Consider the following 56,593-nt stretch of genomic DNA (forward strand, 5'->3'; position numbering starts at 1 on the left):
CCGTATTCGCCTCCGAAACCGTCGCCTTCGACATCGTCGGCGCCGAGTTCATCCGCTCGATAGAGCCGGGTGAACTCGTCCAGGTTGATCACAAGGGTACGATCTCCAGCCACCGCCCGTTCGGCGATCCCGCCCCGCGTCCCTGCATCTTCGAACACGTCTACTTCTCGCGCCCCGATTCGGTCATGGACGGCCTTTCGGTCTATCAGGTGCGCAAGCAGATCGGCGTCGAGCTGGCCAAGGAAGCCTTCGCGGACGCCGACGTGGTGATCCCCGTTCCCGACAGCGGCGTTCCCGCCGCCATCGGCTATGCGCAGGAATCCGGCATTCCGTTCGAACTGGGCATCATCCGATCGCACTACGTGGGCCGCACTTTCATCCAGCCGGGTGATGCCGCCCGCCACGCCGACGTGAAGCGCAAGCACAACGCCAACCGCGCCGTCGTGGAAGGCAAGCGGATCGTCCTGATCGACGATTCGATCGTGCGCGGCACGACCTCGAAGAAGATCGTCGAGATGATGCGCGATGCCGGCGCCGCCGAAGTGCACATGCGCATCGCCAGCCCGCCAACCGAGCATTCCTGCTTCTACGGCGTCGACACGCCCGAGCGTTCGAAGCTGCTGGCCGCCACGATGGACACGGCCGCCATGGCCGATTTCATCAAGGCCGACAGCCTCGCCTTCGTGTCGATCGACGGTCTGTACCGCGCGGTCGGTCAGGAAAAGCGCGCCAGCAAGTGCCCGCAGTTCTGCGACGCCTGCTTCACCGGCGAATACCCGACCAAGCTGACCGACTTCACCGACCGTTTCCCGGCGGAGCTCAACGCAGCGTGAGCGAAAAGGCATTCGAGGGACAAGTCGCGCTGGTAACCGGCGCCAGCCGGGGCATCGGCGCGGCTACGGCCGCCGCTCTGGCGGCGCAGGGCGCGCATGTCGTGCTCACCGGGCGCGACACCAGGGCGCTCGAAGCGGTCGAGGACGCGATCTTCCAGGCGGGCGGTTCGGCCACGATCGCGCCTGTCGACCTTGTCGAGCCGGACGGCATCGCCCGCCTTGCCACGGCGCTGTCGCAGCGCTGGGGCAAGCTCGACATAATGGTCATCAACGCGGCGATCCTGCCCGAGCTGACCAGCGTCGCCGACATCGATCAGCGCGCCTTCAACAAGGCGCTGACCACAAATGTCCTCGCCACCCAGGCGCTGTTCGCCAACTTCGATCCGCTGCTGAAGAAAAGCGGCGATGCGCGCGTCATCGGCATGACCACCACGGTCGCGCAGGCACCGCGTGCCTATTGGGGCGCTTACGGCGCGACCAAGGCCGCCTTCGAGGTTCTGCTGGACTGCTACGCGCAGGAAACCGCCAAGGTTTCGAAGATCCGCGTTGCCATCGTCAACCCCGGCGCCACCCGCACCGCCATGCGCGCACGGGCTTACCCGGGTGAGGCACCCGCCTCGGTAAAGCCCCCTGAAGTGGTAGCTGACCGGCTGGTTTCCCTGCTGACTGAGGACTTTGCGACGGGCCACCGGGAAACCGTTAACCAGACTGCGTAAGTCGATAGTAATCCCAAGCTGGGACACATGGTGACGAATCGGTGCCGAAAATACGCACCGTGCCTAAAAAGCGCGAGGTCGCCATGGTCCACACCCAGCAGGAACGATACGAGGCAGCTGCCCAGGAAGATCGCAGCGCGCCGCGCCTGCGCATCTCCATCCCCGCATCGCTCAGACCTTCTGGCTCCAAGGGTTTCCAGACGGCGGTGCGCGATCTTTCGCTATCGGGATTTTCGGCAACCGCGATGACCCGCGTCGCGCCCCGCACCATCTGCTGGCTGACGCTGCCCGGCATGGATACCGTCACCGCCAGAGTCGTTTGGTGGGATAACGGTCTGATTGGCTGCGCGTTTGACCACCTGCTCAACCCAATGGAGCTGGAGGCCATCCTCTCCCGCTGGAACGGTGACAACCGCAAGAACCGGAGCTTCTGAACTACCGGCCACAAGGCGTTTCCCGGTCCCTCTTGCACTCGGCGGCGATCAGCTACCGCGCGCTTCCTTCATCGCATCGGCCAGTTCGCCCTCAAGGTCCGACAGGATTTCCGCTCGTACCTGCGGATCGAGGTCGCGGTTCGAGGCGATGGAAGCCCGCGCACTGCGAATCGCGTTCACCGCAGCCTGCTTCGCAGCCTTGGGTTCGCCCGTGCAGATCACCACACTCGCTGATGTGCCATTCGCCTCGCCGCGCGCTTGCCGGCGGGTGCTATCCGCCGGGCAATCCTCGTCCAGGATCATCTGACGGATGACCTTCCCAGCGCCGGAGCCGTCGCTGCGCACGATGCTGATGGTGCGTCGCTTGCCATCGCTGGATACCCTTTCCTCCACCTGCGGCGCGCGGGCCATCGCATCGGCGGCGCGGCGATCGGCGTCCTCCGCCCGGCGGTCAGCGTCAGCGGCTCGGCGAGCATGGTCCTGCGACATGGCATTCCTGAGCGACATCGGCTCGGGCGGTGCTGGCGGAACCGGGGGTGCAGGAGGCACCGCACCTGCTTCGTCCGGCCAGTCGGGCTGTGCCGGTGCATCCGGTATTTCGGCAGCCCCGGGCGCTTGCGGAGCTTCGGAAACCCGCGCATCGGTCGAAGACTGCACCGCAGGCGCTGCCGGTGCTGCCGGTGCTGCCGGTGCTGCCGGTGCTGCCGGTGCTGCCGGAACTTCAGGCACATCCGCCTTTTCCATCGCGGCGTAGCTGACCGTTGCGGTCGCAGGCACGGCGACGATGGCAAGCGCGAAAAGACTGCGAGCCAGTACGCGCCGCGCGGGGGTCACATCCTTGCGGGCCAGCGCTTTCAGCCGGTGGATGATCGGCTTCTCACCCGAAAGCGACCCGGCCATCGGCGCGGCGAGTCCGAGCCGGGCCCCGCCTGCCAGAGAGGCGATCAGGCGGCCGTACCGCGCGCGTTCCTCGCGGCTGCGGCCCAACATGACCCGCGCATCGCAGGCTGCCTCCTGATCGGAGCGCACGGCGCGCCAGCCGGCCCAACCCAGCGGATTGAACCAGTGGAGCGCGAATAGTGGCTGCATCGCAATCAGCGCCAGCAGATCGCCGCCCGCGTGATGCTCCATCTCATGGGCGATCGCGAAGTCGGACGTCTCGGACTCCTCATCCGCGAGGAAGTGCATCGGCAAGGCCACCACCTTGTCGAACACGCCGAACGCCAGCGGCGCAGTGATCGCCGGGCTTTCGACAATGCGCACCGCGCCGGAGCGGGCGACAAGGCGCGAACCCTCCAGCAGGTCACGGCGCATCCAGCGATACGTGACCGTGCGCCAGACGAGGAATGCCGCTGCGCCGCCCAGCCAGACCGCCAGAGCCACCGTCATCCACGGCACCTGCGCCAGCAGGCCCGGCTCGGCGGCGGCCGCGAGCTGCGCCGCCGGTATCGCGGTGGCCGGCGCCATCGCGTCAATTCCGGCCGCTTGAATGGGGATCGCGGCATGCAGACCCGCCGCCCCGGCGGTCAGCGGCTCCACCGCGAACTCGATCCGGGGCAGCAGCCCTCGCGGCAGAGCCAGCGGCGGCAGCACCAACCGGATCATCGGCAGCACCCAAAGCGCATACGCCGCGCCGGGTCCGAACCAGCGCGCCACCGGGCGGCGGGCGGCCAGCACCAGCGCCATAAGCGCGCCAGTGGCAATGAGCGTATCGGTCAGCCATTCGATCATGACTTCAGCTCCCTCAACAGGGCTTCGATCTCGGTGATGTCATCTTCGGTGAGTGCTTCGCTTTGCGCAAGATGCGCAAAAAGCGGTGCCGCGCGGCCGCCAAACAAGCGGTCCACCAACCGGCGGCTTTCGGTGCCGACATAGTCGGAACGCGCGATGCGGGGGGTATAGAGGAAGCGCTTGCCGTCCGGCTCGGTGCCGACCGCCTGCTTCACCACGAGCCGCGAGAGCAGCGTCTTGACCGTGGCGAGGCTCCAGCCGCGCGGACCGCAGACTTCCTCGCACACTTCTTGGGCCGTGAGCGGGCTGCGCTGCCACAGCGCCTCCATCACCGCATGTTCGGCTTCGGAAATCCTCTCGGGCTGTTCGCCAGCCCCTTCGCCAGACTTTTCCGACATCCCGGCCTCCATCGTTTACATACGTAATCGACTACGTCTGTAAACATGAACGCCGGGTGAATGCCGAAGGTCAGGCTTTCTTGAGCGCAAGGCTCAGCTGGATCAGGAAAACAGCGCGCACTGTAAGGCTTATCGCGACGACCATGGCCAGGAAAGCCAGCCCCGTAACCGGGCCGGAGAACAGCAGGACAAGGCCGAGGACGAGGTCGAGTACCCCCATGAACAGCCGCCAGCCGCGATCATGGAGGGCCTTGAGGGCAACGACTATCTGGAATGCGCCCGCGATCACCAGCCACACGCCGATGGCCCATACCAGCGACAATGCGCCTGCCACCGGGTCGACGATCGCAAAGATGCCGGCCAGCAGCGCCAGCGCGCCGAGAAGGATTTCGGTCCAGCGCGCGCGAGTGGAAAGCGTGGTCCACCCCGCAGCGATGGCGGCCACGCCGTAGACCACCAGCACGACGCCGAGCAGCAGCCCGGTGGCCACGCCTGCAACCAGCGGATTGACCAGCACGATAAGCGCCACAAGCAGCAGCAGCACGCCGTAGCCCATGATCCAGCCCCACGGATTGCCGGGAGCCCGGTTCATCGAGCGGACAAGTGGGTCGCTCTCCACATGAGGGTCGAGCAGCGGGTCGAGCTTGGTGCGTTCCATCGGCGAATTTCCTTTGCGGCGGATTACCCCCACAAATGCATGGAACTCCCCCCAGTTCCTGCCATTCCTTAAGGCCGCGCAGGAATGGAAAAAGGGCGGCGCACCCTTGCCGGTGCGCCGCCCTCCTCTCGTTGTTCAGGTGCCGAAGCGGCGTATCAGTACACGCGGGCCTTGGGCTTGATGTACTCGACGTCGTCAGTAAGCGTGAATTCGTGGACCGGGCGATAGTCGATCTTCACTTCGCCGCCCTTGCCGCCCCAGCCGTTGAACCAGGCTGCGGTGTGCTTCATCCAGTTGGCATCGTCGCGGTTCGGGAAATCCTCGTGCGCGTGGGCGCCGCGGCTCTCCTGGCGGTTCTGCGCGCCGTGGAGCGTGACGGTGGCCTGCGAGATCAGGTTGTCCAGTTCCATCGTCTCGACGAGGTCGGAGTTCCAGATCAGGCCGGTGTCGGTGACATGCACGTCCTGGAACTTCTCGTAGGTCTTGGCGAGCTTCTGCTTGCCTTCGACCATCAGTTCGTCGGTACGGAACACCGCCGCGTGAAGCGACATGGTGCGCTGCATCTCGGTGCGGATTTCCGCCGTGGGCGTGCCGCCCTTGGCATTGCGGAAGTGGTCCAGACGCGTGAGCGCCAGGTCCGCCGAATCCTTGGGCAGTTCGGCCTGGGCCGCGCCGGGCTTGACGATGTCACGCAGGCGGTGGCCGGTCGCGCGGCCGAACACCACGAGATCGATCAGCGAGTTCGAGCCAAGGCGGTTGGCGCCATGGACCGAAACGCAGGCCGCTTCGCCCACTGCGAACAGGCCGGGGACGACCGTCTCGGGGTTGCCGTCGGCGCCGATGGTCATGACTTCGCCGTGGTAGTTCGTCGGAATGCCGCCCATGTTGTAGTGGACGGTCGGAACCACGGGAAGCGGCTGGCGGGTCAGGTCGACACCGGCAAAGATCTTGCCGCTCTCGGTGATGCCCGGCAGACGTTCGCCCAGCACCTTGGGATCGATGTGATCGAGGTGCAGGTAGATGTGGTCCTTGTGCGGGCCGACGCCGCGGCCTTCGCGGATTTCCAGCGCCATCGAACGCGAAACGACGTCGCGGCTGGCGAGGTCCTTGGCGGAGGGCGCATAGCGCTCCATGAAGCGCTCACCCTCGGAGTTCGTCAGGTAGCCGCCCTCGCCGCGCGCGCCCTCGGTGATGAGAACGCCGGCGCCGTAGATGCCGGTCGGGTGGAACTGGACGAATTCCATGTCCTGCAGCGGTAGACCGGCGCGCAGCACCATGCCGCCGCCGTCACCCGTGCAGGTGTGGGCCGAAGTCGCGGTGAAGTACGAACGGCCGTAGCCGCCCGTCGCCAGCACCACGGCCTGCGCGCGGAAGCGGTGGAGCGTGCCATCGTCCATGCACAGCGCGATCACGCCGCGGCAGACCGGAACGCCGTCCGGGCCGGGTTCCATGATGAGGTCGATCGCGAAATATTCGATGTAGAAGTCGGCCGCGTACTTCAGCGACTGCTGGTACAGCGCGTGCAGCATGGCGTGGCCGGTACGGTCGGCGGCGGCGCAGGTGCGCTGCACCGGCGGGCCTTCGCCCATGTTCTGCATGTGGCCGCCGAAGGGGCGCTGATAGATCGTGCCGTCGGCGTTGCGGCTGAAGGGCACGCCTGCGTGCTCCAGCTCGTACACAGCCTGCGGGGCTTCGCGCACCATGTACTCGATGGCGTCCTGGTCGCCCAGCCAGTCCGAACCCTTGACGGTGTCGAACATGTGCCAGGTCCAGTGGTCCGGCGAGTTGTTCTGCAGCGAGGCGGCAATGCCGCCCTGCGCCGCAACGGTGTGCGAGCGGGTAGGGAAGACCTTGGTGATGCACGCGGTCTTCAGGCCGGCTTCGGCCGAACCCATGGTGGCGCGCAGGCCCGAACCGCCGGCGCCTACGACAACGGTGTCGTAGAGGTGGTCGATGATTTTATACGCGGCGGACATCAGGCGTGGGCTCCCAGCGCGAGGCGAACGATGCAGAATACGCCAAAGGCGATCCCTGCGCAGGCGGCGAGGTTCAGCGCCGCGATGCAGGCGAACTTGTTGCCGTGCTCGTGGACATAGTCCTCGACCAGAACCTGGAGGCCCAGACGGGCGTGCCAGAAGGTGGTGATGACCAGCAGGATCATCGCCAGGGCCGGGACCGGACGCGCGATCCATTCGACCATGGTGGCGTAATTGTAATCCGGCAGCAGCACCAGCGATACCGCCAGGAACAGCACGGTCAGCAGGTTGCCGATCGAGGTGAAGCGCTGCAGCAGCCAGTGATGGACGACGCCGCCCCGGGCCGCGCCGAGGCCGCGTACGCGGCCGATGGAAGTTCCGTTACCCATGTTTCCCTTACCTCAGCGAAGCAGCAGGAGCGCCCAGAAGGCGGCGGTGAGTACGACGCCCAGGATCGGGCAGATGATCGACCACATACGGTTGGTGCGCAGCTCGAAGCCGGCGCCAACGTCCAGTGCGAAGTGGCGAAGGCCGCTCATCATATGGCTGAAGAACGCCCAGGAGATGCCCACCAGCACGATCATGCCGATCCATGTCGACATCGCCCACTGGAAGGTCGCGTAGGACGCTGGCCCTCCGGCGAGTGCGCCCAACCACCACAGCAGCACGCCGAGGCCGGCAAATGCCATGCCGTCGCCGGTGACGCGGTGGAGGATCGACACGAACATGTGCGGGCCCCACTTCCAGATCTGGAGGTGCGGCGAAAGCGGACGGTTTTTGGTCCCGGCGTTTGCCATGGCTCTCACGAATCCCTTGCCTGCGGCAGCGCAACAAGCTGCCCTCGACCATGCCCCTTAGACAAAATGCGCCATGGTGCAAGTTCCCAAGACCATCAATGTCGTCGCGTACTGGCCTATCGCATAGGTGCAGCTTAAAGCAGCGCGCATGAGTCGCACCTTCAAAGCCGCCGCGCTGGTCACCCTGCTCGCCCCGATCTGCACCGCAGCGGAGGCTTCGACGCCGCCGCCTCTACCCGCGAACAGTGCGGCAGCGCTTGCTTCCGCCTGCAAGGGCAAGGAAGAATGGGCCGATCCGGCACCGCCCGCGCGCATTTTCGCCAATACCTGGTACGTGGGCACCTGCGGTATCTCGGCGATCCTGGTCACCGGTGAAAAAGGCCACATCCTGGTCGACGGCGGCCTCGCCAAGGCCGCGCCGCTGGTGCTGGCGAATATCCGCAAGGCCGGGTTCGATCCCAAGGCAGTGCGCTGGATCGTCGCCAGCCATGAACATTTCGACCACGCCGGCGCCCTTGCCGCACTGCAGCGCGCTACCGGCGCGAAAATCGCCGCGTTGCCGGTGCAGAAGGTCGCGCTTGAGACCGGCAAGCCCAGCGCGCAGGACCCGCAGGCTGCCGGACTCGACTCCATCGCGCCGGTGAAAGTCGACCGCGTGCTGACGGACGGCGCGACCGTGACGGTCGGCTCGCTCGTCCTCACGGCCCATGCGACGCCGGTCCACGCACCGGGCTCCACAAGCTGGACCTGGCGCTCCTGCGCCGGTGCCGGCGATTGCCGCCGCATTGTCTATGCCGACAGCGCCTCGACGATCTCGTCCGACGGTTACCGTTTCACCGACCACCCCGACCGAATCGCGGCGATCCGCAAGAGCCTGCCGAAAATGGCCGTCCTGCCCTGCGACATCCTGCTCACCCCGCACCCTTCGCAAAGCGCGATGATGGAGCGTTTCGCCGGCACGAAGCCGCTCGCCGATTCAAGCGCCTGCCGCAACTACGTGGCCGCAGCCGAAGACCGGTTCGCAGCGCGACTTCTCAAAGAAGCGAAAGAAGCACGATGAGCTGGAAAGTCACCGCCTTTGCCCCTCGTCTCGTCGTCGAGGGCGCCCTCGTCGCGCATGAGGATGCGTGGGACTGGGACCATGAGATCGTCCTCTCCGGCCGCGAGATCGCAGAGGACCAGCCCGAGGAATGGCAGCTGGAAGCCTGGCTCGACCACAAGCCGACCCGCGCCGACAAGGCCGCGATCGCCGCGCTCTTCGCGCAGGACGCGCCCAACCTGATAGTCGAAGAACTGCCCGATACCGACTGGCTGGTCGCCAGCCAGGAAGGCCTCGAACCGATCCGCGCGGGCCGCTTCCACGTCCACACCCCGGAGCATCCGGCCACCGACGAACCGGGCGTGTTCGACTTTGAAATCCCCGCCAGTCAGGCATTCGGGACCGGCCAGCACGCGACGACCGCCGGGTGCCTGGCCATGCTCACGCATATGAAGGCGCAGGGCCTGGTTATCCGCAACTGCGCCGACATCGGCACCGGCACCGGCCTGCTGGCCTTCGCGGCGCTCTCGCTATGGCCGCGCACGCTGGCGACGGCGAGCGACATCGATGCGGTCTGCGTCGGCGTGGTGGATGACAATGCAGCGGCGAACGGCATGACCATGGGCGCAGGCCGGGGCCAGCTGGTGATGACCGTGGCGGACGGCATGGAGCATCCCGTGCTCGATGCGCGCGGCCCTTACGATCTCATTCTCGCCAATATCCTCGCCGGGCCGCTGGTGTCGTTGGCGCCGGACTTTGGCAAGGCGCTGATTCCAGGCGGACACCTGCTGCTGGCCGGCCTGCTGGAGACCCAGGAAGCGGCCGTGCGCGCCGCCTGCCGCCGCGCCGGGCTGCGCCTCGCCGCGCGCATGGTCAACGGCGACTGGTCGATCCTGTGGATGCGCAAACGGCAGGGCTGATAGGCCCGCCGTTCTCCTGCTCCCTCAGTTGAGGTAGAGTTCCACGCCCTGCACGATGCTGCAGCGCTGGCGCATGGCGCTTTGCGCATCGCGCGAGATTGGCCGGTCGAACGCGAAACCGACGCGGTCGCTCACCACCCAGCGCACGGTTCCGCGAATCGGAGGATACCCGTCGAGGGCGAAGCTGAAGCGCTGCCCTTCGGCGATATCGTCCTGCGCGACTTCGAACTGGCACCCCTCCGAGGAGATGTGCCGCGCCACCGCGGATGCATAGGCTGAATGCTTGCGACGTGTAGACACTCGCACCTCGTTAGATTTGGCCGCGTCCGAATTGGCTAATTCTCTCATACGCAAAAGTAATTAACGCAGGTGAAGTATGTGTAAACGCCGCATCAACCTTTGATCGGAATTTTTGCATAGTCATCCCCGTAATTTACGGGATTTAACGTAAACGCGCGTTAACTATTATCGGTGTTCACAAATTAACGGTTTGGGGCAAAAATCCGAGAACGACAGGGGGTTGGCAACAATCATTCAAGAGGCCAACCATGATTGATACTGAAACCACCCCGCCAAAGGTGGTAACCGGCCCGCTTGGCGAGCCATTAAGCAAAGATACGCTGCCGCCAGCCAATACGTCTCGTTGGGTGGTGCGGCGCAAGGCCGAAGTGGTCTCGGCAGTCAACGGCGGACTGCTGACGATCGCCGAGGCATGCGAGCGCTATGGCCTCACACTTGAGGAACTGGCCTCGTGGCAACGCTCCGTGGAACGCGAAGGCATGGCAGACCTGCGCGCGACACGGGTGCAACACTACCGCCAGGCGCATGAGCGCAAGGGCCGTTACAGCTGATTCCCCATAAGGAATCGGCGCCCATGAGACGGGCATCGGCCGACGTTTGAACGGACCCGTGCATGAGCCGCAAGCCCCAGGGCTTGCGGCTCGATTGCGTCACCTTCCCCGTATCCTGCGCGCTATCCGGCTGCCTTGACGATCTCGGCCCAGGCCGCCTCGTCGATCACCGCTATGCCCAGTTCGGCCGCCTTCTTCAGCTTCGATCCCGCGCCCGGCCCGGCGACGATCAGGTCGGTCTTGGCCGAGACGGTCCCCGCCGCCTTCGCGCCCAGCCGCTCGGCCTGCGCCTTGGCCTCGTCGCGGCTCATCGTCTCCAGCTTGCCGGTGAACACCACGGTCTTGCCGGAGACCTCGCTGGCCTGGGTTTCCACCACATAATCGGGCGGCGAGACTTCGCTGAGCAGATCGTCCCAGACAGCGCGGTTGTGGTCTTCATGAAAGAAGTCCCCCAGCGCCTTGACCACCACCGGGCCGACCCCGTCGATCGAGATCAGTTCGGAATAAGCCTCGCTGGCGGCCACCACCGCCTCCTCACCCTCTTTGACGTGGGCCTGTTCGGCCAGCGCGCGCAGGGCCGGGAGCGTGGTAAAACGCTTCATCAGGTCGCGCGCGGTGACTACGCCGACGTGCCGGATGCCAAGCCCGAACAGCAGCCGCGCGGCATCGGGGCGCCGCTTGGTTTCCACAGCTGCCAACAGGTTGTCCACAGACTTGTCCTTCCACCCGTCCAGCGCCAGAATATCCTCGCGGCGTTTGCGCAGGCGGAAGATGTCGGCGGGGCTTTCCAACCAGCCTTTGGCGAAGAACTCGTCGATGGTCTTGTCGCCCAGCCCTTCCATGTCGAGCGCGGTGCGGCTGACGAAGTGCTTCAGGCGCTCGGTGCGCTGGGCCGGGCAGATCAGGCCCCCGGTGCAGCGCACGTCGACCTCGCCTTCTCCGGCGACGGCTTCGGAGTGGCACTGCGGGCAATGATCCGGGAACGCGAAGGCGGGGCGATCCTCGTCGCGGCTGAGGTTGTCCACCACTTGCGGGATCACGTCCCCCGCGCGCTGCAGCACCACCCGGTCGCCCGGCCTTACGCCAAGACGCGCGATTTCATCGCGGTTGTGCAGCGTGACGTTGGTGACGGTGACGCCGCCGACCAGCACCGGCTTCAGGCGCCCCACCGGGGTCAGCTTGCCGGTGCGCCCCACCTGGATGTCGATCGATTCGAGCACCGTTTCCGCGCGCTCGGCGGGGAACTTGTGGGCCAGCGCCCAGCGCGGCGCCTTGGCGACGAAGCCCAGACGCTGCTGCAGGTCGAGCCGGTCCACCTTGTAGACCACCCCGTCGATCTCGAAAGGCAGAGCCGCGCGGCCGTCGCGAATGGCGCGGTAGGCGGCCAGCATTTCCTCGACCGACCCGCACCGCCGAAACTGCGGCGAAACCGGCAGTCCCCACGATTCGATGCGGCGCACGACTTCGTGCTGGCTGGCCCCCGGCACATGGCTGGCCGCGCCCCAGCCGTGAGCCCAGAACCGCAAGGGGCGCTTCGCCGTGACCGAGGCGTCCTTCTGGCGCAGCGATCCGGCGGCGGCATTGCGCGGATTGGCGAACTGGCGGACCTTGGACCCGGCATCGCCATCGTCGAACGCCTCGCCCTTGGCCTCGGCAGCGGCGCGCGCCTCGTCCATCAACTGGGTGTTGAGCGCCAGGAACGCGCCCTTCTCCATGTAGACTTCGCCGCGCACCTCAAACACGTCCGGGATATCGTCGCCCTTCAGTTCCTGCACGATGTCCGGGATATGCGCGACATTGGCGGTGACGTCCTCGCCCACCTGCCCGTCGCCGCGCGTGGCCGCGCGCACCAGCTTGCCCTTTTCATAGCGCAGCGAGCACGAAAGGCCGTCGATCTTGTCCTCCGCCGTGAAGGCCACCGGCTCATCGGCGGAAAGCGACAGGAACCGCCGCACGCGGGCGACGAATTCGGCCACTTCCTCGTCGGTGAAGGCATTGTCGAGGCTCATCATGCGAACCTCGTGCGGCACCTTGCCCAGCGGCGAGGCGGCGATTTCATGGCCGACCTTGTTGGTCGGACTGTCGGGCCGCATGAGGTGAGGATAGGCCGCTTCCAGCGCGGCGTTGCGCCGCACCAGCGCATCGTAATCGGCGTCGGAGATGTCCGGCGCGTCCTCGGCATGGTAGAGGCGGTTCGCACGGTTGATCTGACGCGCCAGGCGCATCAGTTCATTGGCGGCTTCGGCTTCACTGGGAAGGCCGGTCGGAATCTGGCTGTCCATCATGCCGCTTATTAAGCCAGCACGGCGCGAATTGGGACTGATTCGTCCCCGCTTTTCGCCCCGCTTTTTGGCCCGCCTGTCAGAAGGTAACGCGCGGCGGCGGCGGATGTTTGTCGAACGCTTCGGCGGCATAAGGCCCATCGCGCGAAACCCAGTGCAGGAACAGGTGTGCGGACCAGGCGTTCGGATTGCCCGTCGTCCGCCCGTGGTGATGGTGTACGCCCTGATAAAGCACCGCATCGCCCGCATTCATGTCGACCGCCTGTGCGCGCTCATCCTCGCGAAAAGCGGCGTCGGCGCGCTGGTACGGCTTTTCGGTGCGGGCGGGCGAGACTTCCAGCGCCCAGGGCCGGTCGTGCGAATAAGCCAGCGTCAGCGACAGCGAATGCTCGCAGGCGAAACGGTCGCCGTGGACGCGGCAGATGTCGCCTTCGCGGTACAGGCGAAAGTACGAGTAGGACGGCAGCAGCGGCTCTCCCACCAGCGCCTCCACCGCCGGGGTCATGCCCCAGTGGAATGTCGCCATGGGCGGATAGTGGAAGCCGTAAAGCTCGCTGGCGGCGCGGGAAAGCAGCGGCCCTTCCTGCCTCAGCCGGTCCATGTGGACGCCCTGCCGCTCCAGATCGCCTTTCATCCGCGCCAGGAAACCATTGGCCACTTCGCGCGGCACGAAGCCGCGAAGTGCCGCGTAACCATCCCTGCGATAGGCGTTGGCAAGATCCTGGGTCATGGCCGATCCTTCGAAATTCACGCGCGGCTCAGGCCTGAAGAAGCCTGTCCGCCTGGGCGCGCGCCTCATCCGTCACTTGCGCGCCGGAGAGCATCCTTGCGATCTCCTCCTTGCGCTCGGCATCCGTAAGCGGCGTGACCGAGGTGCGCGTGACCGTACCCTGGCTCGACTTGGCGATCATGTAGTGCCGGTCCCCGCGCGCCGCGACCTGCGGGGAGTGGGTGACCGCCAGCAACTGCCCGCTGGAGGCGAGCCGCGACAGACGCTCGCCAATGGCATCGGCCACCGCGCCGCCCACGCCCCGGTCGATCTCGTCGAAGATCACCGTCGCCGCGCCGCCCTCTTCCGCCAGCGCCACCTTGAGCGCGAGGATGAAGCGCGACAGTTCGCCGCCGCTGGCGATCTTGCCCAGCGGGGCGAAATCGGCGCCGGGGTTAGTGCTGATGAGGAATTCCACAGCGTCCGTGCCGGTGGCGCCCCAGCGTTCCTCAGGCAGGCGCAAAACCGAGGTGCGGAAGCGCGCGGCGTCAAGCTTGAGAGGCGCGAGTTCGCCCGCCACCGCCACGTCCAGCCGCTTGGCGGCGGCGCGGCGCAGATCGTGGAGCGCGCCGGCTTTTTCCCGGTAGACGAGCGCGCCCTTCTGCGCCGCCTTTTCCAGTTCGACGATATGTTCGTTGCCGCCCTCGATATCGTCGAGCGCGGCGCGCATCTCGGCCATCTTCGCGGGGAGATCGTCGACCTGGCAGCTATGCTTGCGGGCGGCGGCGCGCAGTTCAAACAGGCGGGTCTCGATCCGGTCGAGTTCGGCGGGATCGAAGGCCAGCGCATCGGCGGCGCGGCCCAGCGCGTCCTCGGTCTCGCTCGCCTCGATCACGGCGCGGTCCAGCGAGGCGGCGGCTTCGGCCAGAAGTTCGTGTTCGCCGGCAATGTGGTCGAGCCGGCGCGAGGCGCTGCGCAAGGCGGCCAGCGCCGAATTGGAACCGGTCCACAAATGCTGGAGCGCGGCCAGATCGTCCGCCAGCTTTTCGCCCTTCTGCATCTGGGCGCGGGCCGAGGCGAGTTCGTCTTCCTCGCCCAATTCGGGGGCGATGGTGGTCAGTTCGGCGAGATGCGCGAGCAGCAGGTCCTGATCCTCGGCAGCGCGGGCAACGCGGCTGCGGGCTAGGTCGAGCGCGTCCTGCGCGGCGCGCCAGTCCTTCCACGCAGCTTCCACCCACGCGACTTCACCGCCGGCGAATCGATCCAGCAAAGCGCGGTGGCCGCGCGCGTTGACGAGGCCGCGGTCATCGTGCTGGCCGTGGATTTCCACCAGCGCCGGTGCGATTTCGCGCAGCAGCGCCACGCCCACCGGCTGGTCGTTGAGGAAAGCCTTCGAGCCGCCATCCGCCTTGAGCTGGCGCTTGAGGATCAGCGGTTCGCCCGGCTCCAGTTCCAGCCCGGCGTCATCGATCGCCGCCAGTACCTGCGGCGCGAGCGCGGAAACGTCGAAGCTGGCGGTGACGTTCGCCTTCGCCTCGCCATTGCGGACAAGGCCGCTGTCCGCCCGATTGCCGAGGACCAGCCCCAGCGCGTCAAGCAGGATCGACTTGCCCGCACCGGTTTCGCCCGTGAGGACACCAAGACCGCGTGCGAAATCGAGATCGAGAGCCTCGATCAGCACGATGTTGCGAATGGAGAGCCGGCTGAGCATGTTCGCGGATCGTTCTAGCGGATGGAATTCCCGCCGTCACCCCGCTTCGCGCGTTACCCGGTGCGGTTTACCAAAAGGAGGCTTCGGACAGGAACTGCACCGAAGCCACAGGCCAAAGAAGATCGCGGCGATGGCGACGAGTTCGGCGGCCATGCCCGGCGCATACGCGGGGCGGGTTTCAATATCAGGAGAAAGGCAAGGGTCAGGCGAGAAATCGGGCTTCACACCCACGGCCGCAAATAAGGCCTTCACCCATCCGGCAAGCGGCGGTCAGGCTGCTGCCCGACCGCCGTTATACCGTTTCCGCCGCGCCCTTGAATGCGGCCTGAAGGCTTTTTCGCGCCTTTGAGAAATTACTCAAGTTTCACGCTGCAAACGATTTAGTCGCCTTTGGGGATCACCATTCGTCGCTCTCAGAAGTTGGACGACACCGTGAAGCCCCAGGTGCGCGGATCACCCGGCAGGCCGGCGATCAGGCCGGTGTTCCCCGGACCGACAAACAACTGCTCGAAGTAGTTCTGGTCGAAGGCGTTGCGCACCCAGCCATAGACGTTGAAGCCCGCCTCGGTGCGGAAGCCCGCGCGGAAGTTCGACAAGCTGTACCCGTCCACCCAGGTATAGGCCGAAGGCGATGGGTTGGACGAGAAGTTGGTGCGCACGCTGCCGTCGTAGCCCAGGTACGCCTCGCCTTCCTTGCCCAGGATGGTGGCCGGCACGTTGGCCTCCGCGCCGAACGAGAACGAGAATTTCGACACGCCCGGCAGGCGCTGGCCCGAGATGTCGCAGTTGGCCGGGCTGAGCGCGTTGGGAACCCCCGCAGCGCCGGGAGTCTGGGTGCCGGTCACCACGGTGCCGCCGGAAAGCTCGGGCGGGCACGGCGCATCGACGAACTTCCTGTAGGTCGCGTCGGTGTAAGCGCCGTTCACGTAAGCGTTGAAGCGCTCGCTCGGACGAACGGAGAAATCGGCCTCCACGCCCTGCGAACGTACTTCGCCGGCATTGGCGAGGTAACCGCGCAGCACCCCGTACTGGCCGTTGTTCACATTGGCCTGGTAGTTGGCGATGTCGGAGCGGAAGATCGAGAGGTTGAAGGTGACCCGGCGATCCCAGAACTGGGTCTTGATGCCTGCTTCGTAATGGTGGACCGATTCGGGCTTTACCGTGGCCGAGGCGAGGATCGGGTTATTCTGCGCATCGACCGGCACGCCGTTCTGGTTGATGCCGCCCGACTTGAAGCTCTTGGCATACGTCGCATAAAGCAGCACGTCCGGCGCCACCTTGTAGCTGGCGGTGAAGTCGTAGCTGAAGTTCCAGTCGCTGAACTCGGGCGAGATTTCCTGCGGGGTATAGATCGCCAGCTGAGCGGTCTTCACCGCGCTGGTCGGCCCGGTGAGCAGAAGCTCATTGCCCGCCCCGTCGAATACCCGGCGCTGATAGTACCCTTCCTTCTTGTCATAGTTCAGGCGCACGCCGGGCTGCAGGGTCAGTTCGGGCGTGATGTGCCAGCTGAGCTGACCGAACAGGGCCGCGCTGGTGTTCTTGAGATACTGCGTGTTGTAGGCGACGAGGCCGTTCAGCACCGAAGGATTGCAGGCCAGCTGGTTGGACGCGGTGGGGCCGCAGCCGGACGATCCCGGAGGCGCCGCCGTGTCGCTGCCGGGATTGATGCTCCAGCGGCTGGCGGCAGAGCCCTGAGATTCGGTGCCCTGGGTGTCGATGCGCTGGTAGAAACCGAAGGCGCCGACCACGAAGTCGAACTTGTCGGCGCTGTAATTGTAGCGCAGCTCCTGCGTGTACTGGTCCTGCTGCGAGGGGTTCTGCGACAGCGCGACGATCGGCAGGCCGGTGAAGTCACGGTCGTTCGACGGGTCCCAGTCCCAGAAACGCCAGGCGCTGACCGACGTGAGAGTGCCCTCGCCCAGTTCCCACTTCACCCGCAGCGAAGCGCCGCCGATCTTGTTCTTGGCCTTGAGCGGCGTATCCAGATCGGTCAGGCGGTCGAAGGGGTTGGTGCTGGGCGGTGCATAGCCCTGGGCTGCCGCCAGCGCCGCGAACTGCCGGTTGAGCGCGCGCTGGGTCAGCCCGGTACGAACGTAGACCGAGCCGCAGCAATTGGCGTCCTGCGTGCTGAAATCGCCCGCCAGTGTCACGTCGATGGTGCTTGTGGGCTTCCACAGCAATTGCCCGCGCACGCCGAGATTGTCCTGGCTCTGGATATGCTCGTCCGTGGTGACGTTGTAGATCGTGCCCTTGCGGCTGGTGGATGAAATCGCAAGGCGCGCCGCCAGCGTTTCGGACAGCGGGCCGGAAATCGCGGCCTTGGCCTGCTTGAAGTTGTAGTTGCCGACCGAAACCTCGGCCTTGCCCTCGAAATCAAAGGTCGGCTGGTTGGTGGTGATGTTGATGGCGCCGGCGGTGGTGTTCTTGCCGTAAAGCGTACCTTGCGGCCCGCGCAGCACTTCGACCTGGGCAACGTCCAGGAAATCGAACGTCGCCGAGGCAACCCGCGAGTTGTAAACGTCGTCGACGTAGATGCCCACGCCCTGCTCGATACCGTCGTTGGTCAGGCCGAACGGCACGCCGAGGCCGCGGATGTTGACGGCGGTGTTGCGCGGGTTCGATGAATAGAACTGCAGGGTCGGCGTGATCTGCTGCAAGCGGCCGACGTTGAACGAGCCGGTCGCGTCGATGTGCTCCCCGCCCACGACCGAGATCGCCAGAGGCACCTCCTGGCTCGATTCGTTGCGGCGGCGTGCGGTGACGACGATGTCGGCGCCCCGATCGCGCGCACCGGTCCCGATCGAGGTCGTGCCCTGATCGTCGTCTGCCGATGTGGCCGAAACCGCGTTGGCAGCGACATCTTCTGCATGGGCCGAAGGCAGGCCGATTGCGGCAGACGCCAGAATGGTGGTCGCAAAGAGACTGCTGCGGACGAACGAATGCATTGCTTCAAATCCTTTGTCAGGGAATTGAATGCATCCGGTGGTCCGGTATGCACGCTGGCCGGCCTGCCCCCTCACAGGACCGTCAGGTATCGATCGAGGTCGGCATGGGTCCGCTTCCTTGAAGGATGCGGATCACGCCCGGGCAGGCTTGCGGGAAGATCGGGTAGAGCCGGCGGCCCGAGCGGACCGCTGACACCCTCATATGATTTTCCTCCAGGCCGTTTCGCCTCTTGTTGAGCATCTCTAATCTCAACCGAATTAGTGGACAATAGATTTCAGCTATCAGGCGATAAAGCGAAACTGCTGCGCGATGAAAATGTATCGTGGCGGCGTAAGGCCAGCCCCTAAAAGGCTGGATCGTCCCGCAACCATTGACAATTATAACCTTATAGGTTATAAGGCGCTCCATCCACTGATCTGATGTACAAGGATCGGCGGCGTATCGGGTCGGCGCCGTGGGCCGGACGCGAGCGCAAGCCGTGGACCACGCCACCAGCGTCCGACCGGATCGGTTCATGATTCCCCCTGACCGGGGACATCCTCAGGTATCCGCAAACGGCCCGCCTCCCACGAAGAGGGGGCTTCCCGGATCACCTTTTCTGATCGGTGTGCTTTTGCGAGCCCGCGCCGCCGGTCAGAACCGATCCGTCAGGGCCGAGCCGGGCTGTAGCAGCCGCTATCCGGCCGTTCGCACCAAAGGCCGCCCTCCTCGCGTCCTTGCACAGGACGCCCCGACGCCGACCCGATGATCCTCTCGGTTTACGCGTTTTCCAGTGGCGTTATCCCGCACTCGCCAGCGGGCGCATTCGCATGTCCGGGAAACAAGTTCCTCCCCGAGCGTGGCTCAGAGAGGACTTTTCGCGTCAGGCCGCGACGTTCTTGGGCGCGTTCTTGCTCATCAGCTTGTACGCGCGGGCATACCACTCGCTGCCGGGATAGTTGCGTTCCAGCACGGCGGCCGCCTTCTGGGCTTCTTCCGGCACGCCAATCGCAAGGTAGCCTTCGACCAGGCGGAACAGCGCCTCGGGCGCGTGGCTGGTGGTCTGGAAGTTGTCGACCACGTTGCGGAAGCGCAGCGTCGCCGCGAGCCACTTGCCGCTATATTCGTAGGACCGGCCGATGGTCATTTCCTTGCCGGCAAGGTGATCGTTCACAAGGTCGATCTTGAGCTTGGCGTCGGAAGCGTAGGACGTGCCGGGGTAGCGGCGCATCACGTCGGTCAGGGCCTGCTTGGCCTGCTCGGTGGTTTTCTGGTCGCGCGTCACGTCGCTGATCTGTTCGTAATAGCAGATCGCGATCAGGTAGTAGGCGTAAGGCGCGTCCTTGTTGCCCGGGTGGATCGACAGGAAGCGCTGCGCCGACTGAATCGCCTTGTTGTAATCGCGAGCGGCATAGTAGCTGAACGCGCTCATCAACTGGGCACGGCGCGCCCAGGGCGAATACGGGTGCTGGCGCTCAACTTCGTCGAACAGCGCGGCGGCCTGCTTGGTGCGGCCGGTTTCAAGGCGCTGCTGGGCAGCGGCATAAAGCGTATCGACATCGCGGGCGACATAGGCGGTGTCGCGGTTCTTGCCTCCGCCACCCCCACAGCCTGCGGTCAGCACGATCGCGCCAGCGGCAGCGACAAGGAGGGCGGTCTTCAGGCGCGAACGTTCGAACATGGAGGGGTCTATAGCCAGCGCTTTGCTGAACGCCAAGTGAAGTTGCGCGCCTTGTACCGCTGCATTTGTCGCAGTGTGTAGGCAGCGCCGCCGACCACCGAAGGAAAAGGCGGAACAAAACGCCCGATGCGGCGCGATTTGCGCGCCGAGCGCCATTGCCTGCGCGCCTTTGCGTGCCCTACTGTCGGTCCATGTCAGGCAGCAGCGACCTCTATTCCCCCGTCATGTCCGATGCCCTGGTGATCCTGGGCGCGGCAGGCATCGTCATCCCGGTCTTCAACCGCTACCGCATCACCCCGGTCATCGGCTTCATCCTTGTGGGATTGCTGGTCGGCCCGTTCGGACTGGGGCGGCATGTATTCGATGTGCCCTGGCTGGCGTACTTCACGATCACCGACCCCGACGGGCTGGACCTTTTCGCGGAGTTCGGGATCATCCTGCTGCTGTTCTCGATCGGGCTTGAGCTGTCGTTCGCGCGCCTGTGGGACATGCGGCGCATGGTGTTCGGACTGGGTTCGCTGGAACTGCTCGTCATCGGCGGCTCGCTTACCTTCATCCTCGCCGCGATCGGGCAGAGTTTCGCGGGGGCGATGGCACTGGGCCTGGCGCTGGCACTGTCCTCGACGGCGCTGGTGCTAAAAATCACCGAGACCACCACGCCGGTGGGCCGTGCCGCCCTGGCCATGCTGCTGTTCGAGGATATCGCGCTGGTGCCGATCATCTTCCTGCTCGGCGCGCTGGCGCCCCATGCTGGCAGCGGTGTGGGCGAACTGCTCCACACCCTGATCTGGGGCACGGTGGTGATCGCCACGCTGCTGATCGCGGGCCGCTACCTGCTGCCCCCCCTGTTCGCCCAGGCCGCGCGCACCAAAAGCCCGGAACTGTTTCTCGCCGCCAGCCTGCTGGTGGTGATCCTCGCCTCGCTGGCGACGGCGGCGGTGGGCCTTTCCCCGATCGTGGGCGCGCTGGTTGCCGGCCTGCTCATCGCCGAAACCGAATATCACGCCGAGGTCGAGCAGATCATCGAGCCGTTCAAGGGCCTGGCGCTGGGCGTGTTCCTCATCACCATCGGCATGAGCATCGACCTTGCCGTGGTGTGGGAAAACCTCGGCTCGATCCTGATCGCGACGGTCGTGGTAATCGTGCTCAAGGCCGTGGTCACGGGGTTGATGCTGCGCATCATGGGCGCCCGGCGCGGTACCGCGACCGAGACCGGCATCCTCATGTCCAGCCCGTCGGAAACCACGCTGATCGTGCTGACGGCGGCCACTTCGGCGCAGTTGATCCAGCCCGGCACCGCGCAGTTCTGGCAGATCGTCACCGCGCTGGGCCTCACCATCACCCCCCTCCTCGCGCTGGGCGGCAAGATCATGGGCAAGCGCGTCGACGCCGGCGATGTCCCCCACCAGCCCGTGGAAGACGACGGCAAGCCGCGCACCCTGATCGTCGGGTTCGGGCGCATCGGCCACCTCGTCGCGGACATGCTGGCACATCACGGCCGTCCCTACCTCGCGGTGGACAGCGATACCGACCTGATCGCCGAGGGGCGCCGGCGCGGCTACAACGTGGCCTTCTGCGATGCCGGGCGCGGCGATGCCCTGCTGCGCCTCGGAGCAGGAGAAGCAGCAGCGGTGATCCTGACGATGGACGTGCCCGTCACCGCCCAGCGCATCGTCCGCAAATTGCGTCTGCAGTTCCCCGACTTGCCGATCCTCGCCCGCGCCCGCGACGCCGACCACGCCGCCCAACTCTACCGCGCAGGGGCGAGCTATGCCGTGCCCGAAACGCTCGAAAGTTCTCTCCAGCTTTCGGAAGCGGCGCTGGTGGAAACCGGCGTGGCGATGGGTCCGATCATCGCCTCGATCCACGAGAAGCGTGACGAATTCCGCGAAATGATCATGGAACGGGGCGGGCTTTCGGAAAAGCCCTCACTCAAATCAGGGCAACTGCGCGAAACGGAAAAAGCGTAAACCCCGGTACCATCGGACTAACGCAAGCCCCGCACTATTCCGCCCGCGGTTCGAACACCGACCACCCGGTACGCTGGACAAGCCGCTCCAGTGCCAGTTGCCCCAAATGCGAATTGCCTTCCTCGTTCAGCCCCGGTGACCACACCGCAATGCTGGCGATACCCGGCGCCACCGCCAGAATTCCGCCCCCCACGCCCGACTTGCCCGGCAGACCGATGCGAAACGCGAAGTCGCCCGAGTTGTCGTAATGCCCACAGGACATCATCAGCGCATTGATGCGCCGAGCCCGGCTTTCGGTAATGATCCGGTGGCCTTCGCTCCGGCCGCCATCCATCAGGAAACGCCCCGCCAGAGCCAGTTGCCGGCAACTCATCGCCAGCGCGCAAAAGTGAAAATACGTCCCGAGCACCATGCCGACATCGCCGTGGATATTGCCGAACGCGCGCATGTAATTGGCCAGCGCCATATTCCGAAAGCCGGTGTCCTGCTCGGCCTGCGCCACGGTTTCGTCGATGCGGATCGTATCGTCACCCGCCAGTTCGCGCACGAAGCGCAGCATCTGCGCGATCGCCTCGCGCGGCTGCAGCCGCCCCAGCAGCACATCGCACACGACGATGGCCCCTGCGTTGATGAAAGGATTGCGCGGAATGCCTTGCTCGGTTTCAAGCTGGACGATCGAATTGAAGGCACTGCCCGAAGGTTCGCGCCCCACCCGGCTCCACAACTGGTCGCCCACGGCGCCCAGCGCCAGCGTCAGCGCAAAGACCTTGGAAACCGACTGGATCGAAAACGCCTCTTCGGCATCGCCCGAGGTATGGACGGTGCCGTCCGCCATCACCACCGCCAGCCCGAACTTGTCAGCGGGCACCGAGGCCAGCGGCGGAATATAGCTGGCAACGGTACCGCGATGCTGCGCACCGTGCATCTCTGCGGCGATTTCGGTGACGATTTCGGCGATCGACGGCTTATGCACCTGTAATCCCCCACCTGCCCGGCCCAGCGCCTGCAGTAGCCGCCGCGATCACTTCTTCGCGTTGTTTACCACGGCCAATCCGAAAGGCTGCTTGAGACCTTTCAGCTTCGAAGCTTCCTCCCAGAGACGGTTCTCCGGGTCAGATTCGGTGGTCAGGGTAGCGAGAAAACCACTCCGAACCGGCTTGAGCGTGATGCGGACCGCCTCCTCGCTCGGCCCGGCACCGCTCTCGTACCGTTCGAAGTAGCGGAACGCGAAGCCCTCCGCCGTTCGCTCCAGCGGGGCGATGTACGAGGTGTTGCACCAGCCTTCGCAAAGCACCGCCTCGACTATCGGCTTGCCGCCTTCCGCGAAGAAACGCAGTTCCAGACCGCCAAGATCGCCAGTCTGCTCAGACATCCGCACCGAACCGTACAGGCCCACAGGCCAACCTGGAGGCTCGTCGGCCGCAGCGGGCGCGGCGAACAGCAACGCCAGCGCCGCCACCAAAGGGGCGCGGGCGTGGATCACCCCGCCAGCGCCGCCTTGACCGCAGCGATTGCCTCTGCCGCCTTGTCGCCATCAGGTCCGCCGCCCTGTGCCATGTCAGCGCGGCCACCGCCGCCCTTGCCGCCCAGCGCCTCAACGCCCTTGCGGACGAGTTCGACGGCGCTGACCGTGGCGACCAGATCTTCGGTAACGGCAGCGGCGATGCTCGCCTTACCCTCGTTAACCGCGACGATCGCCGCGACGCCCGAGCCAAGGCGCTGCTTGGCCTGATCGAGCAGGCCGCGCAGGTCCTTGGGGTCAAGCCCTTCAAGAACCTGGCCGGAGAACTTGATGCCGTTCACTTCCTCGTCGGCAGCCTCGGCCTTGCCCGAACCGCCGCCCAGCGCGAGCGCCTTCTTGGCTTCAGCCAGTTCGCGCTCCAGCTTGCGGCGTTCGTCGAGCAGTGCGGCAACGCGCGCTTCGACGTCCTCAGGCGTGGTACGCAGCAGGCCGGCGGCGTTCTTGAGCGCGTCTTCGCGGCTGACCAGCCACTGGCGCGCGCCTTCGCCGGTCATCGCCTCGATACGGCGAACGCCTGAAGACACCGCGCTTTCCGCCACGATGCGGAACACACCGATATCGCCAGTGGCGCGGACGTGGGTTCCGCCGCAAAGCTCGACCGAATAGGAACGGTCGCCGGAATTGCGGCCCATCGAAAGCACGCGAACTTCATCGCCGTACTTTTCGCCGAACAGCGCCATCGCGCCTGCGGCAACAGCATCGTCCGGCGCCATCAGGCGGGTGAGAACCTGTTCGTTGGCGCGGATCTCGGCGTTCACTTCGGCCTCGATCGCCGCCACATCCTCGTCGGTCAGGGGCTTGGGGTGCGAATAGTCGAAGCGCAGGCGCTCGGCGCCGACCATCGAACCCTTCTGGGTCACGTGCTCACCAAGACGACCCCGCAGTGCCGCGTGAAGCAGGTGCGTGGCCGAATGGTTGGCGCGGACCGCATCGCGGCGCGTAGCATCGACCAGGAGGTTGACCACATCGCCCACCTTGATCGTGCCCGCATCGACGCGGCCGGTCATCGCATGAAGGCGTCCGAGCGGCTTGGCGGTGTCCTCGATCGTGATCGCAAGCGCGCTGCCATCCGATCCAGCGCCGCCGGTGATGGTGCCGGCATCGCCGACCTGACCGCCCGATTCACCGTAGAACGGGGTCTGGTTGGTAAGGACGGTGACGCTCTCTCCGGCGCTGGCGGTTTCCACTTCCTTGCCATCACGTACCAGTGCCACGACCCGGCCTTCACCGCTGGTCGAGGTGTAGCCGGTGAACTCGCCGGCACCTTCGCGCTCGGCGATGTCGAACCACACTTCGCTGTCGGCAGCCTGGCCAGAGCCCTTCCATGCAGCGCGAGCAGCAGCCTTCTGCTGCGCCATGGCGGCATCGAAGCCGGCCTTGTCGACGGCAATACCGCGCGAACGCAGCGCGTCCTCCGTCAGATCGTAGGGGAAGCCGAAGGTGTCATAGAGCTTGAACGCGGTTTCGCCGGGCAGTTCGCCGCCCTCACCCAGGTCTGCGGTCGCTTCGTCGAGCAGCTTGATGCCATTCGACAGCGTGCGGCGGAACTGGACTTCCTCGCGCTCCAGCGTTTCCTCGATCAGCGGCTGCGCGCGGCCGAGTTCGGGATAGGCCTGGCCCATTTCCGCGACGAGCGCCGGCACCAGACGGTGCATCAGCGGATCGCGCGCGCCGAGCAGGTGCGCGTGCCGCATGGCGCGGCGCATGATGCGGCGAAGCACGTAGCCGCGCCCCTCATTGGACGGCAGCACGCCGTCGGCCAGCAGGAAACTGGTCGAACGGAGGTGGTCGGCGATGACGCGGTGGCTGGCGCGACTGTCACCTTGCGCGGCCACGCCGGTCAGGCTTTCAGAGGCGGCGATGAGCGCCTTGAACGTATCGATGTCGTAGTTGTCATGCACGCCCTGCATCACGGCCGAGACGCGCTCCAGCCCCATGCCGGTATCGATCGAGGGCTTCGGTAGATTTCCGACGATCTCGCCGGCCGACTGCTCGAACTGCATGAACACGAGGTTCCAGATTTCGATGAAGCGGTCGCCGTCCTCTTCCGGCGATCCCGGAGGGCCGCCCCAGATGTGGTCGCCGTGATCGAAGAAGATTTCCGAGCACGGTCCGCAGGGGCCTTCATCGCCCATTGCCCAGAAGTTATCCTTCGTGGGAATGCGGATGATCTTGCTCTCGGGCAAGCCGGCGATCTTCTTCCACAAGTCGAATGCTTCGTCGTCCGTATGGTAGACGGTGACCAGCAGCTTCTCGACCGGGAGCGCCCATTCCTTCGTCAGCAGGTTCCAGGCGTTGGTGATCGCCTGCTCCTTGAAATAGTCGCCGAAGGAGAAGTTACCCAGCATTTCGAAGAAGGTGTGATGGCGGGCTGTGTACCCGACGTTGTCCAGATCGTTATGCTTGCCGCCGGCGCGGACGCACTTCTGCGAGGAAGTGGCGCGCGGGACCGAACGGGTCTCAAGGCCCGTAAACACGTTCTTGAACGGCACCATGCCGGCATTCACGAACATCAGCGTGGGGTCGTTGTAAGGAACGAGCGGCGCTGACTGAACGGCCTCGTGACCATTGCTTGCGAAATAGTCGAGGAAGGACCGGCGGATTTCGTTGGTCGTCTGCATAGTTCGGGCCGATAATGCAGGTGCGCGAGGTCGGCAAGCGCTTGTCTGCGGTCAGACTGTTCGGGAAACACGATAAGAGTGTCGAATTGCGCCTCGCTGTGGCGAAGACAGCCCACTGTTGTGACCGTTCTCATATGCGGAAGGGCACGGCGGGATACGCAAAGTTGCGCAAACCGCCGTGCCCTTCCACCATCCTGCGGATGGTTCCCTCCCCAAGCACGCTCGGAGAGGGTCTGGTTTTAGTCGTCGTCGCTTTCGGTCGGGCCGACCATCATCTCTTCGGCGAGGCCTTCGGTCTTTGTGCGGATCGCCTTTTCGAGACGGTCTGCGACTTCCGGGTTTGCCTTCAGGTAAGCCTTGGAGTTTTCACGGCCCTGACCGATGCGGATCGAATCGTAGCTGAACCACGCGCCCGACTTCTCGACGATCCCGGCCTTGACGCCGAGATCGAGGATTTCGCCGATCTTGGAGACGCCTTCACCGTACATGATGTCGAATTCGACCTGCTTGAACGGCGGTGCGACCTTGTTCTTCACCACCTTCACGCGGGTTGCGTTGCCGACGACCTCGTCCTTGTCCTTGATCGCGCCGGTCCGGCGGATGTCGAGACGGACCGAGGCGTAGAACTTCAGGGCGTTGCCGCCCGTGGTCGTTTCCGGGTTTCCGTACATGACGCCGATCTTCATGCGCAGCTGGTTGATGAAGATCACCATGCAGCGCGAACGACTGATCGAGCCGGTGAGCTTGCGCAGCGACTGGCTCATCAGGCGGGCCTGAAGACCGACGTGGCTGTCGCCCATCTCACCTTCGATTTCAGCGCGGGGGACCAGCGCGGCCACCGAGTCAACCACCAGAACGTCGATCGCGTTTGAACGCACCAGGGTGTCGACGATTTCGAGCGCCTGCTCACCCGTGTCGGGCTGCGAAACGATGAGTTCGTCGATGTTGACGCCCAGCTTCTTGGCATAGACCGGGTCGAGCGCGTGTTCGGCATCGATAAACGCGGCGGTGCCGCCGGTCTTCTGCGCCTCGGCAATGACGTGCAGCGCCAAGGTGGTCTTGCCCGAGCTTTCCGGGCCGTAAATCTCGATCACGCGGCCACGCGGCAAGCCGCCGACGCCAAGCGCGATATCGAGGCCGAGCGAACCGGTTGAGATCGCCTCGACCTGCATCGTTTCCTTCGAGCCCAGCTTCATCGCCGAGCCCTTTCCGAACGCCTTGTCGATCTGGGCAAGCGCTGCCTCTAGGGCCTTTTGACGGTCCATTGCGTCCTTTTCCTTGCCTTCCTGGATCAGCTTGAGCTGAGCAGCCATGTCTCTTCCCCTTTGCTACCGGGCTGACCGGAAAGGTCAACGTCACGAAGGGCTGTGTATTCTCTTTGTTCTCATAGAACAAGAGGGGAACTTTGGCAGATTTCCGTTTTTTAACGGCTGCCTGCCGTGCGAATCAGCCCTGGGCCATATGCGCCAGAACTTCCCCGACTTTTTCTGACAGTTGCTGCACCGAGAACGGCTTGGGCATGAACCAGGCATTGGGGATGCCGATCTGCTTGCGCAGTTGCTCCTCTGCGTAACCCGACATGAACAGCACCGGCAGGTTCGGGGCGAAGCGGCGAATCTCGCGCGCCATGGCCGGGCCGTCCATCGTCGGCATGACGACGTCGGAGACGACGATGTCGAACTTGCCGCCTTCCTGCACCAGTTCCAGCCCCTCTTCGCCGTCGCGCGCGCAAGTGACCTGATAGCCCTGGCGGGTAAGCGCGCGTTCGGCGACGATGCGGACCGGGTCCTCATCCTCAACCAGCAGGATCGAGCCGCCGCCCGCCCACTGGGTCGGTGGGGGTACGGGTTTGGCCTGGGCGATCTCGGGGGTACTGCCGGGGGCAACGTGGTGGACCGGGAGGTAGACAGTGAAGCGCGTCCCCTTGCCCACTTCGCTTTCCGCGAAGATAAAGCCGCCGGACTGCTTGACGATGCCGTAGACGGTGGAGAGGCCCAGGCCCGTGCCCTTGCCCTGCTCCTTGGTGGTGAAGAACGGCTCGAAGATCTTGCCAAGGATTTCAGGCGGAATGCCGCCGCCCGAATCCTCGACGATGAGCGCGGTATATTCGCCTGCCGGGATGATCTCGCTGCGCATCGCGCGCACATCAGTGGTGGTGACCTTGCGAGTGGCGAGGACGAGGCGGCCCGAGGCATCGCCGCGCGACTGCATGGCGTCTCGCGCGTTCACCGCAAGGTTGACGATGACTTGCTCGACCTGGGTCGGGTCAGCGCGCACCGGGCCAAGATCACGGTCGTGAGTGACGACGAGCTGGATTTTCTCGCCGATCAGACGGCGCAGCATCTGCGAGACGTCGGCGACGATATCAGGCAGCTGCAGGGTCTCCGGGCGCAGCGTCTGCTGGCGCGAGAAGGCCAGCAGCTGCCGGGTCAGCGAGGCGGCACGGTTGGAATTCGCGCGAATCTGCTGAATGTCGTCATAGTCCGAATCGCCGGGGGTATGGCGCATCAACATGAGGTCGCAGGTGCCCAGGATCGCGGTGAGCACATTGTTGAAATCATGCGCAACGCCGCCCGCGAGCTGGCCGACCGCCTGCATCTTGGTGGCCTGCGCAACCTGACGCTTGAGGCGGATTTCCTCGGAGGTATCGGTCAGGCCAAGCAGGACCGCAGCCTCTCCCAGCCCGCGCACGCCTGCAAGACTGAGCGAAACCGGGTCCTCGGGCTGCGCGACCAGACGGACGGCAAGGTCGCCCGCAGCGGCAGGCCCTTGCGCAAAGCGGCGAATGGCTTCCGATAGCGCCCGCTTGTCATCCTTGACGACGAGGTCGGTGGGGTAGGTCGGCGGCTCGTGACCTTCGTGACCAGCCGCGCGCATGAAGGCGGGGTTGGCGAAAAGCAGGCGACCGTCGCGGTCGGCCATGGCGAGACCGAGCGGCAACTGGCTGAGCAACGCTTCGAGGTGCGGCGCGGCGCCGGTGCCGCCGGCGCTGGCGCCAATACCCTGCCCCGCCTCGATGACCAGCATCAGCGAGGGCGTGGTATTGGGATCAGGCTCGTTCGCACTGTCGGGGTCGGCAACGGGGACGTGGTAGAGCACCAGCGCCCCGCCGCGTCCGCTGTCACGGGCCCAGCCAATGCGCTCGCCTTCCTCCTGACTGAGCAACGAGACGAAATCGGTGCCGGTCACGTCGGCCTTGGCATCGCCGACAGCGCGCAGGGCAAAGCCCGTGCTGGCCGCGCGAATCGTCCCGTCGGGATCGACCAGCGCTGCGCCGATGCCGGCCTTGGCGAGGCCGCGCCCAAGTTTGCCGTCAAGCTGGCCAACGAGTTCGGCCACGGGGTCAGCCGTGCTTTGCGTCGAGATGCGCCATACCAGAAAATCGTCGCCGCGCCCGGCTCGGCGCACATCGGCGCGCCAGTGCCCGCCCTCCTCGTCGGCAATATCTGCGGTGCCATGGCCGTCGCGCCAGGCGCGGCGGGTGGCATCGGCAAGACGTTCGAGCGAGGCATGGGTGACAGGCAGGCGCGGCGGCGCGCTGCCCGCGCCGAACCACGCCTCAAAGCAGGGATTGCCGCAGGTCAGACGGCCCGCGCGGTCGGTGACGGCGATCGCCATGTCGGGCCGCTCGATGGCCGCTACGGTGACAGACCAGTCGGGCTGCGCGAAATCGGCATCGGCAACCGGCGCGCGGCGCCGCGAGATCGCCCAGGCAAGCGTACCCAGCCCGACCATTGCTGCAACGAATACCGCCATCAGCAACCCATCGCCTGATACGAGCCAGACCAGCAAGGCGCTCAGCAGGAGCGCGGCGGCAACGACGAGCACGTCGGAAAATCCACCGGAGATCGCACCGGCAGCCGGCCCTGCCCGTTCGGCGCGCTGCTTCATGCAGGGTTTTCCGACTTGGCTACAGCGGTCGCATCAGGCCGCGACGGACGCAGGCGGCGGGCATGGTGCTTGCGGCCGATCCACCAGCGCCAAAACCACATCGACAGGACATAGCCGAGCGCGGCGCACACGGTGGAGATCACGAAAAGGCCGACCAGCAGCGCCGGGGCCGCGTCTGATAGCAGCCAGCGGCCCCACTCGCCCACTCCTGCGCCGCTTTGGTAGAGGGCGTGGAAGGTCGAGAGGTCCGCATGATAACCCAGCTGGTTACCCAGCCAGATCGAACCGGCCAGGATAAACGGTGTCGTCGCCGGATTGGACAGGAAGGTCATCGCCGCGGCCAGCGGGATATTGCCGCGGCACGGCACGCACATCAGCGCGGCGCCGACGATCTGGACGCCCGGGATCAGCGCAAAGATGCCCACCAGCAGGCCCACTGCAACACCGCGCGGAACCGAACGGCGGGTGAACCTGAAGAGTTCCTGCCGCCTTGCGAGGGGCGCGGTGAAGCGGTTGCCTTCCAACTGCTCGTGCGTCGGCATCTGCCGGTGGAGCCACGCCCCCATGCGGGAAAGCATCGTGCTCATGTCATCCGTGATCGCGCATGATGCGGGCCTGATCGCGCTTCCATTCACGGTCCTTGATGGTCGTGCGCTTGTCCGCCGCGTTCTTGCCCTTGGCGAGCGCCAGTTCGACCTTGGCGCGGCCCCGGCTGTTGAAGTAGATCGACAGCGGGACGAGAGTCATGCCTTTGCGCTCCACGGCACCCTGGAGGCGCGAAATCTCCCGCTCATGCAGGAGCAGCTTGCGCGGGCGCTTTGGGACATGGTTGAAGCGGTTGCCGTGGCTGAATTCGGGCACGTTGGCGTTGACCAGCCAGCATTCGCCCCCGCGAATCTCCGCAAATGATTCGACGATCGACCCTTCGCCAAAACGCAGCGATTTCACTTCAGTGCCGGTAAGCGCGATGCCCGCCTCGAACTTGTCCTCGATGAAGTAATCGAAACGAGCCTTGCGGTTTTCCGCGACGGTCTTTGCTTTGTCGAAAAGGGAGTTTTGGGGGCGTGCCATGATCGCCTGCATGTAGGGATGTGCGCGGCAAAAGAAAACGCCTCATCGCGCCGCTTTCGGACGGGAAATCGTACAAAGCCGGCAGACGGATCAATCGCGTCGCGGATAACTGTCGTTGTCCGCGCGGCGCAGACCCGCCGAACTTACAGCAGGCCGGCGTGAACCAGCGCTTCGTCCACCGCCTGACGAGCCTTGTCGCCGCAGGGGACGAGCGGCAGGCGCAGTTCGTTCTCGATCCAGTCATGGACCTGCGCCAGCGCATACTTGCACGGGCCGGGCGAGCTGTCCTCGAACATGGCGTAATGCAGCGGATAGAGCAGGTCGTTGAGGCGGCGCGCTTCCTCGAAGTCGTTGGCGGCGCAGGCGGCCTGGAACTCGGCGCAGAGCTGGGGCGCGACGTTGGCGGTCACCGAAATGCAGCCCACACCGCCGGCCGCGTTGAACGGCAGCGCCAGTTCATCGTCGCCGCAAAGCTGGACGAAGTCCTTGCCGATGCCCATGCGGTGGTCGGTCACGCGGGAAAGATCGCCGCTGGCGTCCTTGATGCCGATGAAACGGCCTGGATGGCGGCGGGCCAGTTCGCACACGGTCTCGGGCAGCAGGTCGGTAACGGTGCGGCCGGGCACGTTATAGAGCACGATCGGCAGGTCGATGTTCTCGGCCAGATAGCCGAAGTGGGCGAGCAGGCCCTCCTGGCTCGGGCGGTTGTAATAAGGCGCCACCAGCAGCGCTGCGGCGGCGCCGCACTTCTTCGAGAAGGTCATGTGCAGCAGCGCGTTGGTTGTATCGTTGCTGCCGCAGCCGGCGATCACCGGCACCCGGCCCGCCGCCTGTTCGATGCACACTTCGATCACGCGGTGGTGTTCGGCGTTGGAAAGCGTCGAATTTTCTCCGGTGGTCCCGCAGGGGACAAGAGCGGACGAACCCGATTCGATCTGCCAGTCGACGAGGCGACGAAAAGCCTGTTCATCGAACGCTCCGTCGCGAAACGGTGTGACAAGCGCGGGAATGGAGCCGGAGAACATGGACTTTACCTCTGGTGGTGTTCAATGATCGGCCCTGACGGGGAACCACCCCGCTTCCCGGACTTCACGTTCAGCGCCTGATAAGGAGCCTCTTTCCAAAATGTCCAGCATGTTGCGCACCCCTCACCTGCTGCTGAGCATTTCCCCAGCCATTTTTGCGGCATTTGCTTTCGCCGCGCCCTCCCTCGCTCAGGCCCAGTCTTCCGACGGGCGTGAATGGGATATGGCGCGCGCGCAGTCGATGCAATCGCATGACATGGCGGTGCATCAGTCGATCGACCGCTGGAAATTGCTTTCCGCCAACGACCGGATGGGGTTTGCTGCCTATACCAGCTTCCTCCTGCGCTATCCCGGCTATCCCCAGCAGGACAAGCTGCGCGGATTCGCCGAAAAAGCCCTTCTGACCGAATCGCCCGATGCGGGCTCGGTCATCGCCTTCTTCGATCGCTTCGAGCCGCTCGGCAGCCGGGCTGCCGGACGCTACGCCGTTGCGCTTTCGACGATGCGCCGCGCCGATGCGGCCACTAATGCGGTTGCCGCCTGGCGCAAGGGCGCGCTGACCCCGCAGGATGAAACGGCGCTATACTCGCTCTACCAGAGCCGTCTGACCAGCGCCGACCACGATGCCCGCATGGACGCATTGCTATGGCAGGGCGAAACGGCGCAGGCCGAACGGCAGGTCTCGTTCGTATCCCCCGCCCGCCGCCCGGAATTCATGGAGCGGCTCTCGCTGCTGCAGGGCATGACGCCGGGGACCATGGGCGTGACCCTGCCTGCGCAGATTTCGTCCGATCCGGGTTATGTCTATAACCGCGCAGTGCAGGCACGCCGGGCCGGCAACCTGCAGGGCGCTATAACCCTGCTCGCCAATCGCCCGCCATTGGCCCGCCCGGTGCCCGAACAGGAACTGTGGGTAAAGGAACTGCTCACCGCGGCGCGCGGGGCGGATGCCAGCAGCGCGGTGAGGATCGCTTCCTCCATCGATGACGGCTTTGCCCCCGGCACCGATATCAGCCGCCTCTCCTTTCGCGTGAGGGACGATTATACGACGCTGATGTGGCTGGGCGGCACCAAGGCGCTCTGGTCGCTGGGTGACACCCGCCGCGCCGCGCCGCTATTTTACCGCTACGGCGCTGCCGCGCAAACCCCAGGCACCCGCTCCAAGGGGTTCTACTGGGCAGGCCGCGCGCTGGCACAAGGCGGCGACATGGCGGGCGCCAACCGCTACTTCGAGATGGCGGCGCAGTATCCGCAGTATTTCTACGGCCAGCTTTCGCTTGAACGCCTGCGCCGGCCCATCCCGAACCTCGACACCCGCTCCACCGCTGTGCCGAGCAAAGCCCAGCGTAACTCGTTCCAGTCACTGCCAATCACTTTGGCGGTGCGCGATGTCGCCCGCGATGGCGACTGGCGCACCGGGGTGCAGTTCTACCGCGAAATCTCCGATCAGGCGCAGAACGCGGAGGACCACGTCCTAGTCGCCGAACTGGCGCAACAGATCGGCCGCCGCGACCTTGCGGTGATCATGGGGCAGAGCGCCCATGCCGACGGTTATGAGGAATTCGGGCAGATCGCCTTCCCTCTCCTTCCCACGCCCGCAGGCACCAACTGGACGATGGTCCATGCGCTGGCCCGACAGGAAAGCCAGTTCGCGCAGAACGCCCTCAGCCATGCGGGCGCCAGCGGACTGATGCAGCTGATGCCGGGCACCGCGCGCGAACAGGCCGGCAAGCTGGGCCTGCCCTACGATCAGTCCGCGCTGGTCAGCGATCCGGTCTACAACATCCGTCTGGGCGACGGCTATTTCGCGCGGATGATGGACTACTACGGCGGCGCTACCCCGCTTGCCGTCGCGGCCTACAATGCAGGACCGGGCAACGTGAACAAGTGGCTGCGCGCCAATGGCGATCCGCGTACCGGGACCATCGAATGGATCGACTGGATGGAGCAGATCCCCATCTATGAGACCAAGAACTACGTCCAGCGCGTGCTGGAAAACGCCGTGGTTTACGAATCGATGTATCCCGGCAAGTCGGACTACACCGGCGCCAACAAGCTGAGCCGCCTTATGCCCGGCAAGCGCGCGCCGGGCTGATCGGCTTTCAGCCCATGCCGTCCAGCCGGAACAGAACTCCGGCATGGGCGGCAAGGTGCGTGATCACCGAATCGCGCACCGGAGCCAGATCGCGCCGCTGCCACAAGTCGCGCAGCTTTGCCGGTCCCGCCATTCCTACGGTGCGCAAGGGCACGGTGACGTCGCGGGGCTTGTCGCCAGTGTTGAACAGGGCAAGGTAGCGGCCCTTGCCGTCCTCGCCCCATGCCGACCAGGCGCGGATGCCGTCTTCGAGGAAATGCGGGGCATTGCCGGTGCTGCGCTGGTTGACCGCAAGCACTTCCGGGTTGGTCAGCAGCGCCAGCGTCGCATCATCGAGATGGCGCAGGTCCCCGCCCATGATCAGCGGGGAGCGGGCGATCGACCACAGCGTCATCAGCGTGCGCTGTTCGTCCGGCGTGAAACGGGTGTTGCGCTCGCCCAGTGCCAGCCTGCCCATCGGCAGCATGTCGGCATCGGGCCAGGAACCTGGGCCGCGATACGGCGTCCAGTTTTCCAGCCGGGTGAACTGGGCTTCGAGCTGGGCCCATTCGTCCCAGAAATCGTCGGAAATGCGCCACATCTGGGCATGGCGGCGAACATGCTCTCCCCGCAGCACCGGCGTTTCGCCCGGTGACAGGCTGAGCATCATCGGCCGTCCGCAGCGGGCGATGGCCCTCGCTGCCGCCTCGATCTCGGGCGCGTGGGCATCGTAGGGGCGGCTCATGTCATCCATCTTGACGAAATCGACGCCCCACGAGGCGTAGAGCCGGAACAGACCGTCGTAATATTCCTGCGCGCCCGGCTTCGTCATGTCGACGCCGTACATGTCCGGGTTCCACGAACAGATGCTGGACGTGTCGGCAATGTCCCGCGCGCGGTAAGCGGTGCCCAGCACCGGCAGGTTCTGCTTCACCGCATGTCGAGCGATGCCTCGCATGACATGGATACCGAACTTCAACCCCATCGCGTGGACCTTCGCCGCCAGCGGCGCAAAGCCCTGGCCCTTTGCCGCCGAGGGAAACCGGTTGGGCGCAGGCACCAGCCGCCCGTGGGCGTCCAGCGCCGGAATCGGGTTGGCGTTGTAGGTGTAGCTGCTCGCCTCAGGCTCATACCACTGGATGTCGACGGTGAAGATGTCGTAGCCGGAGGGCAGCAGCTTATCGCGCATAATCGCGGCGGTTTCGAGCGCCTGGGCTTCGGTGATCGTACCTGCGAAACTGTTCCAGCTGTTCCAGCCCATCGGCGGGCGCGGCGCCAGCGTGGTCATGGGTTTCAGGGCTGACGGTTTCAGGTCGGAGCCGGTCGGCGCCGAAACGGAAGTGGGCGCTGCGCCTGCCTCGAAACCAAGCCCTCCCAGCGAAACCGTAGCCGCGAGAATGGCCGTCCGGCGCGACATATCCATGGCAGTGCTTCCTCTCTCCGCCTTGATGGCCGACTTTATTTGTCGGACTAATGGATGCAATGCAACCGGGGAGAGTGAAGAGCGCAGGTCTTGGCCGGCACCGCGCGGCTATCTAAGCATTGGATATGAACCTCACCGGCCCCCCGATCAGCCCCGCAGGCATGGCCTCATTACGCGCCCGCTATGACCATCTCCTCGGCACCGAGCGCCCTGCAATCGTCGAGATCGTCTCGTGGGCAGCGGGCAATGGCGACCGCTCGGAAAACGGAGACTACCTCTATGGCCGCAAGCGCATGCGCGAGATCGACCGCGAACTGTCCTACCTTGCTCGCCGCATGAAGGCGCTGCGCGTGGTCGATGCTTCTGCGCAAGGCGAGCGCGACAAGGTGTTCTTCGGTGCGACCGTGGAACTGGCCGACGAGGAAGACGAGCGCCTCACCCTCACTATCGTCGGCGATGACGAACAGGACGCCTCGGCTGGCCGCATCGGCTGGAGCGCCCCCATCGCCCGCGCCCTGCGCGGCGCGGCCGTGGGCGACCTGCGCATCGTGCGCCTGCCCTCCGGCGAAAAGGAATGGGAGATCATGGCGATCACTTACCCTTGAAGCAGTTTCCGATCCGACTGCGTCGGTCCGGCCGCTCCAGGCTTTTGGTTTATCGCATTTTCCAAGCCATCAGGCGATTCCACCTGATTGGAACATGCTTCAAGTTCGCTTTGCCTTTCGCGCTGACCTCGGCTTAACGAGCGGCATGGAACTGACCGTCGAAGCCATCTCCTTCCTGATCGCCATCGCTTTCCTTGCAGGCGGCGTGGACGCGCTTGCGGGCGGCGGCGGACTGCTGACGATCCCGGCGCTCATGGCGGCCGGGATACCGCCCGTCTCGGCGCTGGCGACGAACAAGCTGCAAAGCACCATCGGCACCGCATCGGCGTTTCTGACCTTCCACCGCGCAGGCCATGTCGACCTGAAGGCTTTCGCCGTCCCCGCGCTGGGCGCCTTCCTCGGGTCGCTGGCGGGTGGAACCGCCGTCCAGTTCATCGAGCCCGCCTTCCTCGCCGCTTTCGTACCGGTGCTGCTGATCGCGATGGGCCTGTACTTCCTGTTCGCCCCGCCGATGAGCGAATTGGACCGCCATGCCCGCATCGGCCGCCGGGGACTGACCCTCATCACCACCGGCATCGGTTTCTACGACGGCTTCTTCGGCCCCGGCACCGGATCGTTCATGACCACCGCGCTGGTGGCGCTGGGCGGGCTGGGCCTGGTTCGGGCCATCGCCAATACCAAGTTCCTGAACCTTTCCACCAATATCGCCGGCCTTGCCGCGATGATCGCAGGCGGCAAGGTGCTGTGGCTTTTGGGCGCAGGCATGGCCGCCGCCAATGTCGCCGGAAACCAGGTCGGCGCGCGGCTGGCCATGCGTTTCGGCGGGAAAGGCGTGCGGCCTTTGCTGGTCGTCATGTCGTTCGCGCTGACGATCAAGCTACTGTCAGACCCGGCCAACCCGCTGTGGAGCCTGTTCTAGCGCTTTACCGCGCCATGCGGTTCCAGGCATCGAGCGCGGCGATCTTGTAAGCCTCCGCCAGCGTCGGATAGTTGAAGGTGTTCTCGATGAAGTAGTCGATCGTCCCCTTCAGGTTCAGCACCGCCTGGCCGATGTGGATCAGCTCGGTCGCGCCCTCGCCGATGATATGGACGCCCAGCAGGCGGCGGGTCTTGTTCGAGAATATCATCTTCATCAGGCCCTGTTGCAGGCCCATGATGTGGCCCCGGCTGGTCTCGCGGAAACGGGCGATGCCGGTCTCGTAGTTGATGCCTCGTTGCCGCACTTCCTGTTCGGTCATGCCCACTGTGGAAATCTCCGGCACCGCGTAGATGCCGTAAGGGAAGAATGCGGGCGCTGGTGGCAGAGGGAGGCCGAAAGCATGGCAGGCCGCGATGCGGCCCTGCTCCATCGAGGTCGAGGCAAGGCTGGGAAAGCCGATCACGTCGCCAGCTGCATAGATGTGGGGTACGGCGGTCTGATACGTCTCGGGATTGACGGAGAGCCGACCGCGCATGTCGGTTTCCAGCCCGCAGGTCTCCAGCTCCAGTCCGGTCGTCGCCCCCATCCGCCCGGCGCAGTAGAGCAGCATCTCGCTGCGCACCGTCCGCCCGTCGCCCAGCGTGGTGACGACGCGCCCGTCCGCGCCCTTCTCCACTTTCTCAGCGGGAGAACCGAGCCGGAAGGTGACGCCCCGGTCGCGCAGCTGGTTCACGAACTCCTCGATGATCTCCCGGTCGACGAAATCGAGAAATGTCTCGCGCGGCTCGATCACGGTGACGGCCACGTCGAGCGCGGAGAAGATCGTCGCATACTCGATCCCGATCACCCCGGCGCCGACGACCGCCAGCGAGCGAGGCAGGCGCGGGATGTTCACGACCTCGTCCGAATCAAGGATGTCGGGGTCGGCGAAGTCCACATTGTCAGGCTGGTAGGGCACCGTTCCCACGGCGATCAGAAAACGCGCCCCCTCTACGATCAACTCGCTGCAATCGGGCGATGTCACCACCAGCCGATTGGCATCGATGAAGCGCGCGAAGCCTGCCATTGTCGCTACGCCATTGCGCAGGAACTGGTGCTCCAGCACGTCGACCTCATGGTCCAGCGTCTTGCCAAGACGGATGGAAAGATCCTCGCTGCCGATCTCTTTCTTCACCCGGTAGGAGCGCCCGTAGAACCCCCGCTCACGCCAGCCAGAAAGATTCAGCGCGGTTTCCCGCAGGGTCTTGCTGGGGATCGTGCCGGTATGCACCGACACCCCGCCAACCCGCTGGCGCCCCTCGATCACAAGGACGGACTTGCCCAGCTTCGCCGCCTGGATCGCCGCGCGCCGCCCCGAAGGACCGCTGCCAATCACGATGAACTCGTAAGCCATGGTCAACTCCACCAACGCCCGGCTGCAAAGCCCCTGCGCAAACTGTGCGGCCGGCCATGCTGCAACGCAACAGCCAATCCGCCGCATCCGGTTCGATGCGGCGAACGCTTTCCAATGCGGTGGCATCGCCCCTATAGGCATGGGCCATGCGCCGATCCGCCCTACGCCTGCTCGCATTGCCCATGCTGATGGCACTCGCCGCCGCCCCCGCCCTCGCCCGCGAAAGCCTCGGGCTTTACGGCAATTGGGGCGCTTTTCGCGACCCGCTCGTCCCGCGCTGCTATGCCATCGCCATGGCAGAGCCCAGCGCCATGAGCCGCGACTATCAACCCTATGCCGCAATCGGCACCTGGCCGCGGCGCGGCGCGCGCAGCCAGGTGCATCTTCGTCTCTCCCGCAAGCTTGCACAAGGCAAGCCGGTAACCTTGCGTATCGGCAGGGAGCGGATCGTGTTGACCGCCGGCGGCGGCGACGCCTGGCCCCGCAGCGATACCGACAATGCCGCCATCATTGCCGCCATGCGCTCGGCTCCGACGATGACGGTGAGTGCGCGCGATGCGAAGGGGCGGCCTTTCGCCAATACCTGGGCGCTGCCGGGCGCGGCTTCGGCGATGGATGCGGCGCTGATCGGCTGCGCGCGACTGCGCTAGGCACCCCTTGCTCAAACGAAGAAGGGCGGAACCTCCCAGTTCCGCCCTCCCCTCGCCGCGAGCTGTGTCAGCTCAGAAGCGTACGCCCACGCCCGCCATCACCTGGTGGCGGTCGAGGTCCAGGTCGAAGCGCTGGCCGTCCGCGAAATCGCCCCGGTAATCCAGTTCGCCCTTCTCGTAGTTCGAGTAGCGGTATTCGAGCTTGGCGAAGACGTTGCTGGTCACCGCCTGCTCAACGCCTGCACCGATGCGCCAGCCGTCCGCATCGATGTCGCGGTTGGTGGTGACGGTGCCGCTGGCGTTACGCACGTCGAACTTGGCGTTGGTATAACCGCCCTTGGCGTAGATCATCGTCCTGGGGCTCACCACATAGCCGAGGCGCGCGCCGACGTAGAGGTCGCGGTTGGTCTTGACGTTGCCGATGCCGAAGCCCTCGAAGTCGCCGTCACTGAACTTGGTCTTGGCGGTTGACCAGGTAACTTCCGCTTCTGGACCAACGACCACGTTGCCGAAGCGCATGTCATAACCCGCACCCACGCCATAGGCGAAGCCGTCGATCGACTGGTCGTTGTCTTCATTGACGTCGTCGTCGATGCTGCTGCCCGCCTTTGACACATCGTATCCCATCAGGGCTTCGACGTGGGGGCCCGAGAACGATTCCGCCGGGCCGGTGTCCTGTGCCATCGCGGGCATCGAAGCCATCGCGGAACCGGCAGCGAGACAGACAAGGATCTTCTTCATAAACGTACTCCGATTATTCCATGCGGCGGCTTTACCGCCTTTCCATCCGGCGGATTTCTCTGCCGTGGACTGGTGAAATGCCGTTCGAAGCGCCGGAGTTTCCTGAACCTAACACAACGAAATCATTGATGTTTTTTGGCAACACTGGATCGATGTGCCGAAGGTTTCGCGGGCCGGATGGAGGGAACTGGATCGCAGGCCGTGCCGTTTGCGCAGGCCCGCTGTGCCCGCGCGAGGGGGCCGTCTTCCGTTTTGCCTGCGAATGCCCTATATGCCTGTCCATCATGTCAGACACGAACGACCTCCCAGCCGGCGCAGCCGCCGCTGCCGGCCTCATGGCGATCCCGGGCCATATCGATCCCATGCCGGTGCCGCGCCCCGGCATCGTCGACGGTGTCACCCCGCGCCAGGACGGCCGCATCGACCTCCTCGGCTTGCCCAAGAAGCGCATTACCGAACTGTTCGAAGGCGCCGGGCTGGACGCCAAGGCGGCAAAGCTGCGCGCCAAGCAGGTCTACCACTGGCTCTACCACCGCGGTGTCACCGAATTCGATGCGATGACCGACATCGCCAAGACCATGCGCCCCTGGCTGGCGCAGCGTTTCGTCGTTGGCCGCCCCGAAATCGTCGAGGCCCAGCATTCCAGCGACGGCACCCGCAAATGGCTGCTGCGCACCGATGACGCGCACGATTACGAGATGGTCTTCATCCCTGATGCGGACCGGGGAACGCTGTGCGTCTCCTCCCAGGTCGGCTGTACCCTCAATTGCCGGTTCTGCCACACCGGCACCATGCGCTTGGTGCGCAACCTGACGGTGGGTGAAATCGTCGGCCAGGTCATGCTGGCGCGCGATGCGCTGGGCGAATGGCCCAATGGCGTCAGCGACACCCGCCCTGCCGCGCGCACTGACTTTGGGGTCGATCCGGATGAGGACGAGGATGAGGACGAAGGTTCCTATACCTCCAGCGGCCGCCTGCTTACCAACATCGTGATGATGGGCATGGGCGAACCACTGTATAATTTCGACAACGTGCGCGATGCGCTCAAGCTGGTGATGGACGGCGAAGGCCTCGCCTTGTCCAAGCGCCGCATCACGCTCTCCACCTCGGGCGTGATCCCGCAGATGGCGCGCTGCGGCGAGGAGATCGGCGTCAACCTGGCAGTCTCGCTCCACGCGGTGACCAAGGAAGTGCGCGACGAGATCGTGCCCATCAACAAGAAGTACGGTCTTGAGGAGCTGCTCCAGGCCTGCGCCGATTATCCCCGCGCCTCGAACGCGCGGCGAATCACGTTCGAATACGTGATGCTCAAGGACAAGAACGATTCGGACGCCGACGCGCGGGAACTGGTCCGCCTGCTCAAGAAGTACAACCTGCCCGCTAAAGTGAACCTGATCCCGTTCAACCCCTGGCCCGGCGCACAGTACGAATGCTCGACGCCCGAGCGCATCCGGTCGTTCTCGGACATTGTCTTCCAGGGCGGTATCTCCGCCCCGGTCCGCACCCCGCGCGGCCGCGATATCGATGCGGCCTGCGGCCAGCTCAAGACGGCCGCGGAAAAGAAGAGCCGCGCTGAACTGGACCGTATCCACGCGGAAAAAGAAGCGGCGATGGAAGCTGAGGGCGTCGCAGGCTGAGCTTAGGATGTCCGGGCTTCGACCGGCTCAGCCTGAGCGGGGGTCGGGCAAGACGATCTACCCGAAAAAGCGACTTACACTGACGCCCGTTCGTCCTGAGCTTGTCGAAGGACTATGACTCAGCCCTGCGTCAGCGCTGCAACGAGGTCCCGCACCTTCTTCTGCCGCCATTGCGGCAGCGGCGCGACCAGCCAGTAGCCGCGCTGGCAGGGCACCGCAGGCGCGCCCGTTCCCGCCGCCAAGAGCGCCGGCACGTGCGCGCGGCCCAGGCCGGCAAGCGCCGCAGCGATTGCCTGACCGGCATCACCCACCATGATCGGCGGCTTGGTTTCCTCCGTCTCGGCCTCGAAATCCGGCGTGGGATCGCCGGGCCAGCCGATCCAGTCCCCACTGCCCACTTCCACCCATTCTGCGCTGCCCAGCATCATCCCTTCGAGTTCGCCCGGACCGTCCGTCCAGCGCACCGCAAGATCGAGGTTAGCCTCGGTGAAATCGGTCATCTCGCCGTCGACGAGGATGTAGCGCACCTGCGGGTTAGCTGCGCGAAAGGCGGCCAGGCGCGGCGCGAGCCACGCGGCGAAGAATTCGCGCGGAGCGGCGATCGTGTAGACGTGACTGGACTGGCCCGCCTGCATCGCCTGCACCGCATCCTCGAAATGCAGGAACCCGTTGCGCAGCGCGGCAAGACCGGCGCCGGCTTCGTCGGTAAGTTCCAGGCCCTTGCTGGTGCGGCGAAACAGCACCACGCCCATCAGGTCTTCCAGCGCTCGAATCTGCTGCCCGACGGCGGCGGGGGTCACTGCAAGTTCATCCGCCGCGCGGGTGAACGACAAGTGCCGGGCGGCAGCGTCGAAGACGCGCAGGGCGTTGAGGGGCAGATGCGTGCGCTTCATGGCGCTTCCCTATGCGCAGGCGCGCTGCGGGGCAATGGCCCTGACGGCAGCGCGGTTAGCCGGCGGTGGCAGGTGCGGCGAGTGGGAAGTAGGGGATCAGCGCGTTGAACTCGCCCCCGTCCTCTCGGCGGAAGGTATAGTACCCCTCCATCGAGCCCTGAGGCGTGGAAAGCGGGCATCCAGACACGTAATCGTGGCTCCGCCCCGTCGCGAGGACCGGCTGTTCGCCGACGACGCCCTCGCCCTCAACTACGTCGACTTTGCCGGTGGCATCAGTGATGCGCCAGTGGCGGGTCAAGAGTTGGAGGGTCTCACCCGTCTCGTTTTCGATTCGGATATGGTAGACCCAGAACCATTTGCCCGCCTCGATGCGCGATTGCTCAGGCAGGAAATTGACGGCAACCCGTACCGTGAGGCCATCGGTGATGGCGGCGTGCTGGAACAGTTCCTTCATGACAATAGCCAGCCTAACGACGATTTAGCGAGGCCACAACCGCCATTCCTGCCCCTTCCCGAGCAAGTTTGGGGCAGGGGCTTGGCTTAGAGGCCCACTTTAGTCAGCGCCTGATCGAAGTCCTCGATCAGGTCGTCGATATCTTCCAGGCCCACGTTGATGCGCAGCATGCCTTCGCCGATGCCCATCGCCTCGCGCCCTTCGGCGCCCATGTTGTGGTGCGTGGTCGAAGCCGGGTGGCACATCAGCGAACGCGAATCGCCGATGTTGTTCGAGATGTCGATCAGCTTCAGCCCATCGAGAAGCCCCCAGGCCTGCTCGCGCCCGCCGTCCAGCACGAAGCTGAAGATCGGCCCGCAGGCATCCATCTGCTTCATCGCCAGCGCCTGCTGCGGGTGGCTGTCGAGCCAGGGATGCAGGATCTTGGGCACGCGGGCCTCGACGAACTTGCCGAGCGCCAGCGCGTTCTCGCTCTGCTTCTTGGCGCGCAGATCGAGCGTCTCGAGGCCCTTCAGCACCACCCAGGCGTTGAACGGCGAAAGGTTCGGTCCGGTGTTGCGCTGGAACGGCAGCAGCTTGTCGTTGATGAATTCTTCCGAACCGCAGACAGCACCGGCAAGGACTCGGCCCTGCCCGTCCATCAGCTTGGTTGCGGAATAGGCGACGACGTCGATCCCGAACTCCATCGGCCGCTGCAGCGCGGGCGAGCAGAAGGCGTTGTCGACCACGGTGGTGATGCCGTGTGCCTTGGCGATCGCGGCGATGCCGGCAAGGTCAGCGACGTCCATCGTCGGATTCGCCGGGGTTTCGAAGAAGAACACCTTGGTATTGGGGCGGATCGCCGCTTCCCAGGCGGTGAGGTCGCCTGCGTCGATCACCGTCACTTCCACGCCGAAGCGCGGCAGCAGGTGATCGCCCAGCCAGCGGCACGAACCGAAGGCGGCGCGCGCGGTGACCATGTGGTCGCCCGCCGAAAGCTGGCACAGCAGAGCAGCGGTCATTGCCGCCATGCCGGTGGCCTGGGTCCGGCACGCCTCTGCGCCTTCGAGCAGCGCGATGCGCTCCTCCAGCATAGCGACGGTCGGGTTCTGCAGGCGAGAGTAGGTCATGCCTTCCTCTTCGCCCATGAAACGCGCAGCGACGGTGGCCGCATCGTCATAGGCATAGCCCGAGGTAAGGAAGAGCGCCTCGCTCGTCTCGCCCATCTCGGAACGCCAGGTGCCTCCGCGAATCGCGCGGGTGGCGGGGCGCCAGTTGCGGGTCTGGGTGCGGTCCTGTCCGGTGGTGCGTTTCATGGCCCAAGCCTCTATAAGCGCGGGGCTGCGAGTGCAAGCGGATGCGCAGGGAGAACGGCCCTCGTGGCGCGCCTGCCGGGCGCCCTTGCCCAAACCCCCGAACCCCCTTATCCCGCCGCTCCGATGCCGTTTACCGCCCCACAAACTCTCAGCTCAAGAGAACGCGACCCGCTAGGCTGGTGCGTTCTCATCGTTGCCCTGTTCGAGGCGATGGCGCTGTGGCGCATAGGCACCCCCACCCGCTATTACTTCGACGAGATTCACTATGTGCCTGCGGCCCTCAAGCTGCTGGATCTGATCCCGGCCAACCGCGAACACCCGCTATTCGGCAAGGAAGTGATCGCCGGCCTCATCCATCTGCTCGGCGACCGGCCGCTGGCATGGCGCCTGGGCCCTGCCCTGTTCGGCGGGCTTGGCCTGTTCGCATTTGCCCGGCTGAACTGGCATATCACCCAGCGCCGCCGCGCCACGATCGCCGCAACCGCGTTGCTGGCGACCAATTTCATGTGGTTCGTCCAGAGCCGCATCGCCATGCTGGACATGATATCGGCGGGGATGTGCATGGTCGGCCTGTGGCAGTTCGCCGCCGCCCTGCGCGCCCGCAAGACCGGACCTGCCCGCCTGCATCTGATCGCGAGCGGACTGGCCATGGGCCTGTGTCTCGGCGCGAAGTGGAGCGCGGCTCCAGCACTGATGATGCCGGGTCTCGCCTTCCTGATCCTGCGCTTGCGGGAAACCGGGCCTTTACGAATCGGCCGCCGCGGCGCCGGGCCGATCAAGGGTATCACCTTTACCGAAGCCGCGCTCTGGCTGGGCGTGTTCCCGCTTGCGGTATACTGGGCGACCTATCTTCCGGCGATGTTCTACCCCCATCACGCGGTATCTCCATGGGGCGTTATCGAGCAGCACGAACTGATGATCCGCCTCCAGGACAGCGTGAAGAAGCCCCATCCCTATCGCACCTACTGGTATCAGTGGGTCGCGGACTGGCGGGGCATCTGGTATCTGTTCGAGAACGTCGACGGCGCCCAGCGCGGCATCGTCATGATCGGCAACCCGCTGTCGATGATCGCCGGCCTGTTCGCGCTGGTCTGGGGAGTGTGGGCAACGGCATTCCGGCGCCGGTGGGACGTGCTGGCCTTCGTCGTGCTCTACACTGCGTGCCTCGGCATGTGGATCGTCAACGGCAAGCCGGTCCAGTTCTACTACCATTACCTGCTGCCCGGCGCCTTCCTGATGGCGGTACTGGCGCTGGCGCTGGATGCGCTATGGGACCGGCGGGGACGCTGGCCCAAGGTCGCGACCGGAATGATGGTACTGGCGCTGCTACTGTTCGCGCTGTTCTACCCGATCCTGTCGGGCTGGCCGCTGCCGTTCAGGAGTGCCTACAATTTCTGGATGTGGCTGCCGAGCTGGCGCTGAGCGCGGTCGATTGCCGCCGTCCTTCCGACCTGCGGTCTATCGCCCGACATAGGCTCTCGGATCGTTAGCGGGACGTGGCTCGCCATCCGCGCAGGCGCAGCGCCAATGCGGCAAGAACCGCGCCCAATCCCGCCATCGCCATGTCCTTCTGCGCGTCCCAAGGGTCGCCCTGCTGTCCGTTGTAAGCCGCCGCATTCGGCCCAGCCATGAAGATGGTCAGCAGCCACTCGAATATCTCGTAGAGCGCGCTGCCGGCCAGCACGAACTCCACGGCGATATAGGTGGCGAGCCGGGCCGACAGCCGCTTGTGCCGCGTCAGCCACGCAGAGATCGGATGCACCCAGCACAGTCCGAAGCTGAGATGGACCAGCCGGTCCCACGAATTACGGGAAAGCCCCAGCACCCTAGCGGGCGATGGCAGGCCAAGCGAACGCGCCCAGTCCTCGTAAGGGACGAAGGAATAGATGTAGCGCCCGCCCAGCGTGTGCAGCCACAGGAAAAGGCAGGCGCACACGACGGCGCTGGTCGGCATGGGCCAGCGCCGCAGCGAAAGGCCAATGCCCGCCACGATGGCGAGTGTCGGCAGGTTCTGAAGCGGTGCAAGGTCCGGGTACGGCGTATCGACCAGGCTAAGCAGCGCCCCCGCAGCCGTCAGCGCCAGCAGGACGACCTGCACGCGCGGGACGGCAGCGGGCAGGTTCAGTATTTGCCCCAGACGAATTTGGACGACAGCGCGAAATTCCACACCGAACCCAGCACGATGCCGGTGATCACCGCCAGCACGTCATGCACGCCGATGGTCTTGAGCACCGCGGCCGCGCCGATGTTCGTCAGCAGACCCAGCGAGCAGGTCACCGCGAACTGCGCCCAGCCGCGCATCACCGGACCGAAACCGCGCAGGCGCTTGTCGGAATAGGTCAGCTCGTTGTTGAGCACGAAGTTGAAGCTCATCGCCACGACCGCCGCCAAGGTATTGGCGATATTGAACGTCGTGCTTTCCGACCAGTTGCCGTAAACGAAGCGCTCGGCGAACACGAGGTGGAGCATGATCCACAGTGCGCCCAGCTGCACCAGCACGCCCAGGGCGCCCACCGTGCCGAACAGCGCGAAGCGGGTCGGGATGATGCGGCCCAGCCACTTGTCGTAAAGACCTACGAGGAATTCGAACACTACGGTCTGGTCCAGCTTGCTCTCGCCTTCCGCGCGGGCGGCGAAGTTCAGGGGGAATTCCTTGACCCGAAGCGGGGTGTCGACCGTCGCCAGGATATCGAGAAGGATCTTGAAGCCCACGCCGGAAAGGCGGTGGGCGTCGGCGCGAAGGGTCTGCGTGCGCAGCATGAAGAAGCCGCTCATCGGATCGGTCAGTTCCACCCCGGTCACCTTGTTGGCGATCCGGTTGGCCAGGCCCGAAGCCTTGACGCGGTCGGGACGGCCCCAGGCCTCGGTGCTGGCGCCTTCGGCGAAGCGCGAGGCATAGGCGATGTCGAATTCGCCCGAGGCGACCGCGCGCAACATGCCCGGCAGCAGCTCCGGATCGTGCTGGTGGTCGGCGTCCATCACCGCAACGATCGGCGCGGAAGTGGAGCACATCCCCTCGATCGCGGCGCTGGCAAGGCCGCGCCGGCCTATGCGCTGGATGCAGCGCACGCGCGGATTGATCAGCGACAGACGGCGGGCCTCGTCGGAGGTGCCATCGGGGCTGTTGTCGTCAACGAAGATCACTTCCCACGCGATGCCCGCAAGCGCCTTTTCAAGGCGTGCGATCATCGTCGCAACGTTCTTGCGCTCGTTATAGGTCGGCAGGACCACGGCCAGTTCGAGCGGCTTGACATAGCGCTCGCCGGCATCCGCGGCCTGGGTAAATTCGGAACTCGTAATGTTCATGCGCCCCGGTTGTAGGTAATCAAGGTCAAGAAACCCTTATCGCTTTTAGAACCCGTTCCAGAGTGGGCGGACTGCGCATTCTACCGCACCGACCCACTCCGAAGACGGCCTCTTTAGAGGTGCGCGAGCACCGCGTCACCGATTTCCTTCGTGCCGGCATTGCCGCCAAGGTCGCCGCCCTTGACACCCGCCGCCAGCGCGGCCGCAACCGCCGCCTCGATACGCGCCGCCGGCTCTTCAAGACCGAAGGAGTGACGCAGCAGCATGGCCGCCGAGAGAATCGTCGCCATCGGATTGGCCAGGCCCTTACCGGCGATGTCCGGGGCTGAGCCGTGGATCGGCTCGTAAAGGCCGTAAGTGCCTTCCGCCAGGCTGGCCGAAGCCAGCAGGCCGATCGACCCAACGCACATGCTTGCCTGGTCGGAAAGAATGTCGCCGAACAGGTTGCCGGTGACGATCACGTCGAAGGCGCCCGGGTTCTTCACCAGCTGCATAGCCGCGTTGTCGACGTACATGTGGCTCAGTTCGACGTCGGGGTATTCAGCCGAAACCTCGATCACCACATCGCGCCAGAGCTGTGAGGTTTCCAGCACGTTGGCCTTGTCGACCGAGCACAGCTTCTTGGAACGTCCCTGAGCGGCCTTGAAGCCGACATGGGCGATGCGGCGCACTTCGTCCTCGGCGTAGGACATCATGTCCCAGCCCTGGCGGCGGCCGTCTTCCAGCGTGCGGGTACCCTTCTCGCCGAAGTAAACGTCGCCGGTGAGTTCGCGCACGATCAGCAGGTCGATCTTGCCCGAAACTTCCGGGCGCAACGTGCTGAGGTCCTCAAGGCCAGCGAACACCTGCGCAGGGCGCAAGTTCGCGAACAGGCCGAGTTCCTTGCGCAGGCCAAGAACCGCCTGCTCGGGGCGCAGCGCGCGTTCCAGATGGTCGAGCGTGAAATCGCCCACGGCACCGAACAGGATAGCATCGGCAGAACGCGCGATATCCAGAGTTTGCGCGGGAAGCGGATGGCCGTGCTTGCGGTAAGCCGCGCCGCCCACGTCGCCCTCGACGAGTTCGAGACCAGGCAGTTCGAGCTTTTCGAGCACGCGCAGGGCCTGCTCGGTAACCTCCGGGCCGATTCCGTCTCCAGCAAAAACCGCGATGCGCATGGGTGTTTTTCCGCTCTGCTTCTAGGTGTCGATCCGCCCTAGCCGCTCACGCAGCTGGACGCGCGCCGCCATAACGTCTCTGCGGCGATCAGCAAGCGGATAGCGGGCCAATTCGCGCGCCATTCGGTCGAATGTGTCCAGAAGTGCCGGCCAATCGTCATCCGGCGGACGCGATATGGGGGTGCCGTAGCCGAGCTCGCGCAGCAGAAGCACCTCGTATCGCACCAGCGCCAGCGCCCAGCCGCGCGCCGACGGCGCGACGCAGATCGCCTCGAGCAGCCCCTCCAGCGCACCGTAGAGGACAGGAAAAGGCTGATGGTCGGGCAGTGCCGTGGCGCTCAGCGCAGTGACCCAGCCGATCGCGGCGGCAGGCAGCGGCTCGCTCAGCCAGGGCGCGCGGCTCTGTTCCAGTTCGATGCGGGCGAAGGGCAGCTGGCTTTCCGACTTCGAGCGCACTTCGGCGTCCACCGTGTTCCCGGGGATCAGCACCGGGCGCAGCTGCCGCCCCCTGCCCCCTGCGACATAGGCCGCGACAAGGCCGTGCCGCTCGGTCAGCAGCCGCGCGATGACGCCGTTCTCGCCGTGCGGCAGGGCGGCGCAGACGATAGCGGGCGCGCGAAAATGCATCGCCCATGCTGTGGCCGCTCAGCCCTCGATGAGCAAGCGGCCAGTCTGCTTGAAACAGTTCAGTTCAGGTCAGGAATTGCCGAGCTTGGCTTCAAGCGCGTCGATGCGGGCCTTCAAGTTTTCCGTTTCGGCGCGGGCGGTGGCCGCCAGTTCCTTGACCGCGTCGAATTCCTCACGGCTGACAAAGTCCATGTCGCCCATGAGTTCCTTGAACCGCTCACGCGCACCGTCGCGCGCTTCGCGGCCGACGCCCGCGAGCGTGCCGGCAGCGCTGTTCATCATCTTCACGAAATCGGCGACGAAGGGGTTTTCGCTTTGCATGGCGCCTAAATGGTACGGGCGCGCGCACCGCGCAAGAGGGTTAAATGTCGAAACGCGCAGCCGCGCCCGAACGCTGTACGCCGTCAAGGCCCGGGTTCTCTTGTAGGAACGCGAAATTGAGGTAGGTCGCAAAGACCAGCCACAGCAGGTAAGGCACCAGCAGCGCCCCCGCGAGTGGCCGAACCCGCGCGAACAGGACTGTGGTCACGGCCGCCGCGCCCAGCATCAGCAGGATCACCACCAGCGCCGCCGTCATCCGGTGGGCACCGAAGAATATCGGCGACCACGCGAGGTTAAGCGCGAACTGCACCGCAAACGCCGCCCCGGCGGCTGCGCGTCCACGTGCGCCGCGCGCCGCCAGAACCAGCGCGAGCGCGGTGCCCATCATAAGGTAGAGCAGCGTCCAGACGACCGCAAATGTGATCGGCGGCGGATAACCGGCCGGCTTCACCAGTTCGGCGAACCACGGATTGTCCGGGCCGCTTTGCGACAGCGTGCCGGACAAAAAGCCCAGCAATACGATGACAGGAACGCATACGAGCAGCCAACGCATGAAACTGGCACGCAACTGGCCTGACGAGGCGAGCAGGTTCATTGGCGTGCAATTCTCCGAATCGAAGGTTTCAGCTGTGATCTGCGCGGTTTGTGGAACGGCGCAGGCCTGGGCGCAATCGTTAGCGTGGCCTACTGTCCCCGCTGTGCCGAAACGAGAAACTCGATATTTCCTTCCGGCCCCTTGATCGGGCTTTCGACGATCCCCTGAATCGTCCAGCCTGCGCCTTCCAGCCAGTCTCGTATTTCGCCGCAGACGCGTTCGTGCAAGGCGGGGTCGCGCACGACGCCGCCCTTTCCCACTTCGCCGCGCCCGACCTCGAACTGCGGCTTGATAAGCGCTACGAGCCGGCAATGCGGCGCCGCCAGGCGCAGTGGCACGTCCAACACTTTGGCAAGGCCGATGAAACTGGCATCGCACACCACCCAATCGCATGGCGCGTCGATCTCGGCGGGCGTGAGGATACGCGCACTTGTCTGTTCCAGCACGGTGACGCGCGAATCGTTCCGCAATTTCCAGGCTAGCTGGTTCGTGCCCGAATCCACCGCGAAGACCCGCACCGCGCCATGGCTCAGCAGCACGTCGGTGAATCCGCCTGTCGAACTGCCGATGTCCATCGCCACCGCGCCGCCCGGATCGAGTTCGAAATGGTCGATCGCATGGGCCAGCTTGATCCCCCCCCGCGAGACCCAGGGATGATCGCGACCGCGCACCTCCAGCGGCGCATCGTCCTTCAGGTTCTGCCCCGACTTCGCGATCTTGGTCTCACCCGAAAACACCAGGCCAGCGAGTACCAGCGCTTGGGCGCGAGTGCGGCTTTCGGCGAGTCCACGATCGACCAGTAACTGGTCGACGCGCACTTTTGCCGCTTTGGCAGGTCCCGGGGCTCGGGACTTTTCGACAGAACGGGGCTTTGATGGGTCGGTCATGGGACAGTGCGCACTTGAGAAGGAGCCCGCCCCATTCCATACCAAGGGGATGAAGGCAAATCCGCGCAGCCGCGCCATCGTTTCCCGCTCCCTACCGCTGGCAGCACTCACCTCGTCCATCGCGGCGATGCTGCTCTCCGGGTGCGTACCCCCGCCGCCGGTTTCGCCCACCGCGCCGCGAAGCCCGGCACCTGCCCCGGCGCCCCGCCCCCGCCCGTCCGCGCCCGCCGCCCCGCCCGCGTCGGACTGGCGCGACGCCCCGATGACACCCGGAGACTGGAGCTACGGAGCCACTGCCGGCGGATCGGTGGCCAGCTTCGGCGGAGTGTTCACGCTGCGATGCGCACCCCAGGCAGGCACGATCACGCTCACCCGCGCGGCCACGCCGCGCAGCACCCCGGTTTCGATGACGGTCACAACGTCGGATGGCAGCCGCGCCTTCACCGGACGCATCACCTCTGCCGGAATCGAGATCGCGCTACCGGCCCGTGACAAGGTGCTTGATTCGATGGCATTCAGCCGAGGCCGCTTCGCCATCGCGGCTCCGGGGGAAACCACGCTCTATATACCGAGCTGGACCGAAGTGACGCGGGTGATCGAGGATTGCCGCTGACATCCGCCCCGGGACTCCCGTAACTGGTTCGGGACTGCGAGCGACCTTAGCGCCCGCTCCTCTGGCACCATTTTTGAAATAGGGCCGGGCGTGCTTGCTACTGTTGAGGGGAAAATCTCCCTCTGCGCCCGTTTCAGTACGCTGGTTCGCCAGTTTCCGGGGGTTTTCGGCCGCATCCATGAGACCCCAGAAGCGCTCTTGAAAGTCGCCGCAATGCTGGGGAAAACCGGCCCGAAGCGTCGATAATGACCGCAAAAAAAATCATTGCAAGACTTGTTGTGCGATGCGGAATGGGCCACAAATTCCTCAGGACGACGGGCCCCGGGAAACGCGCCCGAGAGCAACCGAAGTCCTCGCCGCTTAAGTGCGGCAAATGGCTCAACAGCGCGAAAGGAGGTGATCCGATGTCTCATGGTTCAGCAGAGAGGTCGGCAATTCCCGTCGCGAGGCATTATCGCTAATTCCTGTATAGCGATAAAGGCTTCGCTGGCGGCACTTCCCGGCCGCTGACCATGCGAAGGGCCGTACCGGATTTTCTGGTGCGGCCCTTCTCATTTGGGTCTTCGTTTCTCCGGGGGTAGAAAAGCGTTGCATCCCCTCAATTTGCCTCCCCGAAGCTTCGTGCTAAGACTATAGGCACGAGAAGCAATGTTGCTTTTTGGTTGCGATCTGCGAAATTTTCGTTCAACGGCGCGGCCTGAGTTTCAGCTAGAGGAAGTTCGTTCGATGGCGAGTCTCGCCGATACCGGCCTGTCGTTCACCACCCTTGCCCACCCTGCCCCGACCAGCGCCGAAGCGCGCGGTGCCGTGTTGGCGAACCCGGGCTTCGGTACCAATTTCACCGACCACATGGTGACGATCGACTGGACCGAGGGCCAAGGCTGGCATGACGCGGTAATCGGCCCACGCCAGCCCATCGCGCTCGATCCTGCGGCCGCCGTTCTGCATTATGCGCAGGAAATCTTCGAAGGCCTCAAGGCATACAAGCAGGCGGACGGCTCTATCTCGCTGTTCCGCCCCGAGGCTAACGCGGCGCGTTTCAACCGCTCTGCAGAGCGTCTCGCCATGCCCGAACTGCCCGAGGCACTGTTCGTCGAAGCCATCGAAAAGCTCGTCGCTCTGGACCGCGCCTGGATCCCGGAGGGCGAAGGCAGTTCGCTGTACCTGCGCCCGTTCATGATCGCCACCGAGGCTTTCCTCGGTGTGCGCCCGGCCAAGCAGTACAAGTTTATTGTCATCGCCAGCCCCGCCGGCAACTATTTCAAGTCGGGCGCGCCGGCGGTGTCGATCTGGGTTTCGGATTACACCCGCGCTGCTCCGGGCGGCACGGGCGCGGCCAAGTGCGGCGGCAATTACGCCGCCAGCCTGGTGCCCCAGGCCGAGGCCATCGCACGCGGCCACGATCAGGTCGTCTTCCTCGATGCCGCCGAGCACAAGTGGATCGAGGAACTTGGCGGCATGAACCTCTACTTCGTGTTCGAAGACGGTACCCTGCTCACCCCCGAACTGACCGGCACGATCCTGCCCGGCATCACCCGCGACAGCCTGCTGACGCTGGCGCGCGAAGAAGGTCTGACCGTCAAGGAAGGCCGCTACAGCCTCGACCAGTGGCGCGCAGACGCCACTTCGGGCAAGCTTGTCGAAACTTTCGCCTGCGGCACTGCGGCTGTCGTCACAGCGGTCGGCAAGGTTTCGGGCACGGACGGCGAATTTACCATTGGCAGCGGCGGTCCCGGGCAGCTGACCGGCAAGCTCAAGAACCGCCTCGTCGCCATCCAGCGCGGCGAAGCACCCGATACCCACGGCTGGATCCGCAAAGTAGGCTGACGTCAATTGGCGGCGTCGCACCGGACCATGTCCGGGCGGCGCCGCGAGTGACAGCGAAGTTCTCGGAACCGGCCTTGTCGGCGGCAATCGGTGAACCTACCTGAGGGCGGCAAATTCCCCTCCCTTCAGGAGCCTCCCCACATGGCCGATCTCACGTATACTCCGCCTAAAGTCTGGACCTGGGACAAGGCCAACGGCGGCCAGTTCGCCAACATCAACCGCCCTGTCTCCGGTGCCACCCACGACAAGGACCTGCCACGCGGGGATCACCCGATGCAGCTCTATTCGCTGGGCACGCCCAATGGCCAGAAGGTGACGATCATGCTTGAGGAGCTCATCGCGGCAGGCCACACCGGCGCAGAGTACGACGCCTGGCTCATCAACATCGGCGAAGGCGACCAGTTCTCGTCCGGCTTCATCTCGGTCAACCCGAACTCCAAGATCCCAGCCCTGCTCGACTGTTCTGGCGAAAAGCCGATACGCGTGTTCGAATCGGGCGCCATCCTGTTTCATCTGGCCGAAAAGTTCGGCGCCTTCCTCCCCGCCAGCGGCCCCGAGCGCAGCGAATGCATGTCGTGGCTGATGTGGCAGATGGGCTCCGCGCCCATGCTCGGCGGCGGGTTCGGCCATTTCTACGCTTACGCGCCGGAAAAGTACGAATATCCGATCAACCGCTTTGCCATGGAGGCCAAGCGCATCATGGACGTCGCCGACAAACGGTTGGCTGAAACGCGCTATCTCGCCGGCAATGAATACACGATCGCCGATATTGCCGCCTACGGCTGGTTCGGCGGCTTCATCCGCGGCGATGCCTATGGCGATGCTGCGACCTTCCTCGACGTGGCAAGTTTCGGCAACCTGATGCGCTGGGGCGAGGAACTCGGCGCTCGCGAGGCGGTACGGCGCGGCCGCATCGTCAACCGCAAGGGCGACGGCCTCGTCCCTGAGCGCCACAGCGCCGCTGATATCGACGCAGTATTGAACACCTGAGGAAAATCCGTCCCGGCGCTGAAAAAGTACGGTCGAAAGACCTTTTCACCGCCGGGATAAGTCGCTAAGCGCGCCTCTTCCCGAGAGGCCGCGCCGCGCGCTGCCTATCCGTTGGGGCGTCGCCAAGTGGTAAGGCACCGGTTTTTGGTACCGGCATTCGCAGGTTCGAATCCTGCCGCCCCAGCCAGTTTTCCCTTAAATGCCTGAATTTGCTGGCCTAACTCAAATGGCCAGCCAAAATTGTGCACCTGAGTGTGCCAACAAGCTGGCCGGAAGGCTGAGCATGGCATCTCTCCAGCACGTATATCGACGCGGTCACATTTTCTGGTGGCGCCGGGTCCACCGCATTTCCGGTGGCAGACCTCTCGATATCAGGATATCCTTGAGAACGTCGGATCGGTCGAAGGCGCGGAACAGGGGAGCCGCGCTGGCCGGGGCGACCGGGGGTGTGCTTACCATGTTGAACGAGAAGATCCGCACGGTGGGGGCCGTGCCAGCAGAGACCGAACTGCAGGCTATGGCCCGCAGTCTCTACGATGAATTGCTCACCGACCTCTGCTCGCAGCAACGCGCGGCGCCTGGTGACGCTGAATTGCATAGCGCAGCGAACCTCGCTTTCATCGATTATTACCAACGTCTGACCAGCCTCGGCGGGCACATGTCGCTGCTTCCTGGCGAGGAACTCCGGCTTGCGAACGAACTGAAATGGGATGAGCAGCGGCTCGCCGACCTTCGCGCAATCATCCGGTTGCGCGAAGAGAAAGGCATCACGCAGCTGCAACCTCAGGCTCTTGACCGGGAATTGCGGCTACGCGGCTACGAGCCGACCGACCGGCTCCGCTGGATGCTGGAACTCGCGGTCTACCCTCATTATCGCGATGCGCACATCGAAGCCGAGATCGTGCTTCAGGAAGCAGTCGCGCCAATTGAGGATGTCCAGCATCCCGCTGAAACCTGTGCGCCACCGGTAACGTTGAATACGGCAGCCACTGAGGTGACGTCAGGCCCGGCGCTGTCCGACTTTGTCGAGCAAGCCATCACCGACCTTGTCGTCGAGGAAATTTGGGACATGAAGTCCGCCCGGCAGGCGCGCAGCAGCGCCGCCCTGTTCGAACTGTTAGTCGGCCAGAAACCGTTCGAAGCCTACACGCAAGCTGACTTTGCGTCTTTCAAGCGCAAAGTCGCGTATCTGCCCTCGCGCTATGACATGGGATCGGACAAGAGCAGGGCCGCACTCCTACAGAGAATTGCGGATTTCGAGGCTGACGACAGCCTCCAAAAGGATAAGTCGCAGCACCTTTCGGCGCGCACCCGGAACCGTCACATCTCCAGCCTCAAGGGTCTTCATCGCTGGGCCAGCAAGACTGGCATGACGATACCGGCGATCAAGTTTGATGACTTGTTCATTCCGGTTTCAAAGGCCAAGCGAGCCCGTAGCCTGCGCCCAGCAACGCCAGCGGACGACGTCGGGAAGTTGTTCGCGCTGCCTGTTTTCACCGGTTGCCAGCCCCACCCAGGTGGGACCGGCCAGAAGGTCTTGAGCGCCCGCTTCACGGCCGGCGACACAATCGTGCATGACGCATTCTATTGGTGCCCGCTTCTCCTCCATTACACTGGCGCTCGGCGGGAGGAATTGTGCAAGCTTCGCCCCTCCGACATCAAGATTGAAAATGGCATCGCCTTTATCTGGATCGACTTCACGGACACCGGACGACTCAAGAATGACCACTCTGTGCGCCCCGTCCCGCTCCACGGCGAGTTGATCCGGCTAGGCTTTCTGGACTTCGTTCATGAATGTGGCGAACGCGGTTACAACGTTCTGTTTCCGGAGCTACGACCAACGAACGCGGTGCAGGGCTTCGGAGATGTCTATTTCAAGAATGTCTGGGCGCACTTGAAAGGCCGTGCCGACCTGACAGGGGACGCCACCGTACATGGCATGCGGCATCGCTTCTCTACGGACCTCAAGACGCAGAAAGTCTTCAGCGAATTCAGGCGAGATGTGATGGGGCACGCAGGGACCAACATCAACGAGGAGCGGTACAGCGACGCCGGGCCGCTCGCGGAGCTTAAGGCTGTTGTCGAGCAGTTGCCGTCAGTGACTGCACATCTCTTGCCGGCTCCCATGCAACTGCCTCCGCCAGCGGTTCGCATCGCTCAACCGGCCAAGAGCCGCCAAGGGCGTGCAGAATAATAGCCCGCCCACCATATTTTCACGGGGAAGCTGAAAGCTCCCCCGCCTAATCCGGCGGCAATATATATGCCATTGGCCGCAGCTGATGGCTGCCTGAGCGCCACTATTCTGCCGCCACCAGGTGGACGGAGACCTGATCGGTTACATCCACCCCACTGCGAACCAACTCACGCAAGCGGGATGCCGCACGATCGATGCCATTGAGCAAACCCGCCGGCTTGCTGTCGCGCT

The 56,593-nt window shown here is 64.9% G+C and carries 52 protein-coding genes and 1 tRNA gene (2 of these 53 only partly in view); 18 read left to right on the top strand and 35 right to left on the bottom strand.

The features are described 5' to 3' along the window. The 3 genes from purF to V474_RS05905 form a co-directional block, all read left to right on the top strand. Positions 1–833, top strand: the 3' portion of a protein-coding gene (purF, locus tag V474_RS05895; RefSeq protein ID WP_059150527.1) for an amidophosphoribosyltransferase. Its footprint begins 616 nt before the window's first position; only the last 833 of its 1,449 coding nucleotides appear in the window; its start codon lies beyond the left edge, outside the window; the stop codon is at positions 831–833. Continuing rightward, positions 830–1,549, top strand: coding sequence for an SDR family NAD(P)-dependent oxidoreductase (locus V474_RS05900; protein WP_059150528.1), 720 nt, complete (start codon positions 830–832; stop codon positions 1,547–1,549). Before purF ends, V474_RS05900 begins: the two co-directional genes overlap by 4 nt. 83 nt (positions 1,550–1,632) lie before the next feature. After that, complete coding sequence (locus V474_RS05905) at positions 1,633–1,983, top strand: PilZ domain-containing protein (RefSeq protein ID WP_059150529.1); 351 nt, start codon at positions 1,633–1,635, stop codon at positions 1,981–1,983. A 48-nt stretch (positions 1,984–2,031) separates the two neighbouring features. On the opposite strand, the gene V474_RS05910 is transcribed toward V474_RS05905, so the two are convergent. The 6 genes from V474_RS05910 to sdhC form a co-directional block, all read right to left on the bottom strand. Next, a complete protein-coding gene (locus V474_RS05910) occupies positions 2,032–3,714 on the bottom strand; it encodes a M56 family metallopeptidase (RefSeq protein WP_059150530.1) in 1,683 nt (560 codons plus the stop codon). Further along, positions 3,711–4,112, bottom strand: a complete 402-nt coding sequence (locus V474_RS05915) for a BlaI/MecI/CopY family transcriptional regulator (protein ID WP_059150531.1) — start codon at positions 4,110–4,112, stop codon at positions 3,711–3,713. Before V474_RS05915 ends, V474_RS05910 begins: the two co-directional genes overlap by 4 nt. Positions 4,113–4,182: 70 nt before the next feature. Beyond that, the gene (locus V474_RS05920) at positions 4,183–4,770 is read right to left on the bottom strand and encodes a DUF308 domain-containing protein (RefSeq protein ID WP_059150532.1); all 588 of its coding nucleotides are present in this window, start codon (positions 4,768–4,770) and stop codon (positions 4,183–4,185) included. Positions 4,771–4,925: 155 nt separating this feature from the next. Further along, positions 4,926–6,746, bottom strand: a complete 1,821-nt coding sequence (sdhA, locus tag V474_RS05925) for a succinate dehydrogenase flavoprotein subunit (RefSeq protein ID WP_059150533.1) — start codon at positions 6,744–6,746, stop codon at positions 4,926–4,928. Continuing rightward, positions 6,746–7,135 carry a succinate dehydrogenase, hydrophobic membrane anchor protein gene (sdhD, locus tag V474_RS05930; RefSeq protein ID WP_059150534.1) on the bottom strand — a complete coding sequence of 130 codons (390 nt, stop codon included), beginning with the start codon at positions 7,133–7,135 and terminating at the stop codon, positions 6,746–6,748. The genes sdhA and sdhD overlap by 1 nt, the downstream gene beginning before the upstream one ends. 12 nt (positions 7,136–7,147) lie before the next feature. Further along, positions 7,148–7,543, bottom strand: a complete 396-nt coding sequence (sdhC, locus tag V474_RS05935; protein WP_059150535.1) for a succinate dehydrogenase, cytochrome b556 subunit — start codon at positions 7,541–7,543, stop codon at positions 7,148–7,150. Positions 7,544–7,691: 148 nt separating this feature from the next. On the opposite strand from sdhC, the gene bla reads away from it, so the two are divergent. Next, positions 7,692–8,603 (top strand): subclass B3 metallo-beta-lactamase, encoded by a 912-nt coding sequence (gene bla, locus V474_RS05940; RefSeq protein ID WP_059150536.1) that lies wholly within the window; start codon positions 7,692–7,694, stop codon positions 8,601–8,603. After that, on the top strand, positions 8,600–9,502 hold the full coding sequence (locus V474_RS05945; RefSeq protein WP_059150537.1) for a 50S ribosomal protein L11 methyltransferase: 903 nt from the start codon (positions 8,600–8,602) through the stop codon (positions 9,500–9,502). The genes bla and V474_RS05945 overlap by 4 nt, the downstream gene beginning before the upstream one ends. Before the next feature lie 24 nt (positions 9,503–9,526). On the opposite strand, the gene V474_RS05950 is transcribed toward V474_RS05945, so the two are convergent. Further along, on the bottom strand, positions 9,527–9,802 hold the full coding sequence (locus V474_RS05950; RefSeq protein WP_059150538.1) for a PilZ domain-containing protein: 276 nt from the start codon (positions 9,800–9,802) through the stop codon (positions 9,527–9,529). Positions 9,803–10,050: 248 nt separating this feature from the next. On the opposite strand from V474_RS05950, the gene sciP reads away from it, so the two are divergent. Further along, on the top strand, positions 10,051–10,353 hold the full coding sequence (gene sciP, locus V474_RS05955; RefSeq protein WP_059150539.1) for a CtrA inhibitor SciP: 303 nt from the start codon (positions 10,051–10,053) through the stop codon (positions 10,351–10,353). 122 nt (positions 10,354–10,475) lie between these two features. On the opposite strand, the gene ligA is transcribed toward sciP, so the two are convergent. The 6 genes from ligA to V474_RS05980 all read right to left on the bottom strand — a co-directional run bounded on the left by ligA (position 10,476) and on the right by V474_RS05980 (position 19,661). Continuing rightward, complete coding sequence (gene ligA / locus V474_RS05960) at positions 10,476–12,638, bottom strand: NAD-dependent DNA ligase LigA (RefSeq protein WP_059150540.1); 2,163 nt, start codon at positions 12,636–12,638, stop codon at positions 10,476–10,478. A 76-nt stretch (positions 12,639–12,714) separates the two neighbouring features. Next, entirely contained in the window at positions 12,715–13,365 is a 651-nt protein-coding gene (locus V474_RS05965; protein WP_059150811.1) for a hypothetical protein, read from the bottom strand. Between the two features lie 28 nt (positions 13,366–13,393). Continuing rightward, entirely contained in the window at positions 13,394–15,055 is a 1,662-nt protein-coding gene (recN, locus tag V474_RS05970) for a DNA repair protein RecN (protein WP_059150541.1), read from the bottom strand. A gap of 36 nt (positions 15,056–15,091) precedes the next feature. Further along, positions 15,092–15,307: a hypothetical protein gene (locus V474_RS25470; protein WP_148649283.1), complete on the bottom strand. Its 216-nt coding sequence runs from the start codon at positions 15,305–15,307 to the stop codon at positions 15,092–15,094. 161 nt (positions 15,308–15,468) lie between these two features. After that, positions 15,469–18,000 carry a TonB-dependent receptor gene (locus V474_RS05975; protein WP_059150542.1) on the bottom strand — a complete coding sequence of 844 codons (2,532 nt, stop codon included), beginning with the start codon at positions 17,998–18,000 and terminating at the stop codon, positions 15,469–15,471. An 863-nt stretch (positions 18,001–18,863) separates the two neighbouring features. Then, positions 18,864–19,661, bottom strand: coding sequence for an outer membrane protein assembly factor BamD (locus V474_RS05980; RefSeq protein WP_059150543.1), 798 nt, complete (start codon positions 19,659–19,661; stop codon positions 18,864–18,866). A 191-nt stretch (positions 19,662–19,852) separates the two neighbouring features. On the opposite strand from V474_RS05980, the gene V474_RS05985 reads away from it, so the two are divergent. Continuing rightward, positions 19,853–21,631, top strand: a complete 1,779-nt coding sequence (locus V474_RS05985) for a cation:proton antiporter domain-containing protein (RefSeq protein WP_059150544.1) — start codon at positions 19,853–19,855, stop codon at positions 21,629–21,631. Between the two features lie 34 nt (positions 21,632–21,665). On the opposite strand, the gene V474_RS05990 is transcribed toward V474_RS05985, so the two are convergent. The 8 genes from V474_RS05990 to dapA form a co-directional block, all read right to left on the bottom strand. Beyond that, positions 21,666–22,589, bottom strand: a complete 924-nt coding sequence (locus V474_RS05990; protein WP_269085128.1) for a glutaminase — start codon at positions 22,587–22,589, stop codon at positions 21,666–21,668. Positions 22,590–22,652: 63 nt separating this feature from the next. Next, entirely contained in the window at positions 22,653–23,114 is a 462-nt protein-coding gene (locus tag V474_RS05995) for a hypothetical protein (RefSeq protein WP_059150545.1), read from the bottom strand. Then, the gene (alaS, locus tag V474_RS06000) at positions 23,111–25,774 is read right to left on the bottom strand and encodes an alanine--tRNA ligase (protein ID WP_059150546.1); all 2,664 of its coding nucleotides are present in this window, start codon (positions 25,772–25,774) and stop codon (positions 23,111–23,113) included. Before alaS ends, V474_RS05995 begins: the two co-directional genes overlap by 4 nt. A gap of 239 nt (positions 25,775–26,013) precedes the next feature. Next, complete coding sequence (gene recA / locus V474_RS06005; protein WP_059150547.1) at positions 26,014–27,087, bottom strand: recombinase RecA; 1,074 nt, start codon at positions 27,085–27,087, stop codon at positions 26,014–26,016. Positions 27,088–27,220: 133 nt separating this feature from the next. Further along, on the bottom strand, positions 27,221–29,665 hold the full coding sequence (locus tag V474_RS06010; RefSeq protein ID WP_059150548.1) for a hybrid sensor histidine kinase/response regulator: 2,445 nt from the start codon (positions 29,663–29,665) through the stop codon (positions 27,221–27,223). After that, the gene (locus V474_RS06015) at positions 29,662–30,252 is read right to left on the bottom strand and encodes a DUF2062 domain-containing protein (RefSeq protein ID WP_082699600.1); all 591 of its coding nucleotides are present in this window, start codon (positions 30,250–30,252) and stop codon (positions 29,662–29,664) included. The genes V474_RS06010 and V474_RS06015 overlap by 4 nt, the downstream gene beginning before the upstream one ends. Position 30,253: 1 nt before the next feature. After that, complete coding sequence (smpB, locus tag V474_RS06020) at positions 30,254–30,736, bottom strand: SsrA-binding protein SmpB (protein ID WP_007678650.1); 483 nt, start codon at positions 30,734–30,736, stop codon at positions 30,254–30,256. 143 nt (positions 30,737–30,879) lie between these two features. Then, a complete protein-coding gene (gene dapA, locus V474_RS06025) occupies positions 30,880–31,761 on the bottom strand; it encodes a 4-hydroxy-tetrahydrodipicolinate synthase (protein ID WP_059150549.1) in 882 nt (293 codons plus the stop codon). Between the two features lie 100 nt (positions 31,762–31,861). On the opposite strand from dapA, the gene V474_RS06030 reads away from it, so the two are divergent. Continuing rightward, entirely contained in the window at positions 31,862–33,856 is a 1,995-nt protein-coding gene (locus tag V474_RS06030; RefSeq protein WP_059150550.1) for a lytic transglycosylase domain-containing protein, read from the top strand. A gap of 7 nt (positions 33,857–33,863) precedes the next feature. Here the strand turns inward: V474_RS06030 and V474_RS06035 are convergent, their stop codons facing one another. Further along, positions 33,864–35,258 carry a glycoside hydrolase family 27 protein gene (locus V474_RS06035; RefSeq protein WP_059150551.1) on the bottom strand — a complete coding sequence of 465 codons (1,395 nt, stop codon included), beginning with the start codon at positions 35,256–35,258 and terminating at the stop codon, positions 33,864–33,866. Positions 35,259–35,383: 125 nt separating this feature from the next. On the opposite strand from V474_RS06035, the gene greB reads away from it, so the two are divergent. Together greB and V474_RS06045 are read left to right on the top strand one after the other, a co-directional pair. After that, complete coding sequence (greB, locus tag V474_RS06040) at positions 35,384–35,863, top strand: transcription elongation factor GreB (protein WP_059150552.1); 480 nt, start codon at positions 35,384–35,386, stop codon at positions 35,861–35,863. A gap of 145 nt (positions 35,864–36,008) precedes the next feature. Then, positions 36,009–36,782, top strand: coding sequence for a TSUP family transporter (locus V474_RS06045; RefSeq protein ID WP_059150553.1), 774 nt, complete (start codon positions 36,009–36,011; stop codon positions 36,780–36,782). A gap of 4 nt (positions 36,783–36,786) precedes the next feature. Here the strand turns inward: V474_RS06045 and sthA are convergent, their stop codons facing one another. Beyond that, on the bottom strand, positions 36,787–38,175 hold the full coding sequence (gene sthA / locus V474_RS06050; RefSeq protein ID WP_059150554.1) for a Si-specific NAD(P)(+) transhydrogenase: 1,389 nt from the start codon (positions 38,173–38,175) through the stop codon (positions 36,787–36,789). A 146-nt stretch (positions 38,176–38,321) separates the two neighbouring features. On the opposite strand from sthA, the gene V474_RS06055 reads away from it, so the two are divergent. Next, entirely contained in the window at positions 38,322–38,825 is a 504-nt protein-coding gene (locus V474_RS06055) for a hypothetical protein (protein WP_059150555.1), read from the top strand. A gap of 72 nt (positions 38,826–38,897) precedes the next feature. Here the strand turns inward: V474_RS06055 and V474_RS06060 are convergent, their stop codons facing one another. Continuing rightward, positions 38,898–39,566 carry an outer membrane protein gene (locus V474_RS06060; RefSeq protein WP_059150556.1) on the bottom strand — a complete coding sequence of 223 codons (669 nt, stop codon included), beginning with the start codon at positions 39,564–39,566 and terminating at the stop codon, positions 38,898–38,900. Positions 39,567–39,850: 284 nt separating this feature from the next. Here V474_RS06060 and rlmN point away from each other — a divergent pair, with 284 nt between their 5' ends. Next, on the top strand, positions 39,851–41,203 hold the full coding sequence (gene rlmN / locus V474_RS06065) for a 23S rRNA (adenine(2503)-C(2))-methyltransferase RlmN (protein WP_059150557.1): 1,353 nt from the start codon (positions 39,851–39,853) through the stop codon (positions 41,201–41,203). 119 nt (positions 41,204–41,322) lie between these two features. Here the strand turns inward: rlmN and V474_RS06070 are convergent, their stop codons facing one another. From V474_RS06070 to V474_RS06080, 3 genes are all read right to left on the bottom strand, one after another. Next, positions 41,323–42,096, bottom strand: a complete 774-nt coding sequence (locus V474_RS06070) for a LysR family transcriptional regulator (RefSeq protein WP_059150558.1) — start codon at positions 42,094–42,096, stop codon at positions 41,323–41,325. A 55-nt stretch (positions 42,097–42,151) separates the two neighbouring features. Then, positions 42,152–42,550 carry a Co2+/Mg2+ efflux protein ApaG gene (gene apaG / locus V474_RS06075; protein ID WP_059150559.1) on the bottom strand — a complete coding sequence of 133 codons (399 nt, stop codon included), beginning with the start codon at positions 42,548–42,550 and terminating at the stop codon, positions 42,152–42,154. 86 nt (positions 42,551–42,636) lie between these two features. Next, positions 42,637–43,845 (bottom strand): trans-sulfuration enzyme family protein, encoded by a 1,209-nt coding sequence (locus tag V474_RS06080; RefSeq protein WP_059150560.1) that lies wholly within the window; start codon positions 43,843–43,845, stop codon positions 42,637–42,639. A gap of 123 nt (positions 43,846–43,968) precedes the next feature. On the opposite strand from V474_RS06080, the gene V474_RS06085 reads away from it, so the two are divergent. Further along, positions 43,969–45,267 (top strand): phospholipid carrier-dependent glycosyltransferase, encoded by a 1,299-nt coding sequence (locus V474_RS06085; protein ID WP_059150814.1) that lies wholly within the window; start codon positions 43,969–43,971, stop codon positions 45,265–45,267. A 64-nt stretch (positions 45,268–45,331) separates the two neighbouring features. Here the strand turns inward: V474_RS06085 and V474_RS06090 are convergent, their stop codons facing one another. The 7 genes from V474_RS06090 to V474_RS06120 all read right to left on the bottom strand — a co-directional run bounded on the left by V474_RS06090 (position 45,332) and on the right by V474_RS06120 (position 50,738). Continuing rightward, on the bottom strand, positions 45,332–46,012 hold the full coding sequence (locus tag V474_RS06090; protein WP_236710725.1) for a DUF2238 domain-containing protein: 681 nt from the start codon (positions 46,010–46,012) through the stop codon (positions 45,332–45,334). Then, entirely contained in the window at positions 45,967–47,151 is a 1,185-nt protein-coding gene (locus V474_RS06095; protein ID WP_059150561.1) for a glycosyltransferase, read from the bottom strand. The genes V474_RS06090 and V474_RS06095 overlap by 46 nt, the downstream gene beginning before the upstream one ends. A gap of 113 nt (positions 47,152–47,264) precedes the next feature. Beyond that, a complete protein-coding gene (leuB, locus tag V474_RS06100) occupies positions 47,265–48,308 on the bottom strand; it encodes a 3-isopropylmalate dehydrogenase (RefSeq protein WP_059150562.1) in 1,044 nt (347 codons plus the stop codon). A 21-nt stretch (positions 48,309–48,329) separates the two neighbouring features. Beyond that, entirely contained in the window at positions 48,330–48,935 is a 606-nt protein-coding gene (recO, locus tag V474_RS06105) for a DNA repair protein RecO (RefSeq protein WP_059150563.1), read from the bottom strand. A gap of 69 nt (positions 48,936–49,004) precedes the next feature. Further along, positions 49,005–49,256, bottom strand: a complete 252-nt coding sequence (locus V474_RS06110) for an accessory factor UbiK family protein (protein WP_059150564.1) — start codon at positions 49,254–49,256, stop codon at positions 49,005–49,007. A gap of 40 nt (positions 49,257–49,296) precedes the next feature. Further along, a complete protein-coding gene (locus tag V474_RS06115; RefSeq protein WP_059150565.1) occupies positions 49,297–49,851 on the bottom strand; it encodes a TspO/MBR family protein in 555 nt (184 codons plus the stop codon). Positions 49,852–49,940: 89 nt separating this feature from the next. Continuing rightward, positions 49,941–50,738 carry a TlyA family RNA methyltransferase gene (locus V474_RS06120; RefSeq protein WP_059150566.1) on the bottom strand — a complete coding sequence of 266 codons (798 nt, stop codon included), beginning with the start codon at positions 50,736–50,738 and terminating at the stop codon, positions 49,941–49,943. Positions 50,739–50,787: 49 nt separating this feature from the next. Here V474_RS06120 and V474_RS06125 point away from each other — a divergent pair, with 49 nt between their 5' ends. The 5 genes from V474_RS06125 to V474_RS06145 all read left to right on the top strand — a co-directional run bounded on the left by V474_RS06125 (position 50,788) and on the right by V474_RS06145 (position 56,362). After that, a complete protein-coding gene (locus V474_RS06125; protein ID WP_059150567.1) occupies positions 50,788–51,351 on the top strand; it encodes a hypothetical protein in 564 nt (187 codons plus the stop codon). 726 nt (positions 51,352–52,077) lie between these two features. Beyond that, on the top strand, positions 52,078–53,178 hold the full coding sequence (locus V474_RS06130; RefSeq protein ID WP_059150568.1) for a branched-chain amino acid aminotransferase: 1,101 nt from the start codon (positions 52,078–52,080) through the stop codon (positions 53,176–53,178). 141 nt (positions 53,179–53,319) lie between these two features. Continuing rightward, positions 53,320–54,168 carry a glutathione-dependent disulfide-bond oxidoreductase gene (gene yghU, locus V474_RS06135; RefSeq protein WP_059150569.1) on the top strand — a complete coding sequence of 283 codons (849 nt, stop codon included), beginning with the start codon at positions 53,320–53,322 and terminating at the stop codon, positions 54,166–54,168. A gap of 112 nt (positions 54,169–54,280) precedes the next feature. Next, positions 54,281–54,355, top strand: a tRNA-Gln gene (locus tag V474_RS06140). A 270-nt stretch (positions 54,356–54,625) separates the two neighbouring features. Further along, entirely contained in the window at positions 54,626–56,362 is a 1,737-nt protein-coding gene (locus V474_RS06145; protein ID WP_169795009.1) for a tyrosine-type recombinase/integrase, read from the top strand. Positions 56,363–56,465: 103 nt separating this feature from the next. Here the strand turns inward: V474_RS06145 and V474_RS06150 are convergent, their stop codons facing one another. After that, positions 56,466–56,593, bottom strand: partial view of a hypothetical protein gene (locus V474_RS06150; RefSeq protein WP_059150571.1) — the 3' end only. It continues 370 nt past the right edge of the window; the window shows 128 of its 498 coding nt (coding positions 371–498); its start codon lies off the right edge, out of view — the gene reads right to left on this strand; its stop codon occupies positions 56,466–56,468.

It is taken from the genome of Novosphingobium barchaimii LL02, from assembly GCF_001046635.1.
Classification (GTDB): domain Bacteria; phylum Pseudomonadota; class Alphaproteobacteria; order Sphingomonadales; family Sphingomonadaceae; genus Novosphingobium; species Novosphingobium barchaimii.

What these genes read in the sequence shown, in the direction of transcription:
- V474_RS06085 (WP_059150814.1), top strand. Translation starts at nt 43,969, where the DNA reads ATGCCGTTTACCGCCCCACAAACTCTCAGCTCAAGAGAACGCGACCCG.
- sdhD (WP_059150534.1), bottom strand. Translation starts at nt 7,135, where the DNA reads ATGGGTAACGGAACTTCCATCGGCCGCGTACGCGGCCTCGGCGCGGCC.
- V474_RS06095 (WP_059150561.1), bottom strand. Translation starts at nt 47,151, where the DNA reads ATGAACATTACGAGTTCCGAATTTACCCAGGCCGCGGATGCCGGCGAG.
- leuB (WP_059150562.1), bottom strand. Translation starts at nt 48,308, where the DNA reads ATGCGCATCGCGGTTTTTGCTGGAGACGGAATCGGCCCGGAGGTTACC.
- alaS (WP_059150546.1), bottom strand. Translation starts at nt 25,774, where the DNA reads ATGCAGACGACCAACGAAATCCGCCGGTCCTTCCTCGACTATTTCGCA.
- V474_RS06035 (WP_059150551.1), bottom strand. Translation starts at nt 35,258, where the DNA reads ATGGATATGTCGCGCCGGACGGCCATTCTCGCGGCTACGGTTTCGCTG.
- V474_RS05915 (WP_059150531.1), bottom strand. Translation starts at nt 4,112, where the DNA reads ATGTCGGAAAAGTCTGGCGAAGGGGCTGGCGAACAGCCCGAGAGGATT.
- rlmN (WP_059150557.1), top strand. Translation starts at nt 39,851, where the DNA reads ATGTCAGACACGAACGACCTCCCAGCCGGCGCAGCCGCCGCTGCCGGC.
- V474_RS06030 (WP_059150550.1), top strand. Translation starts at nt 31,862, where the DNA reads ATGTCCAGCATGTTGCGCACCCCTCACCTGCTGCTGAGCATTTCCCCA.
- V474_RS06145 (WP_169795009.1), top strand. Translation starts at nt 54,626, where the DNA reads ATGTTGAACGAGAAGATCCGCACGGTGGGGGCCGTGCCAGCAGAGACC.
- V474_RS06070 (WP_059150558.1), bottom strand. Translation starts at nt 42,096, where the DNA reads ATGAAGCGCACGCATCTGCCCCTCAACGCCCTGCGCGTCTTCGACGCT.
- V474_RS05980 (WP_059150543.1), bottom strand. Translation starts at nt 19,661, where the DNA reads ATGTTCGAACGTTCGCGCCTGAAGACCGCCCTCCTTGTCGCTGCCGCT.
- V474_RS05975 (WP_059150542.1), bottom strand. Translation starts at nt 18,000, where the DNA reads ATGCATTCGTTCGTCCGCAGCAGTCTCTTTGCGACCACCATTCTGGCG.
- V474_RS06015 (WP_082699600.1), bottom strand. Translation starts at nt 30,252, where the DNA reads ATGAGCACGATGCTTTCCCGCATGGGGGCGTGGCTCCACCGGCAGATG.
- V474_RS06080 (WP_059150560.1), bottom strand. Translation starts at nt 43,845, where the DNA reads ATGAAACGCACCACCGGACAGGACCGCACCCAGACCCGCAACTGGCGC.
- V474_RS06045 (WP_059150553.1), top strand. Translation starts at nt 36,009, where the DNA reads ATGGAACTGACCGTCGAAGCCATCTCCTTCCTGATCGCCATCGCTTTC.
- dapA (WP_059150549.1), bottom strand. Translation starts at nt 31,761, where the DNA reads ATGTTCTCCGGCTCCATTCCCGCGCTTGTCACACCGTTTCGCGACGGA.
- recO (WP_059150563.1), bottom strand. Translation starts at nt 48,935, where the DNA reads ATGCATTTTCGCGCGCCCGCTATCGTCTGCGCCGCCCTGCCGCACGGC.
- V474_RS06130 (WP_059150568.1), top strand. Translation starts at nt 52,078, where the DNA reads ATGGCGAGTCTCGCCGATACCGGCCTGTCGTTCACCACCCTTGCCCAC.
- greB (WP_059150552.1), top strand. Translation starts at nt 35,384, where the DNA reads ATGAACCTCACCGGCCCCCCGATCAGCCCCGCAGGCATGGCCTCATTA.
- smpB (WP_007678650.1), bottom strand. Translation starts at nt 30,736, where the DNA reads ATGGCACGCCCCCAAAACTCCCTTTTCGACAAAGCAAAGACCGTCGCG.
- V474_RS06060 (WP_059150556.1), bottom strand. Translation starts at nt 39,566, where the DNA reads ATGAAGAAGATCCTTGTCTGTCTCGCTGCCGGTTCCGCGATGGCTTCG.
- sdhC (WP_059150535.1), bottom strand. Translation starts at nt 7,543, where the DNA reads ATGGCAAACGCCGGGACCAAAAACCGTCCGCTTTCGCCGCACCTCCAG.
- sthA (WP_059150554.1), bottom strand. Translation starts at nt 38,175, where the DNA reads ATGGCTTACGAGTTCATCGTGATTGGCAGCGGTCCTTCGGGGCGGCGC.
- sdhA (WP_059150533.1), bottom strand. Translation starts at nt 6,746, where the DNA reads ATGTCCGCCGCGTATAAAATCATCGACCACCTCTACGACACCGTTGTC.
- yghU (WP_059150569.1), top strand. Translation starts at nt 53,320, where the DNA reads ATGGCCGATCTCACGTATACTCCGCCTAAAGTCTGGACCTGGGACAAG.
- recN (WP_059150541.1), bottom strand. Translation starts at nt 15,055, where the DNA reads ATGCTCAGCCGGCTCTCCATTCGCAACATCGTGCTGATCGAGGCTCTC.
- apaG (WP_059150559.1), bottom strand. Translation starts at nt 42,550, where the DNA reads ATGAAGGAACTGTTCCAGCACGCCGCCATCACCGATGGCCTCACGGTA.
- V474_RS06055 (WP_059150555.1), top strand. Translation starts at nt 38,322, where the DNA reads ATGCGCCGATCCGCCCTACGCCTGCTCGCATTGCCCATGCTGATGGCA.
- V474_RS05945 (WP_059150537.1), top strand. Translation starts at nt 8,600, where the DNA reads ATGAGCTGGAAAGTCACCGCCTTTGCCCCTCGTCTCGTCGTCGAGGGC.
- V474_RS05920 (WP_059150532.1), bottom strand. Translation starts at nt 4,770, where the DNA reads ATGGAACGCACCAAGCTCGACCCGCTGCTCGACCCTCATGTGGAGAGC.
- ligA (WP_059150540.1), bottom strand. Translation starts at nt 12,638, where the DNA reads ATGATGGACAGCCAGATTCCGACCGGCCTTCCCAGTGAAGCCGAAGCC.
- V474_RS05910 (WP_059150530.1), bottom strand. Translation starts at nt 3,714, where the DNA reads ATGATCGAATGGCTGACCGATACGCTCATTGCCACTGGCGCGCTTATG.
- V474_RS06110 (WP_059150564.1), bottom strand. Translation starts at nt 49,256, where the DNA reads ATGCAAAGCGAAAACCCCTTCGTCGCCGATTTCGTGAAGATGATGAAC.
- V474_RS06115 (WP_059150565.1), bottom strand. Translation starts at nt 49,851, where the DNA reads ATGAACCTGCTCGCCTCGTCAGGCCAGTTGCGTGCCAGTTTCATGCGT.
- recA (WP_059150547.1), bottom strand. Translation starts at nt 27,087, where the DNA reads ATGGCTGCTCAGCTCAAGCTGATCCAGGAAGGCAAGGAAAAGGACGCA.
- V474_RS05965 (WP_059150811.1), bottom strand. Translation starts at nt 13,365, where the DNA reads ATGACCCAGGATCTTGCCAACGCCTATCGCAGGGATGGTTACGCGGCA.
- V474_RS06010 (WP_059150548.1), bottom strand. Translation starts at nt 29,665, where the DNA reads ATGAAGCAGCGCGCCGAACGGGCAGGGCCGGCTGCCGGTGCGATCTCC.
- V474_RS06120 (WP_059150566.1), bottom strand. Translation starts at nt 50,738, where the DNA reads ATGACCGACCCATCAAAGCCCCGTTCTGTCGAAAAGTCCCGAGCCCCG.
- V474_RS05985 (WP_059150544.1), top strand. Translation starts at nt 19,853, where the DNA reads ATGTCAGGCAGCAGCGACCTCTATTCCCCCGTCATGTCCGATGCCCTG.
- V474_RS05905 (WP_059150529.1), top strand. Translation starts at nt 1,633, where the DNA reads ATGGTCCACACCCAGCAGGAACGATACGAGGCAGCTGCCCAGGAAGAT.
- V474_RS06125 (WP_059150567.1), top strand. Translation starts at nt 50,788, where the DNA reads ATGAAGGCAAATCCGCGCAGCCGCGCCATCGTTTCCCGCTCCCTACCG.
- bla (WP_059150536.1), top strand. Translation starts at nt 7,692, where the DNA reads ATGAGTCGCACCTTCAAAGCCGCCGCGCTGGTCACCCTGCTCGCCCCG.
- sciP (WP_059150539.1), top strand. Translation starts at nt 10,051, where the DNA reads ATGATTGATACTGAAACCACCCCGCCAAAGGTGGTAACCGGCCCGCTT.